The sequence below is a fragment of the Pseudoalteromonas rubra genome (genome assembly GCF_005886805.2).
Classification (GTDB): domain Bacteria; phylum Pseudomonadota; class Gammaproteobacteria; order Enterobacterales; family Alteromonadaceae; genus Pseudoalteromonas; species Pseudoalteromonas rubra_D.
Map to the genome: position 1 here is coordinate 1380590 of NZ_CP045429.1, position 57671 is coordinate 1438260.

Below are 57671 nucleotides of genomic sequence, written 5' to 3' on the forward strand. Positions count from 1 at the left end.
AGCTCTGTCAGGCAACGAACTGGTTCTTGAAGAGGCGCCTGATTATCGTGATGTTCCTGTGTTGGCGTCAACCCGCTACATCGAGCAGTTAGATTGGGGGTTGGTAGCCAAAATAGATGAAAGTGAAGTGAATGCCATGGTGCATGCCAATCGCTCCGTTATCTATGCCGCTCAGTTGGGTATTGTCTTTTTGGCCGTGATTGTCGGGGTTGGCCTGTCGACTTATATTTCTCAGCCTATTGAGAATCTAAAATCTCATATTGAGAAAGTCACTCATGATGGTGAATTGAGCGACCCACCAAGAGTGACGCATGGCTGGCAGGAAGTCCGAGAGCTGACCGCTCATTTTAGTTATATGATGCATTCACTTAAGTCTCTGAATGAAAACCTGCAAGATAGAATTGATGAGCGCACCGCTGAGCTAACGAAGGCCAATGCTTTGTTGGAAAAAACAGCGAACCAGGATCCTTTGACGGGCTTGTTCAACCGGCGCTTTTTTACATTACGCTTTGAGCAGGAGTTGGATCGGTCATCTCGTTATGGGTGTTTGTTTGCACTGGTGCTGCTCGACATTGATCATTTTAAGCAAATTAATGATCAGTGGGGTCACGATATCGGTGATGAAGTACTCAAGGAAGTTGCACGGTTCTTACTGGTGTCCAGTCGCAGTTCCGATATGGTTGCCCGTATTGGGGGTGAAGAGTTTTGTATTTTGATCCCTGAATGTGAACAGGACCAAGTGGCCATTTACTTAGAGCGTCTGCGTTGTGACCTGACGGAGTTGAATTTCACTGCCAAAGATACACGGTTCACTATTTCAGCAAGTTTTGGTGTGGCATTTTATCAACCCGGGGTGCGCAGTGGTAAAGTGATGTTAAAACAAGCGGATGACGCATTGTATGATGCAAAACGTACGGGGCGAAATCGAGTATGTGTTTACCAGGAGCAGCATCATACTTAGCCTGCATTTTACACTCATGGTTTAACTAGTCACCATGAGCACATATCTTCATAGTTATCATTTCAGCTTGAAATTGCATTTTGTCGCATGATATTTCAAAGCAGTACCTTTAATATTAATATTTTCATGGTAACTTAGTTTTGGACGTATTTGTCAATATAGTCTGGCCAAAATGTATTGTGGTTACAATTGTGTTAATTTAGGTTTGCAAGTTTGGTTTTGCTTGTTTAACATGATTGTAGCACGTGGCTAAGACTGTTCTATCTTAAAAAGAAACGTAAGGAAAAGCCCATGAAAGCTTCTATCAATCGAAATGGTCATCGCTTAGGTGTGAAATCAAAAAAGCTTAAGCAGTTAACCAATCTTAATTTATCACAGGAACAGCTAGCTGAAGTCGTTGGCGGTGGCGGGGGATCTGATGGTGCCCAACCTACACGCCCCTTTCACTCTGCTCCTTATTGTTGCTAGTAGAGTTTTTACATAAAGGATTGAGCATGAATGAATTTTATATCGTGGCGGGGTGGGGAATACGCTTTCTTGAACTGATTGTTGTGCTTTTTGTACTCTTTTCGCTCAGGAAATATAGCTTTAGCTTGTTTTTTGGTGGGAAGTCGAGTTTAAAAACACCTGCCGATCATAAAATGCATTCATGTTTTTTAACTGCGCTTGCCGTACTGGTTTTTCATGCCATCAGTGGTAGTTTAGCTACGTATATGTTGGACATAGAGGCGGGTAATCAGTTGGTGATCAAGCTGTATTACTTTGTGATAGTGTGCACAACCGCTGCTTATGCTGCCACTTTGTATTTACTTCATGTTATCAGAGGGTGCCATTTCGTCAGAGTGGCTCGGTATAGCCTATATATTACCTTATTCCTGATGTTATTAAACGCAGCACAGCTGGTCTTGAGAGGGTATCTGGGGAATGACCTGTTGTACTCTATATACGGTCCTGCAACTGTGGTTGCTAATCTGTGTGAGTGGCTGATTGTCGCCAAGTATCCGTTTTATAAATTTATGGAAACCCGGATCCGGCAGGAGGCTTAAACATGTTGCTACTCGTTCTTACCTCTTTGGCTATTTTTTTGATGCTTGGTATTATTATAGGCGCTTGCATTCAGGGCGCTCAATTACATGGGCCAGAGCAAAAAGTGCAGGAATTTTTTACGCGTTTTCGTGCTGAAGAAGACACTAAACAAGAGCTATATGAATCCGCATACAGGATTGTGATGGATTTGGGTGAGGCGCTGGATGAAGAAGATATTATTGCGCAATGTGACGCTGTGCGCAGTGCTCACGATAGAGCGCGTGCATTTAAAGCCTACGCGAAGGATCAACCGATACCCGAGCCTTCGAGAACAACTAGACAAGGGCTGAAGGTGGTCAAGTAAGCGCGTTAAGGCGCTGACCTACAGCAGCAGAACAGCGCATTTTTTCGTTCGCCTAAAATGTAATGATGGTTGATACGGCTTCTTCTTCAGCCGTTTCTATCGACATTTTAATGGTCCGTTTTTGCCAGTCTATATCCAGCATGCCATAGTTACTACCCGACTTATTGATTAAGTGGCGGTTGCTGGTGGTGAGATCTGCGATGTTTTTGCTGACAACGCCAACCTGACCTGTCGGTATGGTTGCGCCACTGGCAGCACAATTACCCCATTCACCTTTAACGCCATTGCCGCTCTCATCGACTTCGGTGTAACACCAGGGTTTGTCATGATCCCGGGTAATACACCCTTGATAGGTTACCGCGGCATATTTAGCAGGGAATTTGCACTGTTTGTTGTAGTTACCGTCTCCTTTGGTATCGGCATAGACAGGTAAACGTAACGGGTTTTCGATGTGATATGGCCAGTTTTGTCCAAATCCGGAAGCAGTGACCTCATAAACTCTGGCCATATTTCCATATTCACTGCTGGCAGGGATCTCTTTTTGTAATAATTCACCCCAGTGTTGGTCGCCAGATAAGAAGATCACTGCTTTTGCATTACCCGTATTGATTGACTTCTGTACTAACCTAAGCAGGCGTTCGCGCTCCAGAGGCACTTCAGCCCAGGATTCATAACTTGTACCCGACATGTCGGATTCCTGTAGGTTGCTTAGTGCCTGTTCGAACTTTTTACCATCTCCATAGGCACAATAGCTATTCCGACTGCGACCCTGATACAAAGGTGGCAGAACCTGTATCCCACTGGCAATTAACTTAATTTCGGATGGCTTGCTAAGCTCTTTTTCCAGCCATTGCCACTGTTGTTCACCCAAGATGGTCGTTGCGTCACCTTCACAGGCTCCATAGCTGGAAAAGGTGGGTGAGCGAAAGTAACGCGCATCTAGCGTGATCACATGCGTTTGCTCTCCTTTTTGTCCCAGCATTTTCGCTTCATAGATACCTGCCTGACCATTGAGCCTGGGATCGTCCGCCTTGGCATCAAAATGGCGTAAATATTCCAGTTGGCTCTCGGCACGTTTAGGATAGTGTTTACCATCATTGTTACGGCCAAAGTCGTGATCATCCCAGGTTGCCATAACCGGTATTTCAGCAGCAAGAAACTTTTGGTAGTCTGAATTACGCTTCTTATCATCATATTTTTGGCGCATTGTACTCATGTCTTCGGTGTCTGCGTAAATATTGTCACCTAGCCAGAAAAATAAGTCAGGCTTATGTCCTATCAGGCGTGCCAGAGCAGCAGGCATGTCGCCTTTTGTTTTAAAGCAAGAACCCAGCGCGACACGATCCAGGCGCTTCTCTGGTTGCGGATGCGTGTGACTCATCAGGGGATCAGGCGTTTGTGTCGCGCACTCTTCCCAGCTTCCCTGCTCGTCAACATAACACCAGGGGGCACTGTGATTACGTGTAGAGCAGCCGTAAAACTGCTCGCCCAGATAGTTGGAGGGGGTCTTACAGCTTTTCCCGGAGACTGTAGTAAATGCGGGGATGGTTTCAATCCGGACATTGCCCCAGCTGGAGCCATCAGTGGCTTGCTTAAGGTAACACCACTGACTACCTGAGTTATTTTTATCCGTTGTGCCCTGATAACTGGCACCCATATAGCTAAATGTGTTCTGACACTGGTCGTAATGCACCTCTGGGGCGCTCAGTGCATGGAAACTGCCAAATACAGTGCTGATGCTGAGCAGTAAGCGTATTGTCTTCATTATTTTACCTGGTATTAACGCAAGCGAAGTAAACAAGTTGCGCTTGCAAGTTCTGTGTGTATTTCCTTTGTTAATTCAACCCAGATGTTCTTTGCAATTTGCATAGTTTTGGTGCACGGGAAGCCTCGTCCTATTGAGGAAGGCGCAATTTTAGAGACAAGATGTGAAATAATGTTTTCAACTTTATGTCAAAATAAAGTTGATTGGCGCTTTTGATTTTATTGTTGAGGATTTTTGTTTACTGGAGGTGTTGAGTGAATTAGTGCTTAAAGTGAAAGAGCGAGGAGGTGTGGAGTTGCCCGTTTTTTGTGTCTAAAAGGTGTGTTTTGTATATATCTTGGTTTTTATTGTGTCTTTTTTGTTTTTATGAATTTCTTCATTGCTACCTTTGAATGACTTGAGGCCCTTCATGACAATCTTAAATGATTGGCAATGAGGTCTGAAGGCAATAACTTATTATAAAATATTAGATTGATTGGGAAGTGAGTAGTTACTTTTAATGGCTGAGTGATGTCATTTTGTAGTTTTACTTTATTGTTGAGTTAATTCGAATGTTCAATATTATTTAATAGGTTTTTTAAAATTTTCAATGGGTATTTTTTGTCCTTTTTGGTTTGCTTAATTTGATTTTATTAAATAATTAAAATGACGTTATCATTAAAGAGATAAAACTTAAAAACTGAGCAAAGAAGAGCAACTGCCGCTCAAAGGCACACGTCGTGATTGTTGTAGGTAGTGGCTGGTATACCCAGACAGGATGTTATGAGGACGGTTGTTAACTTAGATAAGGTTTTACATTCTAAATGGTCATTTTCTGAGTCTTAAATACTTGGCTCACTTTGATAGTTCTGGTGGCTCATTTGGTTATCTGCAATCCTATTTTAGTAAGGGAACGAAATTTATAGAGTAAGTTAATGTTCATTTATGCTTAGAGGGGCGCTTTATTTAATTAAAAGGAAATTAGTTATGAAACTAAAAGTGAAAGAAAAAATTAAAAAGTTTCTATGTCACTATGAGTTTCAATGCGAAGGAAATGATGAAGCTCGCGGGGGGCTGGGACTTTTGCATGAATAGGTGCTGAGAAGTACCTTGCCAAACATTGTAATCATCACTTCAGCACGCCTTAATTGGTCATACCTGATTGACATCAAAAACTAATTATTAATTACTAGTATCAAAGTATTAAAAGGTGTAGGTTGATCCTGCATCTAATTAATTTTAATAACTAAATTCATGTCTAAGGTGGCGTGCTTGTGGAAGTCACATCTCCATAGTGTTGCGCTATTGTAGTTTGACATGGTGTATTTGCCGCTGCTGACGTACCAAATTGCTGATTTTCAAAGGGGTTAAGTCGCAGTGGCTGTGGTTTGCATTGGCCTATCCCCCCTGCCCGGAATAGGTTTGCTTTGTACTGTAGGAGTTCACGTGCAATTAAAAAACCGTCTTAGTATCGTTGCTGTTCTGCTAGCTGTTGTCCCCTTACTTATTACCTGTTTTGTTATCGGTGTTTTGGCTTACCAGGAAGGAAAAGCCGCCGTGACGAAGGAAATCGAAAATAACCTGGTTTCACGTCGTAACGCGATGCAAGCTCAGGTTGAGCGTTACTTTAAAACTATCTCGGATCAGGTGGTAACACTGGCGGGATCTACTATGGTGGTTGACGCCAGTCGGGCTTTTTCTGCTGCATTTGCGAGTTATCCCCGCGCCCGGGAGGCTGAATTGTCTCTGAGCCGCTTCTATGAAACTCAGTTTCTTGACCAATATAGACAAAAAAATCCTGGTGACAGCCTCAGCGCGAATAGCCTTTTTACGCGACTGAGCCCTACTGCACGTGGGCTACAAAGTCACTATATTGCGGCTAATCCCAATCCGTTAGGGAGCAAAGATCAACTGCTGGATGCAGGGGATAACAGCACCTATAGTGCCGTACACCGCCGTTATCACAAAGCACTGCGCGAGTTTCAGGCACGTTTTGGCTTCTACGATGTGTTTATTACCAATCCTCAGGGTGATGTGGTGTATTCCGTATTTAAGGAACTCGACTTCGCAACATCACTGACCAACGGTCCATTTCGCGAGTCTGGTTTAGCACGTGCCTATGAAGCAGCCCGTACCCAGCATGTACGTGAAGGACACTTTATTGACTTTAGCCCCTATATGCCCTCTTACAATGCCGCGGCAGGGTTTATCAGTTCTGCAATTCTGGCTGATGACGGCACTTTACTGGGTACTTTGATATTTCAACTGCCTGTGGATGAAATTAACCGTATGTTGACATTAAATGGGCAATGGCATGAGCAAGGGCTGGGTGACAGTGGCGAGCTTTATTTGGTCAATCAAAATAAAATATTGCTAAATAACAGTCGATTTTTTGTGGAAGATCCGGGTGGCTTTATTGCTCAGCTCAGATCATTTGATGTCGACAAAGACATGGTGGATAACATTGAACAGCAACATACCACCATAGGCACATTGCGAATTGACTCCCCAGGCACCCGGGCTGCGCTGTCAGGTCAGAGCGGTTTTGCCATTTTCTCTGACTACCGGGCTGTTTCGGTGGCATCGGCTTACGCGCCGTTAGAAATCGACGGGCTACACTGGGCGATCGTGAGCGAAATTGATGAAAGCGAAGCGTTTGCCATGATTTCTGAGCTAAAGTATTCCGTGCTTCGATCCTCAGTATTATTTGTGTCTGTGGCGGCAATCATAGCCAGTGTGGTGGGTTTCTTTGTTGCTAACCGGGTTACACGGCCTGTTATTGCTGCCAGTAATGCGATCCGTGGTATCGCAGATAATAACGATTTCAGGTTGCGTGCGCCCGATGAGGGTGATGATGAGATCCGCGATTTAAGTCGTTCGGTCAATAGCCTGGTTGAGCGGTTGCAGCAAAATTTTGCAGACTTATTGCACAGTGCTCATACGCTCAAAGAAATGTCGACGGCGCTGTCAGAGCGGGTCGCGGGACTGATTGACGGGGTGAATAAGCAGTCTCAGGATTGTGAGCAATCGGCGACTGCCGGGCAGCAAATGCAGCACACAGTTCAGGAGGTGGCAAGCAGTGCGCTGAATACCTCGGAGCAGACCCAGCAGGTAAGTACACTGACTTCTCAGACTAATCAGCTGGTGGAGCACTGTGCTGATGTCTCGGAACAGTTGGCTGAGGAGATGGATAAAGTCGGTGAAGTGATGAATGGGTTGTCGTCTCAGAGTGAACAGATAGGCAGTGTGCTTGATGTGATCCAGGCCATTGCTGAACAAACTAACTTACTGGCATTGAATGCAGCTATTGAGGCGGCGCGAGCCGGTGAATCAGGACGCGGGTTTGCGGTGGTCGCAGATGAAGTTCGTGGCCTGGCTCAGCGTACTCAGCAGGCGACAGAAGAAATTGAACAGATGATCAAATCGCTGCAAAGTGGGGTTGGTGAAGCACGTCAGTCAGTGCAACAAAGTCGTGAGCGCTCTGTTGATAATGCTCAGACATCTGAACGGGCAAAGGGGTCCCTGATCGATGTGTCTGATGCGATTGAGCAGATTGTGGCTATGAATACACAGGTGGCGACTGCGGCGGAGGAGCAGTCGGCGGTGGTTGCACAGATCAGTCAAGCCATCAGTGCCATCAGTGAAGAAGCCAATGGTAATTTGGAACGTAGCCAGGATATTGACGACCGATCACAACATTTGGCGAAGTTAGCCGTACAATTAGACGACATTCTGGCGCGTTATCAGGTGTGATTTTTTCACATCAGCCAGAGTGCAGTGAGCGGGTGCAAAATACCGTATCAGCTCACCTTTTATTACGGGGAGGATCTTTGGCGATATAGGAGGTTTCACCCACAGGCCGGTATTGACTGGGTTTATCTATCTGAATGGCAGCCAGACGTTGATATAAATGAGGGATCAGCAAATGCGTAAAGCGGCCACCATCATGTATTGTGCTGTCCAGCCAGGCATTGAGTTCAGCAGGGTCGGGTGGCAGGATCAGAGGGCTGGCTTTATCATGATAGCAGCGCAGCTTAGGATGTGCTGGCAAGGTGATGACTGAGCAGGAGTAGTGCTTTTGCCCGCTGTCCGGGTGGTACCACACTTTATATAATCCGCCTAAACATAACGCCCCGTCTGCGGCGATAAAATCGTAATAATGTTGTGGTTTACCCTGTGCAAACTGGGTTTCGCCAAAGCCTTTTACCACGATAATACAACGACTGTAGTGAAACGGCTGATAGGCAGCACTGCCTTTGACATGCAGTTTGTCATAGCGGCTATTGAATGAGGTGTATTTAGATGGCTTAAAGCCTTGCCCGGGCTGTGGATCCAGTAATAGCCACCAGGTTGCGTTGCTGAGCTGTCGCTGGCCGTTTTCTTCATGAACAATACAGATGCTGTCAGTTGCCTTTTTAAAACGGCCAAAGTGCATTGTCTCTTTGGGGTTTGCAATACCTAACCCTGCTAATACCTCGATCACAAAAGGATCATCGGTGATATTTAATCGTCCACACATACTATGCTCCTGTTGTCTTAATTACTTTAGCTGACTTTGAATGTAACTGCTTGATCTGGATTAAGTGTTTTATGCTTTTCGGATACCTTAACGCGCCTGTCTGGTACGCGTCGCTCACAGCATGCTTGCACTTTGCTCAACAGTAATTATACTGTATAAATATACAGTTTGAGGTGTGTGATGAGTAATTTAATCGAACTATTAGAGCGTCAGGATCTGGTATGGCAGGGGGCAGGGCTTGCAAAGCGTCAACAGCAGCAGCGGGCTGTCACTGCGACGGGGTTTGCTGAATTAGACAAACATTTGCAGGGCGGCTTTCCCAAAGTAGGTGTGGTTGATTTACATACAGAGCTGGGGATTGGTGAACTCAGGTTGTTATTACCCAGCCTGATACAGCAAGATGGCCTGACTGCGGTCATTACACCCCCAGCACGATTGAATGCCGATGCATTACAGAGTACCGGAATGGATACCAGTAAACTCCTGGAGATCACACCCGGATCTCCACAAGAAGCGTTGTGGGCCGCTGAACAATGTTTGAAAAGCGGTGCCTGCAACAGTGTATTGCTATGGCATGGTGAGCTACAGGTACACCAGGTAAAACGTTTACAACTGGCGGCTAGCACGGGTGAAGCGTGCCTGTATTTACTGCGTCATGAATACCATTGCCAGGGGACGTTGCCGGTGTCTTTAAGCCTGGGTCTTAGTCCGCATGCGAGTGGCCTGAATATCACTATTAAAAAGCGCCGAGGTGGCTGGGCTCAGTCCCAGTTTGCATTGGATATGTCATCGCACTGGCCTGAACTGACCGAGCACTTCCATACCCAGTGCAAAGAAATTCCGGATACAGTGCGGCAGTATCGTACTGGCGGATAGTAACCATGACTTTGTGGTTGTATTTACATTTTCCTACTATTCAGCTCGATAAGCTGAAAATTGCAGCTCAGGCGCAAACACCGGATGCTCAACAGTCCGCTGAGGTATTCGCAGCATCATCCCGGCCTTGCATTGTGGTAGGGGGGCGAGATAACACTGTGATGCAACTAGATCAGGCTGCTATGCAGCTGGGGATTTCAGAAGGTATGGGGCTGGCCGGCGCGGCAGCCCGCAGTCGCGATCTGCTTGTGCACCCGTATGATGAAGCGGATGAAAGCCGGACTATGCGTGAAATTGCCCAGTGGCTGTATTTGATCACTGCCGATATCGCCTTATTTGCACCTCAGGGGCTTTTGTTAAAAGTCAGTGGTATGTTGGCTATGTATCGCGATTTATCTCACTATCTGGCTACGCTGCGCTCACACCTCGATACTCAGTCATTCACTTACCGGTATGCTTGCGGTTACTCCCCTGAAGCTGCCAGGCTGTTGGCACAGCATCATGGTGCGTTAGTGAGTGAGGACTCATCAATGCTTGAAAGTGCTTTGCATAATCTACCTCTGATGGCTTTATCACTGCCCTCAAAGCAGCTTGAACGGTTACGGCGGGTAGGGTTTAAAACCGTGGCCGACTTGTTTGCTTTGCCTCTAGTCGAGCTGGGTAAACGTTTTGATTGCGAGTTGGTGCAGTATGTGTCGAGGTTGCGAGGAAAAGTGCCTCACCCTGTGACTTTTTATCAACCGGAGCCGGCATTTGAACGTTATCTGCCCCTGCTATATGACATAGAAAACCTTGATTGGTTAAACAAGCCGTTACTTAATCTTTTGGTACAACAGGAGCAGTTTTTACGCTTACGTAACCGCCATGCCAGACAATTAACACTGACCCTGTATCAGCGCGATGCTGAACCGCAGGTACTGGAGATAGGTCGCGCAGAAGGCACAGATCGCGCTGATCTCTGGCTGATTTTATGTGATCTCAAGTTGAGCAATGTGACACTCAATGGCCCGGTACAGGCGATAGGATTGAAAGTGACCGAGATGAGTCAGCCTGATGAGCTGATGCCTGACTTATTTACTGAGCGGCGCGGCACCATGACACCAGCCGGGTTGGTTGCGTTATTACAGGCTAAGTTAGGAGAACAGGCAGTACAGGGACTGGCTGTGTGCGATGATCTGCGCCCTGAGCTGGCAAGCGGCTATTGTACGCCATTGAGTGCACCGGGGACGCCTTTGTTGGAGAGGTCTGGCAGGCTCTCTGCCACTGATTATCTTCGGCCCGTCTTTTTATTGCCGAGTACGCAGCCTTTGCAGCATAAAGTGACTGTCCATCTTGGGCCTGAGCGGATCTGTACCGGCTGGTGGGATGCACATGGGGTCGAGCGTGATTATTTTGTTGCTCAGGATGAGCAAGGGCGTTGGTTGTGGGTATTCAGAGATCGCCAGCAGCGGTGGTTTTGCCACGGAGTTTTCAGCTGATGGCCGCGCATAAATCTCCCATGTTCACACTGCCTGCTACGCGTGCAGAGAATGAACAATCAGATCGTCAGTGTACAGGGGAGCCACCAGGAGGGACTAAGCAGCCAGGCTATGCAGAACTGTTTTGTCAAACTAACTTCTCTTTTCTGCAGGGGGCATCCCGTCCGGAAGAATTGGTGAGGCAGGCGGATTTCCTTGCCTATACTGCGCTGGCCATCACCGATGAGTGTTCGCTGGCAGGCGTTGTCAGAGCTCATACACTGATTAAAAATCAGCAACTAGATTTACAACTGATAGTAGGCAGCCTGATGCGTTTTGAAACGCTGGACCTGGTGTTATTGTGCCCGGATAAGGCAGCATACAGTGAGTTGTGTCGGGTTATCACCAATGCCCGTCGACGCGCTGAAAAAGGCCATTATCGATTAGCCGAGTGGGATTTATTGTCGTTGCGTCATTGTCTGCTTATTTGGCTTCCAGCAGGCAATGAGCAGGATGAGCAGTGGGGGACATGGCTGGCACGCCATCATGAAGGTCGCAGCTGGTTAGGCATACAGCGACATTTGGTCAATCAGGAACAGCGTTTTATTCATCATTGTGAAACGTTGGCTGAACGTTATCAATTGCCCGTCACGGCGTGTGGCGGAGTATTAATGCATCACAGTGAGCGGCTCAGGTTGCAGCATACACTGACAGCGATCCGGCTGAATCAGCCGATTGAGCAAGTTAAAGGTGCATTGCTTGCGAATGCTGAGCGGGCGCTGCGTAGCCGGGAAAAGCTGAGTAAGTTGTTTAAGGCGTCCTGGCTGGCTGAGTCGTTGCGCATTGCAAAGCGGTGTACCTTTGACTTGGAATCGTTGCGTTATCAGTATCCTGCAGAGCTGGTTCCTGAAGGCAAAACGGCTATGCAGCATTTACGTGAGTTGGTCGAGGTCGGTCAGCGGCGGCGCTTTGCGCAAGGTATCCCTGATGAAATTGCTCAGACGATAGACAAAGAGCTGGCACTGATTGAGGAGCTAGACTACCCCTATTTTTTCCTCACCATTCATGATCTGGTGTGCTTTGCGCGTAGCAAAGGGATTTTGTATCAGGGGCGGGGTTCGGCGGCCAACTCTGTGGTGTGTTATTGTCTGGAGATCACCGCGGTTGACCCCCGTCAGGTGTCGGTGTTGTTCGAACGTTTTATCAGTAAAGAACGTAATGAGCCACCAGACATAGACGTTGACTTTGAACATGAACGCCGCGAAGAGGTGATCCAGTATATTTATCACAAGTATGGCCGTAAACGTGCTGCGCTGGCTGCAACGGTGATCAGTTATCGTTTTAAAAGTGCAGTCAGAGATGTAGGTAAAGCCCTGGGGATTGAAGCAACTCAGCTTGATTACTTTATTCGCAATGTCAATCGCCGTGATCGGGGGCAAAACTGGCAGACCCAGTTAACTGAGCTGGGCTTGCAGCCAGAGTCGCTCAAAGGGCAACAATTTATTTCACTGGTCGAAGAAATCATGGGCTTTCCCCGCCATCTTTCACAGCATGTTGGGGGCTTTGTGATCTCAGCTGGCCCTTTGCATGATCTGGTCCCCATTGAAAATGCGGCCATGGCGGAGCGCACGGTTATCCAATGGGATAAGGATGACCTGGAAAGCCTCAAACTGCTTAAGGTCGATGTGCTGGCGCTGGGGATGTTGAGTGCCATTCGTAAAACGTTTTCGCTCATTGCACAGCATACCTCAAGAGAGCTGGATCTGGCTGAGTTAACCCGTATGGGCGATGACCCTCAGGTATACAAAATGCTCCAGCGTGCAGATACCGTAGGTGTATTTCAGATAGAGTCCCGAGCACAAATGAGTATGTTACCCCGGTTGAAGCCCCTGTGTTATTACGACTTGGTGATCCAGATAGCTATTGTCAGGCCTGGGCCTATCCAGGGCGACATGGTGCACCCTTTTTTGAAGCGTCGTAACGGTGAAGAAGCTATCACTTACCCTTCGGAGTCTGTGAAAGCTGTGTTATCGCGTACCATGGGAGTGCCTATCTTTCAGGAGCAGGTGATTAAACTGGCGATGGTGGCAGCCGGGTTTTCTGGTGGGGAGGCTGATCAGTTGCGTCGGGCCATGGCTTCATGGAAAAAAAGCGGCGAACTGATGCAGTTTAAAGAGAAGCTGATCAGCGGTATGCAACAGCGGGGTTATGAAGTCAGTTTTGCAGAGCGTATTTTTGAGCAGATCTGCGGCTTTGGCGAGTACGGATTTCCGGAAAGTCACTCTGCTTCATTTGCTGTGCTGGCTTATGCATCAGCCTGGCTGAAGTACTACTATCCAGCCATGTTCTATACAGCGTTGCTGAACAGTTTGCCAATGGGGTTTTACAGTGCTTCTCAGCTCATTCAGGATGCCAGACGTCATCAGGTTGAGGTGCTGCCTGTGTGCGTGAATGCCTCCGAGTATGACCACTATATTTTCCAGCAGCACAACAGGTTTGCGATCCGGCTTGGCCTGCGCCTGGTTAAAGGGTTACAGCGTAACAGTGCAGAGCAACTGCTGGCTGGTCGTCCTGACAATGGCTTTGCTGATATGCAAGCGTTACAGCGCCTTGGGTTGCCTGGTAATGCATTGGAGAGTCTGGCATCTGCCAATGCACTTAAAGTGTTACAGGGCGACCGTTATGCCGCGCGTTGGGCATTGATGGATCAGGAGCAGACGCTCCCCTTATTTGCCGAGTCTTCAGTGGCTGAGGTGTCATCGTGTGCTTTTCAGCCGGATGACATGGATGATCTGGTGGAAGACTATGCTGCATTGGGGCTTACCCTGGGAGCACATCCGGTGACTCTGCTGGATAATGCCGGAAAACTGGGGCGCTTTACTCGCATGACGGAGCTCAGTGCCTGCCGTCATAAATCCTTGGTAACAGTAGTTGGGGTGGTCACAGGAAAACAGGCACCCGGCACCGCTGGTGGCGTGACTTTCTTTACGCTGGAAGATGATACAGGGAATATTAATGTGGTGGTCTGGGCTGGTACTGCACGAGCTCAAAAGCAGGCGTATCTCAGTGCCAAATTACTGGAAGTAAAAGGAATTGTTGAAAAAGAAGGCGAGGTTATTCATGTCATTGCCGGCAGACTGATTGACCGCAGCGAGGTACTGGGCACGTTACACAGCAAATCGCGCGATTTTCATTGAGTGCATCATGCTGTGCAGAATCGGAGCTAAAAGCCAAAGGTAACCTGCAAGTTACCTTTGGTTATTTGATAGGATCTGCCCACAGGCAGCCTATACCATTAATTAATGGATGCGCTCTAACGTTACCTTACCGCTAGACAACCCTCCGCCGCCATTGTAATCCAGTTTAGCGTAAATTTTGCCACCATCGACTTTGAATTTGATACGGCCAACTCCCGAGGTGTGATGTACTTTGGCGTATTTACTTGCGCCATTCCAATTGAAAATAGCGTACTCTTCCAGCACCGGCTCATAACCATCTCGAATACCTGAGATCATCACTTTATAAGCGCTGTTGCCTGCAATCGCCATGTAAGGTGGTAATGCAACCCAGCTACTATTTGCAGGTAAGCTGATGCTGGCTGTAAGTTTACCCGGCAAATAGGTTGAACCTGAGTCTGCGCTTGCCGTCCCACCAATAGCTGGAACATGGCCTTTCACTTTGGTGTTTTTTAGCACTACATTATGACTCCACCAGTCTTGGCCAGTCATGCCGTTGACTGTGATCACACCGCCGTTATCAGCATCAATGACGGCATATGCTCGCGCATTGCTTGGGCCCCCTTGAGCAAACACGCCGTTAATATCCAATGTTCTTGAATTTTTGACCTTGAATACGGTTTTCACGCCTTCAGCATAAAAATTATCGATCTGGTTGTTCCAGGTTTTGTGTTCAGCTGGGCCATAGATCTCGACACCAACCTGGGAATTCTGAACGGTAGAGTTTGTGATATTACTGCCCATAGCGGCAAGTTTGATACCCGTGTGTGAGCCTTCAACATACACGTTGTCGAATACGTTGACATTGTTAAACCAGCCGTTTGGTTCAATATTCCAGTACGCCGGATCACTACCATTGCCATGTAAATGAATGCCGTAATTGACGTTGGCAATAAACAGGTCTTCAAAGCGGCTCCAGATCACCCATTTACCGTAAATACCATTATCAAACCCGGAAATATCCAGTTTAGAAAAATTTGAACGATAAGATGCAAAAGGGATATCAATTGCAGTGCCTTGCTTAAAGCTTGCCGTCTGCACCAGAGCCAGATCATGTACTTCTACATTGTGTGCTACTTTCAGCAGGCTGATATTGGCATTGGTAGTCAGTCGAGAGAGATTACGTTTCTCACCATACAACTTAACTCGTGAGTTGTGCGAGCCCTTTACACGCGTTACGTCCAGTGTGCTGGAAACATTAAAAGTACCAGCAGGGATGTAGATGCTTTTATTATTCTGTACTGCGTAATCTATTGCTGCCTGAATTTGTGCAGCGTCATCACGGTTATCGTTGGCAATGGCACCAAAACGTGGGTCAGTAATTGAAATCGTGTCTGCGTCCAGTGCGGCTGCGGAGGAGGAGATCAGCACAAGACCGATCAAAGAAACTTTGTAGTTCATAATTATCCTTATAATTAGATGAAAATATCCGATAAGAGCTGGGTTATTACCCATTAAGGATACTAATGAAAAGAGCAGGAAAGTGCACTGTTTTATTTTAAAAACATGCATTTATTGAGTCTGGACTTGAGAAATCAGCAAATATAGAAAATGACAGGTGCACAAAGTGTACACCTGTCATGATAAGCTTCATATTGCATGAACAGTGCTAACTTCTCAGCCTGAACTTACGCACTAACTGAGCCAGTTGCTCTGCTTGTTTATTGAGTTCCTGTGCGGACAGGGCGGCAACCTGGGTATCTTGCAAAGAACTTTGGCTGGATTGCTCGATATTTGAAATGTCTTTGGCCATTTCGCTGGCAACCACAGACTGCTCCTCAGTAGCTGTGGCAATAGCCTGGATCATAGCGGCAATTTCTGATGCACCCTGCACAATATCATCCAGCTGGGTTCCTGCGGCCTCGGCCATAGACACACTTTGATCAACCTGAGACACACTGTTTTGCATTGAACTGACAGCATGTTCTGTCTGAGACTGAATAGACTGTACGGTTGATACGACTTCTTCTGTTGCTTTTGAGGTCCGCTCTGCGAGTGTTCTGACTTCGTCGGCGACTACCGCAAAGCCGCGCCCCTGCTCACCTGCACGGGCTGCCTCAATGGCTGCGTTTAATGCAAGCAAGTTAGTCTGCTCTGCAATGCTGCCAATGACACCAATTACATTACCAATTTGACTACTCAGTTCACCCAGATGAGTCACATTTTCAGCGGTTTTCTGTACGTTTTGTGAGGCGGTTTTTATCTTGCTGACGGTTTGTCCGACGGTATCTCCACCACCAGATGCTAAAGTACGAGCCTGATCTGCATGGCTTGCAGCAACCTGACTTTGCGATGCAACTTCAGAGACGGTGGCGCTCATCTCTTCAATGGCGGTAGCAACCTGAGTTGACTGATCTGCCGAAGAGCGGCTGCGAGACGCGATTTGATCGTTGGCCTCAGCAATATCCTGACTGGAGGTACGAACATCATCGACGACTTGTGCAATAGAGTGAAGCAGTTCGTTCAAAGAGCGGGCCATTTTATTGGTGGCTTCAGCGAGCCCGTCAATTTCGTCCTGCCCTTTGTGGTCAATGTCTCTGTCGGAGATATCACCGGCACTGATCCGCTCTGCCACGCCCAGTACCTGGTTCAATCTGGAGACAATTGAATTACTGATCAGATAGGCAATGACCATGCCCAAAATAGCGGCGATCAGTGTGATCACAATGATGACAATCGACGTTGACGTGAGGCCTTCAACTAACAGCTCCAATGCCCCGGTTGCATCGTCGATTTCCTCTCGTGCAGACACATCGAGGATTTTTGCGATATCCTGAATGTGCTTTTTGTCCAGTTCGCTGAGTGTTGCGGTGGCCTGCTTAAATGCAGTGGGATCATAACTGTTAAACACCACTGTTGCTTCATCCCGGATGGCTTTATATAAGCGCTTGATGGTCGCGATGTCCTGCAGCTCGTTAGGTTTTTGCTCCAGTGGAATAAGGAGGTTTAAGTATTCTTCAAAGCTGGCTGCATCGTCGTCAAAGTCTGCCTTTGCATTTGTATTACCGGTGGTATGAGAAATGACTGCCGCTATCATATCTCCGGCTTCGTCAACCAGCTCCAGATAGTACCGAACGCCAGGGAGGTCATCATTGAGCGACTCCTGCAAATCGGTTGATTGCAATGCGTCATTAAACTCTTGTTCTTTCAATTTATCTAACAGAGTTTCTAACTGCTCTCCGGTGGAGGATTCCAGGCGATCAACACGTGCTTTAACGCGTTGGTATGCATCAGGGTCATAGCGGCCAAAAACATCTTGATTCACGCGCTGATGGTAGGTCGTAATGCTTTTGAGGATATGGGCCATTTTTTCCCGATCTGCTTGCTTAGCAGACTCGTAACGATACAATTCTGTGTGTACTTCTTTATATTTCGCGAATACGTCATTAAAAACGGATTTTTTACTCGTATCGCCATTCATATATTCGAGCGCTGCACTTTTGAGCTGATGCTCGGTATCCAGTAAGCGGCTGTAGAGGATCATACCTGGCAGATCGTCGCCTATCACTTCCTGCGCACGGGCTGTTTCAGTTGCTACCTTAAACCACACGAGCGTACTGGACATGACCATTAGTACTATAAGAACACCAAAGGCTGAGTAGAGTTTATTACTGAGTTTCATAGGATCACCAAGTTTGAAAGAGGCGTCATCCGTGACTTACTTTTCATTGTGTTATCGTTCATAATTAAAGTCGTAAATTGCATAAAGTGGCAACTTTTATATTTGGTGTAGCGTAAAATTTAGCACTGTCATGACGACCATCGATAAATGAGCCGTATATTCTTGAAACGTTCCAAAAAAGAAGAGGAACTTTGCTGTTTCTGAATGTAACTTTGCGAGAGAGCAGTGTGCTGGGCTATAGCTTGGTTTTATATTTACGCCACAATTAGAAAAGCACTATAAAAATAGTCTTAACCTATTTCCATATAGATAGTGCTTTTATTGCAGTTTTATTGATTTAAACCAATATGCTTTGAATATAAACGAGTGACTTATGAGATATTTAATATAGCTTATTAAATATTTCATATTTGAGCTTTGCTTTATCGTTAGTCTTCTTTTTGTAACAGAGGCTGCCTTTTCACGCTCTGACTTTTTGGCATAGCTAAATTGACATTATTGGCTATATTCTATCGAGCATCCCATAACACTGCTTTCACTGAACCTTCATTCTGCGATACTTTTCAGCAGACAGTATTATAGTGCTATCGGTCGTATAAAGTTATGTCAGAACGACACCCTTAAAACAGGGTGGTAAGTGTAGTGCCTGCCTAATATTCAATGCCGGAGTAACCACCTAAATGAGGCAGTTACTTATCAACATGATGTTAAGGCTTGATTTGGCAGGGCGCTGGGCCACATAACGGTGTGGTTGCGGGTTGTATTTCATATTCATATGCATACTGAATATAGTTTCTGTCATGAATGTTTGTGCACTGTCCGGTTTCAGCGGTTAGGAAGGATTCATTGGCCGTTCTCTGGCCTAATTGGACAGTAAAAAAGCGCCCATCATTAATCTTTTCATTGAAATAAACTCTGTCCTGAACTGCATTTATCCTTTTGGGTCCGGTGCAACCATTTATGCGGTAATAGTAAGTAAAATCCTGTTTATGAAATGCTCTACGAGGGTATACGGTTTTTATATTCTGGCTAAATTCATCAGGCATGATCATGACAGCCAGGTCTTCCCATTGCTGACCTTCTTCTAACTTTAAGATACGGCCCAGTTTGGTAACGCCATCACCTTTATACAAATATAACACCGAATCATCACTGTATTTTTGTTGCACACGAAGTGAGTGGATGCGTTCAATGCCGGGGCTATCCTGGCAATCGCCTGCACCTGTAATGGTAACCGACTTTTGTTGTTCAAAGGCATTAACCAGCAAAGCATAGCTGGCTTTGCCACTGGCTGTATTCAACGATAAAGTCCAGTGTTGTTGGTATTCACTTGCAACACAGGCTGCGGGTGTTCTTGATTGAGCTGGGCTGGCCAGCTCTATCCGTACGATATCATCCTGGACCGTCAGAGAGTCTATTTGGCTACTGGCATGACACATTGGACTGGCACACAGTATCGCAAAGGTAAATACACGTGCCTGAGACGCAGAGTTAAACATGTGAGAAGTTCCGTATCTATTTTATTTTTGGGGATTTTACATTGCTTTTCAGAGACCGAAAAGCGAAAATAGGTACTAACTAAAATAAAAACACAAATATTCATGCCCATTAAAATCTGCTTGTTTATGATAATTAGCCTGATATGTCTCGGGAAAGTGTTTGCAGAGCCAATAAACTCAGCACCTCGTGCTTTTTTAGGTGAAGTAAAAATCGTAAATGATGTGGTGTATTTTCAGGCTCTTCTGCCTGATATCGCCTCAGTCGGTTGTGCTAACACGGGGGCGCCATTTCATTGGGCGTTCTCTTTGAGTTCTGCGGAAGGTCCTTCTTTGTATCGGGCTATATTAGCAGCTCAATCCGGTAATGTTCAGCTGGCCGTCACTCCCGCAGGGGACTGTGCAGCCGCATCTGGGGTCGCGCGCCCTGCAGCCATCACACTATTAAAACCCAAACAATAACCAGACGACTCAGCGGCAATGTTTGAGTCAGCATGAAGGAAATAGCCGTATGTACGGCATATAAACTAATATCAGGGACATTATGAAACTCTCACCCGTTTTATTACTGATGGCAGTGCTTTGTCACATGCCGGTTTATGCATCATTACTTTCGCTATCGAGCTATGACTTGCTCGATAGCCGCCCTGAAGTGCCCGCAAGAACACCAAATGCTCGTCAGGAGTGGGATGATTACCTGCTGACGCTTAAGCACTTAGAAAATGGTGAACGGGTGTTAACCTGGCATCCCCAGGCTGGTCAGACGATGTATAAAGTGGCATACAAAACCTCTGGTGGGGCCTGGACAGAGAAACTCACCACAGATACTCAGTTCGCGATTGATGCCTCGTTGTCGGGTGCGGTGGAATTTAAAGTAACCGGGTGCGAAAGCGAATTGCTGTGCCGTGACTATGGCAATGAACTCAGTACGATATTAGATGTACACAATAATAGCTTTCTTTATCTGCCACAGTATGTACCGGGTAATACCGCTTTTCGTGTTTCTTATACTCAAGTTGCTGATGCCACGCGTTATACCTTGCAGCGCAGCAAAAGTGACAATGAATTTAAAGACATAGCAAACCGGGCACACCGAGCGGGTTTTGCACAGGGACATTACGATGAAACCGTGCTGGCTGCAGGGCGTTATTGCTATCGACTAGTGACTCACAGCGCAACACAAGCTGTACGGATATCTACGCCAGCATGTACCGAAATTGACATGAGAGCGATGCGAGCGCCGGAACATTTTGTTGCGCAAGCCCAGGCGCAGGGTATCTATAAACTGAGCTGGCCTGACGTTGAGCGCGCCGACTACTATCGCCTTGAACGGGAGTCGTTAACTCTGGTTACATCAGAATCTGGGTCACAAGTAACTGAGCCTGCAATGATACCAGCGGACTCAGCGACACGCTTTGCACGCAGCGCGCGAATGGTCCAAGCAACACCGACAGCGCCCACAGAAAAACGTACCTACCTTAAATCCTGGCAACTAGTCGGAGATGATAAAAATACCGACAAAACTCAGGTTCATACCCTGGATACTTTTGAGCTTGCTGGCGCACAAAATTATCGTTTATCAGCGTGTGATAAGCACGCTCAATGTTCACCACCCAAGGCACTGTCTTATACTGTGCCGGTAGCCCATATGGTAAAAGGGCTGCCCGAGTCAGCGACAGCTCAAGCGCTTGATCAGAACACGGTAAAACTAAGCTGGACCGACGTGCCTGGCGCTGACACCTACACGGTGACCATGTCGCGTAAAGGTGCTTACTGGCAGTCTCGTTATACCGGGATCACCGACACCAGCTTTACTCAGGAAATTTATTTGGCCGGAGACTACCGATTTGAAATTCAGGCATGTCTGGATTCCGGGTTTTGCGGTCAGACAAGTCAGGTCGGCACTGAGCTGCGTTTTTCATTGGGCTCAAACTCAAGTATGACACCCTCTGTGTTGGTTGTGCCTGAGCGGGTAAATCCGGGGGCCGCGTTTGAGATCAAATGGGCAGCGCCCCGCAGTGGTGAAGTGGCCCACTACGAAGTACAGGGCGAATTACAAAGTACGCTGATCAAGGGGGCTTTCGAACAAGGTCCTGATGGCTACTACGCTTTTCGTCGCCCGGCGCTGCCTCATGGCAGAAAGTACTGTTACAAAGTGCGCGCCTGGTTCACCACAGGAGAAGCGGGGGCTTATACCCCGACCCAATGTGTTGCCGTTGGCGAAACGGTATTTGATGAAGTAGACAACTTTCAGATAAATCACGTTTCTCGCTATGACTTTAATGTCAGTTGGAAAGCAAAGCCGGGTGCTAGTGCCTACCTGCTTGAGCTGCAAACGCGTACTGATGATGGCAAAATTCGCTGGCAGCCAGTCTATTATGGCAAGCAAACGCGAGTAATGCAGCAACTTGGGCCGTATCATTTGCATCATTATAACCGCCTCGGGCATTTGGCCATGCGTGTATCAGCGTGTAACAGTGAACGCGTGTGTGGTAACCATATGCGCGCTTACCTGCGTAATATTTCCACCGCTGCGTTTTTAAATCCGGTCTATTTACCACACAAAACGCCGGCCTGTATTTCAGTGCCTCAGCAGATTGAGTCTGGTGAGCCACTCAGTGTGAATTGGTGTGAAACACAACACAGTGGTGTTGCAAAATATGAATTGCTGGGGGAGTTACAGAATGTGATCCTGACCGTGACGGCGGATACTGCACGGCGTGATATGCATCAGTTAATGACCACGACCCGAAACAACTTAGAAGCTGGCAGGGAATATTGTTATAAAGCCCGAGCTGTCTATCAGGATGGCAGTGTCAGTGGCTTTACCGATAAGGTGTGCACCCAGGTTGGGCCCTTGGAGTATCCGGCTCCGACGGACTTTTCAGTCAAAGCGCTCACTGAGAAAAATCACTTTGAGCTCAGCTGGAAAATAGTCTCTGGGGCTTCTTCCTATCTTATGGAGCGGCAAACTCGCCTGGGTGTCTGGCAAACAGTGCCTTGTCAGCTGAGGAAAGTCGCGTTTGGTTGGCTCGCTTGTACCGTACAATTGGGTGCAACTCCAAAAGTACCTGAACTAGACAAAGTCGTTTACCGAATTGCAGCCTGTGGCCGTAATGAAAAGTGTGGCAACTTTACGCGTTTAGCTTTTAACCCAAACCCTGCGCCTGTTATGTACCGTGATTCACTGGGCAACTTATATCAGGCTGAGCAAGCTGTGGGCATAGGTGCGATTGCATATTATAAGCGGGTGAAAGGGCCACAAGGCTGGTATTGGCAGGCGTTGACTTTGGTACAATGGCAGCAGCTTGCGTTACAGGTGTTTAAATTATCGCCGCCTGTTTTAGAAGTGCACAAACAGTAAGTCCAAGCAGTTTGGTAACTGGCTTAATGAGTAAGTGCTTTTGCATCGTATGATGTACTACTGACAACTAATAATGAAAAATGGATCTGAAATGAAATACGTAATTTGCGCTGTAAAGTGTAGTAGATTGTTTAAGGAGGCTTCATGAGCAAGTCGTTTGCCACGAACTATAACTGGCTCGCTTTGAGTTCACTACTTAGTTTTGGTATTTGTGCAGCAGAGCAACAAGAGGTGTCTTTTACGCTGCAATGGAGCAGCGTTGAGGGAGCCACTCACTATTTACTTGAAGAAGGGAGTCGTGATGGAGCCTGGCAAAGTGTCCATAATGAGCCTATTGCAGCGCAAAAGTCAGTAATTAGAAAAAACAGCCATGGTCTTTATATTTATCGAGTCAGCGGATGTATCTCAGATAGCAGCAATACGATACATTGTGGGAATGATGTCGCAGAGTTTAGTGATCCTCTGATCATTGATTCAACTCAATCCGGAGTGTTTAAACTGTCACTGAATGCACAGGGCAGTGTACTTAGCTGGACTGAATTGCCTACCAGCCGGTTTTACCAGCTAGAAACAACACCCTGTGCTTCAGGGTGTACTGACACCGAACAGCTCACATGGCAGGCAGTATCATTGTCCAGTAATGCAGCCCGTTATGATGTTTCTGCACAAAAAATGGCTGCGTTATATAGAGTCAGGGCGTGTTTTAGCGACACTGTTTGCAGCGAGTGGAGTAACAACTTACTTTACGACCCTAATGCACAAACACTCTCTTATGAGGTGAATCGTCTCTTTATAAATGGCTATAAAGTACTGTTCCGCCTGGCTGGAGACAGCTGTAAGACTACCGAGAATGGCATGTATTGGTATGTAGATTATGGTAAGTCGGATGGGGCGGTTAAGTATAATCTATTAAAAGCAGCTCAGGCCGGCAAGCGCCGAATATTTGTTAAAGTACCGTCTTGTTTGCCTGGGAAATATCAAGAAGTTATAGATGTGTATCAGGACTACTAATCCAGGTCGTATTTTAACTAGCAAGGAGAGCGTGTAGTTTTTCGTTACCTAATTACGCGCGACTACCTGGCAAAGTAATGAGCTTGTAGTCGAGGTGGACCGTTTATTGAGTGATAATAATTATATTGGGTAAATATGGTTATTCGTAGACGGTCTGCCAATCACTGCTAGAAATGGTTAATGCCTACGTTTTAAAAAAGCTCCTGTGAGTTGTGCGATTTGAGTAAACGGTCAGATGTAATTTTTGCTATGTTTGGTGTTTATTCGCACCATATGTTCTTTCATGCCACTGGCCGTTTACAAATATCGTTCAGACTGTATTATTAATCACGATATCAATACCTTCAGATGCGCAGGAATTTGCTCTATTGCAGACAGTCTGCTCCGTGCCACGCTTGCACAAGCAGCTATCATATCAATTTAATTCCTGTTCAATTTGAAGGCGCAAAGATAACGCGAGCGGCGTTAAAAACTTCTTATTTAGAACGACTAAATAGCAAGATTCTAGCCTTGTTATTGACCTTATTTTCTCGCCTTACAATAGAGCACTTGATTAAGCAAATTGATATAAGTTGGCGTATCTAAGTCAAGCTTCATCATTGAAAACACTAAGACCTGCACAGCCGAAAATATAAGCGAAATAAAGTCATCAGAGTCAGACGGGGTTCAATCACCAGCCTGGAGAAGTGATGCGCTTTTTCTTTCGGAGTCTGCTTTTGGTAACTGATCACACAATGCCAAATTAGTTCAATGAGTTAGGAAACAACACTCATTAATTGCCTTAAATCCCAATTAAGGTACAATCTGCCCAAATAAAAAGTTCGGTTAAACGAACAAGCCAATAAGCTCATTCTCCTGGAAAAAAGGACTTTACAATGAACCTCAAATTACTCGCTGTTGTGGCGGCGATAGTGCCGGGGGCGGTTTGCGCTGCCTCTGCGGTTAAACAACTGGATGTCTTGGGTAATGCTGTTACTTTTACGCTTGAGCAGCCTAAATCACACGCCATTCCTGCCTGTGTGAGCGCCGATAACCTACAAAAATGGGCAATAAACTTAAACTCCCTGCAAGGTCAGGCGATGTACAGCCTGCTCGTTACAGCGGTATCGAAAGAACACTTGGTGAATGTCACCCCGGCTAATCGTTGCGAAGTGATTGCCGATATCGAACAGGCGGGTTCATTATCACTAAAAACTAACCCTGCTCAGGGCGGCGTTGGGGTTTCTCTATACAAAGGGGATGGAGTGACTAAGCTGGGAGCGGTTACCAATACGTCAAACGGCATACAATATGTGCCATCAGAAGGCGTCACTTGGATACAGCACTATGGGCCATCAACACTGAATATTGTGTTATATACGGATGCACAATGCGCTGGACAAGGTTACATCTATCATGCACCAAGCCCCAGTCCACACCTATTACTGCCTAAAAATCGGTTCTATACCAAATCAGACTCTAAATCCGAAAACCTATTGAGTAAAAATGGCAACGTCCCTGTCTATCAGTATGTTGCATATGCAGAGGAAGGCAAAAGGTGCCAGAAAACTCAAAATACGGCCAATCAGTATGACGCGCGTTATACCAAGCTTTTGGATGCTGAACATCCACTGTGTGGCATGCATGCCTGTGTCATTCGGTAGTGGCTGAGTAGCGCAACAATAACAACAACGAAACAACATTCTAATATTCGGAATAATAATGAAAAAATCGGCTATAACAGCCTTACTTTATCTGCTTAGCACTTCGGCTATGGCGGGCTCTGCGATTAAGCAACTCGATGTGTCGGGTGATGTCGTCACTTTTATGCTGGAGCAGTCGAAATCACACGCCATTCCTGCCTGTGTGAGCACCGATAACCTACAAAAATGGGCGATAAACTTAAACTCCCTGCAAGGTCAGGCGATGTACAGCCTGCTGGTTACAGCGGTATCGAAAGAACACTTGGTGAATGTCACCCCGGCTAATCGTTGTGAGTCGGTTGCGGATATTGAACAGGCCGAGGCTATTTCGCTGATAACCAAAACGGTCGGTGCAGCAGACAGCGGCATTTTACTCTATAAAGGCGATGGCAGGACCGTGCTGGGTAAAATTATGTCAACAAGTGCTTATGGAAATCACATTTACAGCCAGGATACCTATTCGTTTGCACCGGTTGGTGGAGCAACTCGCCTTGAAACTGTGACGTTTTATCGTGTGCCGGATATTTATTATGCAAATTCACAGTGCCAGGGAGAAGCGTATATCAACAGGAATGTTGCACCGGATCAGCCCTTTTACAGTAATAAACTTGATCTTTATTATCACACACCAGTCAACCCTACTGACCAGGATTACATCAAGATACATGGAGATGCTGAGGTATATAAGCTCAATGATAATACTGCAGAGTGCACGGCCATCGGGAGTCAGGCCAAGCAGTGGACTAGCAGTATGCTGAGGTTAGTTCCAATGGAACACCCTCTTTGCGGTATCAAAGGCTGCATTATTAAATAAGCATCTATTAAAACGATAAACTAATTAATCAGCACTCGGAATAACAATGAAACAACTAGTTGTAACTGCGTCATTTTGCCTGCTTAGCAGTACGGCTATGGCGGCTTCTCAGATCTCTCAGCTCAATGTAAGCGGCGATGTGGCGATATTCACATTGGAGGCGCCCAAAACACACACAGTGCCTGGTTGCGTGACGGCAGAGAACCAGAATAAATGGGCGGTTAGCCTGAGCTCGCTGCAAGGACAGGCGCTTTATAGCTTATTGGTAACAGCAGTGTCGAAAGATAAGCTGGTTTCGGTGCAATCGGCGCAGCGATGTGAGTCGGTTGCCGATGTCGAGCAGGTGCAGGGCCTGACGTTGAGTAAGGATGATCGAAGAGGTGATTCAACAGGAGCCTGGTTATACAAAGGAGATGGGATCACTAAAATCGCAAAAGTAGTCTCATACTCGGACCGTGGAGGCTACACGTATCTCCCGCTGGAAGGCACTCAAAGTATTAAACACTATGCTCCCTCAATTACATCATCTATCCATGATTTAATTTTTCTGGATGCAGAATGTAAAGGCGAATTTTTTAAAATAAATTATGGTCGCCCGGTTTTGGCCTTTTATGAGTATTTTGATGCCTATTTTACCTTTGCTGATTCGTCAATAAAAGAACATCGTCTTTGGGAGTATGGTAATGCGCCAGTATATCACTATATGGGTGAGCAGCAGGGTTGCGTAAAACAGAACTACACAGCGAATCAGGAAAGCCGTGCCATCAAACTCGAAAAAACAGAACACCCTTTATGCGGCAAAGCACCTTGCTGGATTAAATAACAAGAATATAAGGCTTATTAGGGATGAACGTGATCAGAATAGCGCTCAGCATATTCATTATTAGTATGTGTCTGTTGGCAACGCCTGTGTTGTCCGCGGGACTGGACTTTCCCACACATATGCAATTTATGCTCAAAAATCTGCGAGATAATGCGCAGGCCAATACACCTCCTGTGATCACCGAAGACCATATTACACTTGATGAAGATCAGGGCTCGGTGCTGGATTTACTCAGTAATGATCTTGACCCGGATCAAGACCCGCTCAGGATAGTGTCTGTCTCAGCAAAGTATGGCCAGGTGACCCTGATGCCAGACGGTCAGGTAAAGTATGAGCCACCGGCCAACTTTTCCGGGCTGGATGAAATTACCTACCTGCTTTACGATGGTCGCTCGAATCCGGTGAGGGGCCTGGCAAAAATCACGGTAAACTCGGTGAATGATGCGCCCGTGGCCAACGACGATGCAGTGACCCTGATAGCCAATACTCAAGCCGTTATTAATGTACTAGAGAATGACAGTGACATTGATGGTAATGTGTTAACCATTACTCAGGTAACCGCACAGTATGGCACTGTGCAGGTCAAAAACGGAGCTATCGAATATCGGCCCTATACGGAATATGATGGTAGCGACGTGATCAACTACACCATTCAGGATGCCGCTAACGCCTCAGCCAGCGCTAAAGTTCTGGTGACTGTATTAAAAGAAAACAAAACGGCACCGGTGATCACCGGGCAAAAGCCGCTGACAATGGACGAAGACACCAGCTTTGTGCTTGATATCAATCAGATTAACTATCTTGATGCCGATTCACTTGCAACAGATATAACTTTTGAAGTAGCTGGTGGGCAGCACTATACGTTAGATGGGTTTACACTCACACCGGCACAGCACTTTAACGGGGAGCTAAGTGTTCCCGTTGCGCTATTTGATGGTAAGCATCGCTCACAAGAGTACCAACTTAAAATTGTGGTGAATGAAGTCAATGACCATCCCGAAGCCGGACAAATAATCTGGGAGTCGGTTAAAGACGAGAAGTTTGCCTTGTATATGCGCGGCATGATGCACGACCCGGACTTTAATTATTGGCCGCTGGGCAGAGATGACCCAAGACTTGAGCAATACACATTTATTTTCTCTAAAAATGCCCGCAGAGAAGACCATGGCGGCTGGACTAACGCCGGTGGTCGTTTTGTTCAGGTGCCCGGCGCTCGCAGTGATTTATATGAATACACACCGCCTGCCAACTTTGTCGGTCGCGATTACGTGTTTTTCTTTGTTTATGATGAACAAGGTGCACCATCCGGTCGTGGTGACATTGCCATTGATATTAAAAATGACAAAGGGGCACCTGTGATTATCCGTCACCTTGATATTGCGACGGTGAGAGAGGACACCCCATTTAGCCTGTCTGTGCATGACCTATATATTCGCTACAAAGGGTCACATAGCCGCAACAGCGAACTGACCCTGGAAGTGCTCGATATGCCGGGCTTTTATTCGGTTGATCAGGCAACGGGCCAGATCACCATAGATCCCTTGTATGAAGAACCGATACTGAATGTGATGGTGCAAGTCACCGACGGCACGACCACATCTAACAAACACAGAGTAGCGGTGCCGCTGCAAGCCGTCAACGAAGCTCCGCAGGTATCCGATCTGGATATCAGTATTAACGGCTTACCAGACGGCGAGATTGATTTCAGAACCCAGCTGATGGTTGACCCTGAGGCGAATAAAACCCCAGGTTTGTTAGACAGGTTTAGCTATCAGTTTGTGACCGCGACAGGCAGTGCAAACAATCAAACCAATTATGGCCAGTTGGTCAGAGTACCGGGCAAACCGCATGGTGTGTTCCGTTACGTTCCGGGCACCTCATTTTATGGTGACACTTTTGCGTTTTGGGTAACAGACGAGCAAGGTCTGCAATCGAATCAGGGCACGGTTGTGATCCGTGCTGCAAAGCCTGCAGTGCCCAACAAGCCGGTTGCGCAAAGTAACGGCAGTCAAGTCACGGTGAACTGGGCTGAGGTAGGTGGTGCGTCTTACTATATCGTCAGTAAAGCAAGCTACAGCACTGAAGTATCAGTCACTGAGCACCGGGTTACGAGTAACCAGTTTGAGTCTGCAGATGATGAAAACGCGTATTCCCAGTATCAGGTTAAAGCGTGCAATGATGCCGGGTGTTCGGAGTTTTCTGACTGGTCTTTGCCATCCAGAACTTTGGTTACCACGCCGGTTGCCTCTTTGCTTCGCAAGAATGAAATCGAAGTAAACTGGCACAGTGCACCATCGGTCCAGTTTGATGTGCAAATTAAATACAATGATAACGCGTGGACTGTGCCGGGGCGCTATGTCAGCACTGACAATCACATATCCTGGTCGAGTCTGGAGTCAGGCAACAGGCGTTACCGGGTACGTGGTTGCGATGATAATCTGACCAACTGTACAGAATGGTCAGCCGAGTCAAACACGGTGAATATTCCAGTCTGGATCCACAAAGTGAGTGGAGAGGGCAGTACGACCACGCTCGAATGGGGTCCGGTGCCGGGCACCAGTTATTACGACATTTCCATTAAATACAACAGCGATGATTGGACGGTACCCGGGCGCTTTACTGCGCCAGGTGGTAATGAGGCGAGTAATAATCAACTAACCTGGAGCAATCTGGATGGGGGCATGCGCGCTTATAAAATTCGTTCTTGTGTTGGAGAAGTGGGCAATGCGGTCTGCTCTGACTGGTCATCACCGACAGGGGGTTATACAACACCTGAAATACCCGCAGATACGCCCGCGCTCAAGGTATCATCTGAGACGCTTACATTCCTGGATAAAGCTGAAAGCATCGACTGGCACTTTGTCAGTGAGCCGAGTCAGAGCTTTATCACAACCTTGTTTGTTTTACCTCCAAATGCACTTGAGATGATTGCGTTGAGTAGTCGTGAGCGAAATCAATCGGGCACTTACAGGTATCGTTTTGCGCAGCCAGGCATTTACCGCTTCTTCGCGCAGGCATGTGGTCTGGTTGCGGGTGTGAATGTGTGTAGCGAACGCTGGGAGACCGAGCACAGGGTAGAAGTAATTAATCAGCGCTTTACTGTTGAACATACTGGCACGCACCTGAGGTGGTCGAAGTTAACGGGCGTAAAACAGGTTGTGATTGAAAGCGCACTCTGTGGCCTCAGATGTGATGTGACATCAGCAACCTGGAAGCCTGTGGAGACGCTGACCAATGGTGAACTGAGTCTGGCAGTGACAGAGCCGAAAGGGACCGCATATCGTGTTAAAGCGTGCTTCAATGATGGTTCCTGTACGTCCTGGACGATTGTCAGAGACAAAGCTGAGAAGCTCAAGGCGCCTAAACTTTACAGAGCGAATTGACTGAACAGGCTGCGGTGCTGAACCGCGGCCTTTACTAACAAAGGTTTGAATAACGATGACGAAGAAAAAACTGACTATTTTAATGAGTGTAGCGCTGTCGCTGACAAGTGCAACCACTTTGGCTCAGGCCCCGGCGAAAGTAACGTCACTGAATGTACAGGGTACCACAGCAACGTTTACCCTGAATGCTGAGAAAACCCATACTTTACCTGCCTGTATCAATGGCGATACACGTCAACTTTGGTCTCTGGATATTACTTCTATTCAGGGGCGTGCACTGTATAGCCTGTTGCTGACGGCGGTGTCTAAATCCCAGCTGGTTGTCGCACAGTCGGCCAACAACTGTGATGTTCTGGCGGGTATTGAGCAAGTTGCCGGACTCAATGTGTCATTCAATGATGCGCAGCCTGCTGGTAGCAGCACAGTGGCGCTTTATAAAGGAGATGGGGTGACCAAAGTTGGAGATGTCATCACTGTGGAGAGTGGTTATGTGATGTATCACGATAAAGCCAACAATTGGTATGCACATTTTGCCCGGAGAAACTCTAACTCGCCTGTGTATTATCTGGATGCGCAATGCCAGGGGCAGCCTTACGGGATTTCAAGTACTTGGAGTGACAACCATAACAAGGGCCCCACCTACTCAACAATATTAAATGCGTTTTTGCTCGCTTCCCCATCCTGGGAGACGAGCAATCGGCTTAATATATATGGTGGTAATAAAGTGTATGCACATCTTGAGGATGGCAGCTGTGTTGAGAATGGCGTGTCTTATGAAAAGGATGCTAGTTACACTAAGCTGTCAGAAACAACGCACCCGATGTGCGGAGATAAACCATGCGTTATTAAATAACGCACGTTTATATTAGTTAACTGACACAGCAGCCAGTTTCTCAATGCCACTTTCAGCTATACATTGTTCGGTACTGGTTAAATAAACTGGTGTTTGGCTGTCAAAAGCACCAAGCAACAGGCTGTATAAGTTATTACTGCCATGGTCATTTAGTGAAATGGCCCAGCTATCTTTGTTATTTGCATCAACACAAGAAGGCGTGTTGGTTGCTTTCTGTGGCTGAGTCTTAAATGTGACCAGATTATTAATTACCTGAAACTCGGTGATTAAATAAGCCTGGCTGTTAGCAAAACTAAATGTGCTGGCGAATGCCAGTGGTAATAAAAAAAGATTTTTCATAGGGCACCTCAAACTGTTTTTCTGATCCTAACGGGTTTTAGGTATGGTCGTCTACGGTTTGAGGGACAAAAAGACAATAATAGTTAATCGGCGATGTATCGCTGGTATTTAAATTTATAGGATTATTATAATGAAAAAAGGGCTCATGCGTTTTGGCTTGATGGCGTTACTCGGGGTTGCTTTCACGGGTCATGCAAGTACCACACAGGAGTGTAATGGTGCCTATGTTGATACCATTGCTATCGAGGGTACTCGGGTTGATATACCCGGGTTAAGCAAAACTTTGCTGATCAGCTTTAAAGATGCCAGTGGTAATTTGATGACCTGTGGCATGGGATCGGGGCGATATGTCTACCTCAAAGCCCGCGAAAACCCTGAAGTATTTGATGCCATGCTGTCGGTTGCTTTTATGGCGCGTGCAAACAACCTACCGGTCCGTTATATGGTGTTGGCAGACAGGGCAATTGCTTCTGCCAGGGAATTGTCGTTCCTACAGTTGCAAAGTGATGTTCCTGGTTTCTACGATACTAAGTAACAGAGGCTGCTGTTATGTCTAGGTATTTTAAATACCGGTCAATGATGTCTTGTGCCGGTCTGATTCTGGCCTCAGGGCCTGTGCTGGCTGTGAGTTTGCAGATGCCCAGCCTGGTGGAGTACGTGCTAAATGACGACCCGCCATATCAGAATGGCAGTCTCTGGCTACCGCCTGTCAGTCAAAGCGACACGGTCCGGCTTGGCTGGCAGATAGATGCTCAGGCTGAGCGCTTTGTATTACAGCAAAGTAATAATGGCGGCGTTAGCTGGCAAACTGTCTATGAGGGCACTGAGCAGGATATAGAGCTGGGTGGTTACACCAATGGGGTTTATTACTTCAGGGTACAGGCATGTGCGTCAGGTGCCTGTACTGGCTACGTAAAATCTGCGTCGCTCAAAGTCGCAATCCCAGAGGCCGGTCCGCAAAGCGTAGTGGCCACTAAGCAAGGAGAAGAGGTCAACGTAGCCTGGCAACCAAGAAGTAGTGCACCAGCAACACAATATCGGGTATATGAGAGCTTAAATGGTGAGGAATACCAGATGGTGAGTGCCACTGTGCAGCCGAGGATCCAGCTTCAGCAGGCAAAAGTGGCAACGACCCGATATAAGGTAAAAGCATGTACTGATGGGCTTACCTGTAGTCGGTTTTCACCTGCTTCCAATGAGGTCGGTGGGCTGCCTGCACCAGAAAATTTGAGTGCAGTAGATAAGGGCGCACAGGGCGTGCAACTAAGCTGGCAAAGTGTGGGCACTGATACACAGGATGTGTATTATCAAATTGATTTTAGCCTCAACTATTCAAACTGGGTGGTGCTTGCCAATAGCACAGAACCGAGCTATTTGATGCAGCCGGTTCCTGAAGGAAAGATCAAATTTCGGGTAAGGGCGTGTGATAAGACAAGCTGTTATGAAGTGTCTCAGGCGACCAATCAGATCTCCCGTTTTAGTTCACAGGCTTGTCTGGACAGTACCAAAGGACTGAATGTTTTTGCTACGAATGATGGCTACTATCTGCGCCGTCAATTGGCCTATACCAGTAGTAAAATTCTGCCAGGTAAAGTGCTCATTCCGTATGCCAGTCAGTCACATAACTCAGCGGCATATTGGTTTGTGAGTAAGAATAGCCGCGATCAGTGGCAGCTGAGTAACTCAGATCATCAGCAATTTAATAACGCGAAAAAGCAGCAGAGTAATATGCTGGTGACTTGTCACTTGGATCCGCGTTCTCAGCGACCAACTTTACAGCTAAAAACCGTAGGTTCGACACAGAGTATTGATTTGCAGGCTGATCTACTGAAGGGAGAGGATAATTCAGAGCAATATTTCTTTTTCCCATCGGTCGTTCACATTGGCCAGGCTGCTGATATCCGCTGGCAGATCCCACAAGGCACGGAGTGTCGATATGGAGAGTTACTTTTTGTTGGACGCGGTGCGGGTGAATTTGTTGCGGTTAAAGCACGCAATGAAGGGATTGAGTTCATTTGTAGCAGCCAGGGAAGTGCATGGCCCTATCTGGTGCCTGTGAATGTAAGGAAACTTGGGGCCCCTAAATTTGTTAGTCCTGTCAGAAATTAAGGGTTTAGTGGTGCTAGTTTAGCGCCGCCATATTGTTTAATTAAGGACAGCTAGGTTTAACTGGCAATAACTAAAAAACGAGGCCAAACTTAAGCTTGGCCTCGTTTTTAATAGGTGCTAGTTATTTACCCTCAGTTCAGGCGCTTTCAATTTGATCAGCGTTGGAGCGATATAGACCCAGTTACTACACTGCCCGGTAAAGAAACAAGCACGTATCCGGTATGCACGATTTTGGCTAGTAACCAGCTGATATGTCGTTGTATCGGCACCCAACTCCGCTTCAGTTTGCCATTGGTAGTTGCCAGCATGCAGACAATCTTTAATGCACAGTGTACTTTGCAACTGATAACTCTGGGCGGTTTGTAGTTTGCGCCAGGTTAAAATATCGTCTGTAAGTGTGACCTCAAGCGTTGCCTCGACAACATTAACCGCAAGCTCGGTAAGTTGTTTATCATTGCAGATCTCCGGGTGCTTGTTGTCACAGATCTCAATATAGAAATAGTATTCACCAGTTTGTGTTAAAGGGGCATCCTCAACGTACTGGTTAAGCGTTGTACTGCCCGGTGAACGCACAAAGAAGGTCGCAGAGACATCTTCGGAGAAGTTATCAGGCATGTGCCAGTTAAATTGTGGCGCAGAAAAGCGTGCTACCTCATCAGGTAGGAGAGTAAAGTTTGGCGTTGGCAGTGTGTTGCCTTGCAATCGATAGTGTACTCGGCTTGGAATTCCACATTGTCCGTTACTTAAACAGGGAGAAACTTCGACGAAAGTTGTGCCTCTTCTGAATATGGGTCCACGGCGTATACTGGTTTCGGTCACACCATTTTGCCAGATAAAACGCTCTGTGGGTTCACCAGCCTTTGCACTGGGTTTTTCTATAGCAATGCGATAAAGCACTGGCTCATTAAACTGGGCTGGTTTTTGCCAACTGATTAAAACTTCATCGCCATATCCTATATTTGTTTTGTTTACACTCAGCTGCTCAACCCGAATCGTGTTAATTGAATTGACCACTTCGATGTTAAACGTTTCGGTGAAGTAATCATTCACTTTAACTGTGATGTCATAAGTGCCCGGTTCGAGGATGCCAAAGTCATAATGATAATGTTGACTGCCAGAGACGGTGCGCCACTCTTGCTGATTAACCTTGACTTTCAGGGAGTCAATATATGGACTACTCAGTGTACTGGCTTCCAGTTTCAATGGGTGTTCTCTTGTGATCACTCCATTATTCACATGACTGAACTTTAACTGGTAATCAGGCTTGGCTGGCACTGAGTGAATTCTCGCAACAGAGCTCTTGGGCCCGCAGCTTAGGCTGCGGTCCATACCTGGCGCAACCCGGTTACACGCCCGCACAGTGGCATTGAGTAACCCTGTTTGGGTAATCTTCGCTCTGACGTGGAAGTTACCGTCATTATACTGGCGACGCAGAAAAGAGACGACACCATAAATGGAGCCAAGCCATTGATCATTGAGCTCAAGCAAGTAGTAACCATTCGGTGCAGCAACGACCTCGTCTGAAGGTTGCCAGTGAAAGATCACTTCCTCACCGGTCTGAACATTCAATATGTCGGTGGGGCGCGGGTGGAGCACGCCTGCGGAGACATGGAAGTCATCCACTACTTTAGCAGGTCTGACATACGGGGTAGGCGGCACACCGACAAAGGCATACACAGCTTGGCTTAGGGGACCACAATATTCTGTACCAGTCAGCTTGTTACACCCTTGAATCGTTATCTGATGAGCGCCTGTGCCAAGGTGATGTAGTTCAGTATGATAGGCACCCTCACCATATTTGCGGTTCAAATGGGTAAGAGAACGATATATGGTGCCATCGCGCTCACCATTGATAAACAACTTGTAATAGCCGACAAGTGGTGGTGCAACGTCATCGGAGGCTTGCCAGTGCAGCACCAGTGTTTGTTGGGAGTCAACTTCAACTGCTTGCTGCTGATGGAAATCTAGTGTGTCAGGTAGCCCGATAGCTATGCCCTGCGGTGCGTGTAACGGCTGAGCATATACCCTGAAGTCGACAGGCTCGATACGTTCTTGGTTTACTTTAAGGTGAAGTGTATACGCACCAGCGGGTTTGGCTTCAATAGAAAAGACATATTGTCCGTTTACCAGCGTAAGAGGGTGCCAGGTTTGACCATCTAGACTGGCCATAACGGTATCTGTTGGCGCATCAGTCAGGGGCGCTATGCGGATTTGCCCAGATTGGTTTTCAATCAGTACTTCATTGTTGGTACCAAAGTCAAAGTCAAAGCGGCGCACTATATCAAGTGTGAGCGTCTCGGAGAATTGACTACATTGCACACCGTTACAGGCTCTGACTTTAAACTGATGCTTGCCCGGCTCAGTAAAGTACAGGTCGAGGTTATTCTCACGGACTTGTCGAGCGGTGCCGTTATGCCATAGCTCATGGTAAGTGGCTTCTACAAATGGTTGCCATGAGAGGGTGAGCTGCCGATGTGTTGTAATCTGTGTTGGTGTAGATAACCAGCTCATTGTACCGGCAAGTGTTTTTGAAGGGTGTTGCGAAATAAGCTCACTGGTTTGCAGTGGCAGCCAGCCTTCAGACTTCACCTGTGTGGGTAAAATCATAGCGCCGCCAAGTAGTATCAACAAAGTAAGCAGTCTGTATACTGACATTTTAATTCCTTAGCATGACCTTGCTCAGCCGCCTTGCAGCCGGGTAACTCTGGCAGGTTTGCGACCCATCGACTGCTACTTCTTTGTTGCTGGTGTAGGCAGAGAGGAGTAGGGTATAGAGTGCATGATCGCTCGCACTCGTCGGGTCAAGCCACCAAAGCTGGGTATTGTCGTCTGGATTAACCTGACAGCTCGTTTGGCTTGATGTGGCACTCAGGGTTACTAGCACCCGAGTTGCCTGGACTTCTATGTTCAGAATGTTGGTCTTTGCCATCACTGAGCCACAAGCCAACATCAGCAACGCTGAGCAAAGTCGTAAGATTTTCATTGTGTTATCCTTATCAGAATGACAGTTCAGTCTTCTTTGACCAGACATAATCCTGCGCCGCAAATTGGGTGTTCAGTTTCAATGATCTCGTAACTGGTTTTATCCTGGCGATTGAAGCAGCTGTAGTTTTGAGGGCTTCTATCCGCTGAGCTGGTAAAAGGTGCATTTTTATCACCCATAATGTACTTACCATGGTGATAAACAGGCACACCGTGTTTAGACAATCCTTGCCTGCCGCGGCAACCGCTATATTCGTGTTGGATATCCGCGTTGTTATAGCTGATAGTTAAGGTTTTATAGTCGACGCCACCTTCATTATCGATGTAAGTCCAACGATATTGACCGCTATCGTAGGAACTATCTTTATAGTGCGCGGTATCCACCAATGTGCCAATGCGCGTAATACCGTCGCTTGCATACAACCCAATCGAGCGGGTATTTGAGTTACTGGCGCTGGTATTGGGCGCCAGGCGAAGGCTTTGCACCCGCTCTACTCCAGCCAGATCAGCGCAATCCTGAGCTGACGTGACAGCCACCGCTTGTTGTTTTGCTACCGCAGTGATCAGCAAGGAGTACATGGCACGGCCTGAGTGGCTGTCCAGACTAATTGAGCGCAGCTGGTTTTTGTCTTCTGCGACACACGCAACGGTGCTGGGCGCCATAGAGCTGGTTGAGAATAAAACGGTGTTGTTTTCAATCTCAATCTGAGTAATCGGTCCGGCAATTGTTAACGGCGAGCACAGTGCGCATAGTAAAGCGAGCTTGTTCATGTATTTGTCCTTTGATTTGTCATTATATAAGTCTATTAATCGGCGCAATCGTAACACATTTGGGAACTAATCATATCCACCTCAGGAATAAGTGGTTGCTTTATAACTTTTTTCACCATTGGCCTAACTGGTCAGATGTGTTAGGGTTGGGTGTTATTTTATTCAACAGGTTAAGCGTTATGGCAACACCCTTATTAAAAACCTACAAGAAGTTTAAATGGTTGCCCTTTGGCAACTGGCTATTCAGCAAGGCGGTCTGCAAACGAGCGCCTTATTTTGGCACCATCAAGCCTAAGATTACTCACCTCAGTGAAGGACGGATCACGGCGCAGATGCCTAACCGAAAGGCGGTCCACAATCACATTGGTACAGTCCATGCGATTGCGCAGTGTAACCTTGCAGAGTTATGTGCTGGTGTGGTGACTGATGCCAGCATTCCGTACAAAACACATCGCTGGATCCCTAAAGGGATGACGGTGCAATACCTGAAAAAAGCCGAAACAGACCTGCGTGCAGAAGCGACGATTTCGCTACCACGCCAATGGCAGGATAAAGAGGAGCTAATCGTTCCGGTTGAGGTATTCAATAGTGAAGGGGTTAAGGTTTTTCATGCCGATGTCACTATGTATATTTCGGCGAAAAAGTAAAACATGGGCCCGCGATTAGCGGGCCTGTTTTAATCAGAAAGTGTAGCGGTACTTCACTTCTGATTGGGTGTAATCCACACCATTGGTGTACTCAAGGATAACACTTGAATGGTCAGTGAAGCTAAAACGAATACCTGCATTTAAATAGACGCCGTTTTCGTTTTCAATGGGGCTTGGAAAGTCCATCATTTCATACCCGAGCTGAGCAAATCCATCCACGCGCTTGCCGAATGAATGCTCGTACTCACCATAAATACGGCGGGTATCTACAACTGAGTTAGAGCGATTAGTGGATACTTCAAACTCACCAACCTGAGCGCCAACTGCCAGGCGTCCATTGTCCGTTGAACGCAGAATGTAGCCCAGATTAAATGTCGTTTCGTCAACGTCATAGTCGTCATCTAAAAGCTTGTCGAAGAATGCCAGACTGTCTGAATGCTGATCGATTTTGAGTCCCATAAAGATACCGTTGGCAAATTCATAACTACCAGCAATGATAAACCCCTGAGGATCAACTGAATTCGGTGCGCCATCCAGGCTGGTCTCACCATAACCTACTTCCAGGTAGCTTTTGCTCAGCTCTGTAGCCTGAGAACTCAAAGATGCCGTTGCCAGTAGCAGGCCTAGTATATGCTTGTTCACTATATATCCTTTTAAACGTTAAGTGAGGAATAAAAAACGAGCTGTGAAAGCTCGTTGTTTTGTCATATGCGTGAAATGTATCACTATTGGATACGATAAAGGAAGGTTAAGTCGATGTTTTTGTGTTATTAAATGTTACCTGGAAACATTTTTCTGATACTCACACTTCGCTGGCTTTATCCAGTGGTGTGACGTTAGAAGATTCAACACGATGATTCAGCTGACCCTGAATATGCGCACCGGCCTGAATTGTCAGCGTGTCATGTTCGATATCACCCGTGACTCTGGCACTGGGCTCCAGGGTCACACTGTCTGCACGTATACCGCCTTGTACCTGACCGCGCACCTGCACTTGCTTGGCAGTAATATTACCTTCGACGATACCTGAGTCACCAATAATGAGCTGGGTGACATTAAGATCGCCAACGACTTTACCATCTATCTGGATTTCGCCATCGCAATGAATGTTACCTGTGATTTCGGTGTCGGGAGAAATAAGCGAGAAAGGAAGTGAAGTTTTCTTTTTATTGAACACGTTTGAGCACTCTTGCCAGTTTTACAGGGTTTATATGCTTTTTATCCTGTAACACCTCATAATGCAAGTGTGTACTGGTACTACGACCTGTGCTACCCATCAGGGCAATTACATCTGATTGCTTAACCGTTTGGCCTTTTTTCACTTTGATGGTGTGCAAATGACCATAGCGGGTCACTATGCCATTGGCATGTTGAATCTCAATAAACTTACCATAACCGCCATTTTTGCCAGCTTTTTTGACCACACCATCAGCCGGAGCAATGATTTGAGTTTTGTGCCAGCCTGCCATATCCACCCCTTTATGATAGGCACGGCGGCCTGTGATGGGGTCTTTGCGAAAGCCAAAGGCGCTGGAAATATAATACTTGTCGTGCGCTACGGGCATCATTTTTGGCGTGGAGTGTAGTAAGTTTTCCAGCTGATTGAGTTGCACCGAGTCATCGATAAGCTGGGTATAGCTGTCATTTAGCAGCGTTGCATCAACCTGGTGATATGGACCACCCTGAGCGGAGTTGCTTTCGGTTGACAGTGTCAGGCCTGCTTCATTAAACCCGGCCATCAACTGATTGTGACGCGCCGAAATAACGGCCTGTAAGGTGGTAAGTAATGCAGCCTGAGCATCATTCAGCTCTGTGCTTTGTTCCTCAAATTCATGACTGTCACCGAGGTCACTGATCGCGGGCTGTGTTTCCGCCTGCGGTGTACTATCTGGTAAAGAAGTCGGAGAGTCTGTTTGTTCGGTGATAGAGGTTGGCAGTGCACTGACAATTTCACTGAGCACTGTGTGTTGTTCGTTTAAAGTTGCCAGCTGAGTGTGCTGCTGCGCCAGTTTTGCGCTCAGTTGTTGCTTTTCTTGTTCCCAGCTTTGCGCTTTGGCTCTAAGTTCAGATTGTAAGGCATTGACTGTATCTTGCTGCTTAAAAAACGCTGATGTACTGATAACTAACCAGCTAAGAGCACTACAAACCAGCGCTAGTGCGATAAATTGCAACCAGCCGGGCACAACCATCAGACTAACCTGACCGTTCTGGCGCAGCATTAGTTGTTTAGGTTGAAATAGTGATGTGATCAGGCGTTTGATATAGCGAAACATAACACGTAAAAATTAAAAATAACGACTCACTTTAACAATTTTTATGCAAAAAGCCAGTATTTACTTACAAAAAAAAGGTGTACTTAAGCACACCTTTGTTTTGTATAGGAATAGTTTTTCGCTTGCGATTATTTCGCTGGCAGAATAGTGCCTTCGACTGAACCGAAACCGATACGTGCAAAGCCGTTGGCTTCACACCAGCCACGCATAATGACCTTGTCACCATTTTCCAGGAACTTACGCTCTTCGCCATTGTCCAGGGTGATGGTCTCTTTACCGCCACGTGATAGCTCTAACAGTGAACCCGCTTCTTCGTGCTCTGGACCAGACTGAGTACCTGAACCCAGCATATCGCCTGGCAGGAAGTTACAGCCGTTTACTGTGTGGTGAGTTACCATCTGTGCCACTGTCCAGTAGCTGTGCTTAAAGCTGGATTCTGACAGCTTGCTAGGCGCAGCATTGGCTTCGCGCATTTTCGCTGTTTCAAGTAGTACGTCCATTTGGATATCAAACGCACCAGCTTCACGGTTGTGTGCAGACTCCAGATAGTCCAGAGGCTGAGGATCTTGCTCATCACGGTGCCAGTTGGTGCGATACGGCGCCAGGGCTTCTGTAGTAACAATCCAGGGTGACACAGTTGATGCAAAGTTTTTCGCCAGGAATGGACCTAATGGTTGATATTCCCAAGCCTGAAGATCACGAGCAGACCAGTCATTGAACAGGCAGAAACCAAATACATGGCTTTCGGCATCTTCAATTGAAATAGAATCACCCAGTTCATTGCCTTTACCCAGGTAGATACCCAGTTCCAGTTCGTAGTCCAGACGCTTACAAGGACCGAAAGACGGTGTATCTGCATCAGGTGCTTTTGTCTGACCTTTAGGACGAGGGAAGTTCTGACCAGACACATCAATTGAAGAAGCACGGCCGTGGTAACCGATTGGTACCCACTTGTAGTTAGGCAGTAAAGGGTTGTCCGGACGGAACAAACTACCTACCGCTGTTGCGTGGTAGATTGAGGTGTAGAAATCAGTGTAGTCGCCAATGTGACAAGGTAATGCATATTCAACGTCAGATTGTGCAACCAAGGCCGCCTCTAGTGCGCCCTGATGCTCTGAGCCTTCACGAAGTGCACGAGACAATGCCAGGCGTAGTGCAGACCAGTAGTTCTGGCCCATACCCATGAACTCATTCAGTTTAGGTGCATTGGCTGCTTCAACAGCATCCTGTGCTTCGCCACTGAAAATACCTGCACCAGCAACCACTGCCAGATCCAGTACCTGATCACCAATGGCGACACCGCCACGGAACTCTTCAGCGCTGTCTTTGCGGCGGAATGAAGCAAATGGCAGGTTTTGAATTGGGAAGTCGGTACCGGCCTGGTTCGCGCTGGCAACCCAGCTTTTAAGATTAATGTCGTGCGTTTCGTTGATAAAAGACATGGTCTTTCCTTTTTGCAAGTTTGAGGCTGCTCTCAGATGTGGTGATAGCGTTCTGGTTTTTCAATGCAACATCTGAGTCTCAGACAAATTAAACGGCAAAAGCAGCCAGAAGGCATGGCCCCAAGCTGCTTTTAATTATCCACTCTCAAAGGAGAATTAGATCACGCCGCGGCGTTCCTGATCACGCTCGATAGACTCGAACAGTGCCTGGAAGTTACCTTCACCGAAACCACCGTCGTCTACACGCTGGATCATTTCGATAAAGATAGGGCCGAACAGGTTCTTAGTGAAGATCTGAAGCAGGTAGCAATCTTCGCTCTGGCTGTCTACCAGGATCTGGTGCTCTTTGATCTTGTCACGGTCTTCTTTAACCCAAGGTACACGGTCAAAGATAGTGTCGTAGTAGTGATCAACAATATCTAATGTTGCAATGTTAGTCTGGTCAAGCTTGTCCAGTGACGCAACCAGGTCATTGGTCAGGAATGCCAGGTGCTGTACGCCCGGGCCATTGTACTCGTCCAGGTACTCGTCGATCTGGTTGTTGTTGTCGTCTTTACCTTCGTTAATTGGAATAGAGAAGGTGCCACATGGAGACTTCAGTGCGTATGACAACAGAGCAGTCTTCTGACCTTTGATGTCGAAGTAACGAACTTCAGTAAAGCCGAATACGTCTTTGTAGAAGTTTGCCCATGTTTCCATGGTGCCTTTGTATACGTTGTTAGTCAGGTGGTCGATGCGCAGGAAGCCTTTGTCTTCAACGATGACTTGCTCTTCCAGCTCAACGAAGTCTTGCTCAAAGATAGAGCCTTTGTCACCGAATACGTCGATGAAGTAGATCAGGCTGTCACCGATACCATAAATAGCTGGGTAAGGCAGATCTTTGTGTGTTGAATCGGTCGCTGGTTTTGCACCACGCTCTACCGCGATTTCAAACGCTTTTTGCGCGTCTTCTACACGCCAGCCCATTGAGCAGATAGCTGGGCCGTGGCTCTTAGCGAACTCAGCAGAGAAACCGCCGCGCTCTTTGTTCAGCAGGAAGTGAATGTCATGCTGGTTGTAGTATAGGATGTCTTTGTCTTTAAACTTTTTCAGTTTAGAAAAACCAAAATCGGCAAAAATCTTTTCCATGTAGTCCGCATCTGGTGTTGCGTACTCGGTAAACTCAATGCCTACTAGGCCTAGAGGATTTGTTACTTCACTCATTGTCATACTCCCGCTTTAAAGCACTGGATCGCTATTTGTTTTGTGCTGTGGATGATTAATCAAAATGACCAAAAGGGGAAGCTATGGGGGTGAATTAGCAAGAGGGCGAAATGTAAATTCTGTCGTACAAATTGTCAGGGTTATACGGATTGAGTGAACAGGATAATTTTTTCGATTATAAGTCTCGATTTGTTCTGTAAATCGGATTGCTTGGCTCCAGTATATTTCAAAGGAAACAACTTATCCATATGATAAAAAAGTACTTTTTAGTTCATTGCTGACAGCGATATTACGGTGGAACTTTTAAGGGGACGGTCTCTGTGAGAGGTAAATTTTGCCTAGGTGTATCGGTAAGTTTACAAAAGAGAGTCAGAAACAGAAAAGCCGCACAAATTTAGTGCGGCTTTTTACATGAATCACAGAACGAAAATTACTGTCTTTCGCCCGAGATCTCTAATTCTTTCTCAAGATAATGCTCCTGAGTGTGTGGCTCGTCAGTGCTTCCCTCAGCACCATGCATCCAGTCAACCAGCTTATTACTGAGCAGGTACATCGCCAGAGCAGACAACAAGGCAGTCGCACCCAGGCCGATGAAAATGCTCATGGCGTTGTTCATTGCTTCCTGGCCTTCACCAATGAATGAACCAACGAAACCAGCGATCTTGTTTGCAACCGCTGTACACAGGAACCATAAACCCATTAATAGTGATGCCAGACGTAGCGGTGCAAGCTTACTTACCATAGATAAACCAATTGGTGACAGGCATAGTTCACCCAAAGTATGGAACAGGTAGAAAAGTACCAGCCACATCATGCTGATCTGTAAGTTGCCAGGATCGCTGCCTTCAGTGATAAGCGCCATCATCATGGTCAAAAAGCCGAGCGCCAGGAATACCAAAGCGATGGCGAACTTGACTGGCGAATTAGGCTCACGTTTGTCGAGTTTAAGCCAAATCATTGCCACCAGGGGTGCAAAAATAATAATGAAGATAGAGTTCAGAGACTGGAACCAGGAAGCCGGAATTTCAAAGCCCATCAGCATACGGTCTGTGTAGTCAGCGGCAAATAGGTTCATCAGACCACCTGCCTGCTCGAAGCCCATCCAGAAGATAATACTAAATACACTCATAGTGAAAATAACACGGATGCGGTCTTTTTCCTGGCTTGTTAGTGGCTCTTTGGTGTTGCTGTTAGATTGCTGCTGAGACAGCTTGGCAGCAGGCACCACACCGATGTCGCCCAAATATTTCTGGCTCAGGAGTAGTTGCATTACAACGGAGATCACCATACCGATACCCGCAGCGATGAAACCTGCTTGCCAGTTGATCTGTGCTGCAACATAACCAGCGATAATTGGACCCAGCGCGCCACCTAAGTTGATACCCATGTAGAAGATAGTGAAAGCACCGTCACGGCGTTTATCACCTTCCTGGTACAAATCACCAACCATAGTTGAAATGTTTGGTTTGAAAAGACCATTACCAGCACACAGCAATGCCAGACCGACATAGAAAACTTGCTCTTCCATACCGGCAACCAGGCTGTGTGGTATACCCATGGTGAAGTGACCTGCGGCCATCAAGATACCACCAAGGATAATGGCTTTACGTTGACCCATGACATTATCAGCCAGCCAGCCACCAATTAATGGTGTCAAATATACCGCCATGGTAAAGGTACCATAGAGGCTTAGTGCATCGGCATTGGTCCAGCCGAAGCCACCATTTTGTACTTGAGCAACCAAGTATAAAACCAGAATTGCACGCATACCGTAGTAGCCAAAGCGCTCCCACATTTCCGTGCCGAAGAGTAAGAACAGGCCTTTTGGATGACCCAGAAACTCACCGCGATTAGGTAATGAATTCATATTATTCCCATTTCAATCAAATGTGTTGTGTTGGCCTTAATATTATCGATGCTGTAGGTACTGCTGATGACAGTATTACTCTGCATACTTTGAACGGGTGGCCAGTCCCCAAATGATTTACAAGTTAGTGCAATGTTGACTAACTATGCATTAAAAGCGCGTCAGTATACCTAGTGGGGTGGCGATGGGGAAGCCTTACCAGCTGGGTTAGACGCTTTTTGTATACAAAAAAACCAGCCGGTCTGGCTGGTTTTTGCGCATATAGAGCAAATGTGCCGGTTATCGGCAGAAATTGTCGACAAACGTCAGGTCATTGATGTGCTCAGGACCTTCCATCACTAGTGTCGCAACGGCGGTATTTGGATTGAGCTGCCAGATTTGTGCATTGCTGCCATCTTCACGACCAGATACATACAGTTCGCCACTGTCTGTGATTGCCAGGCCTGATGCCCAGTTCACGCCGTGTTCACCAATCTTCGTAAGTTCCATGTTACCTTCGTCAAGGGTATACAGCGCCTTGCCGGTTAAGACGTAAAGCACGTTCCCGTCTGCTGAGTAAGCAATGTCACCATGGCTGAAATCGTCACCTGAGTAAGACAATTTACCAAGCACAGTTTTTTCACCGCTGGTCATGTCAAAGTCGTACATATAAGTCTTACTGGTGCTACGTAAAGAGATGCCGTCAGGCGTGACCGCAGAGCGGTACAAAGGCCATGATTTAGTCTCAGCTACGCTGTACTGCTGATTACCGTTCAGGTCCAGTGCCCACAGAGTAGACGCTTTAGTGCTGTTGTTGGTCTGTTCCATGAAGTACAGTACGCCATCTTTACTGGCGATATTCGAGGCGGTGTGTGTGACACCCGATACTGTGCTGTACTGACCTGCATCCAGGTCAAAATGGTAAACGAAACCGTTTTGTGCAGAGCCGTAGTTATTGATGCCAAACAGACCAGTTACACAATCTGCGGTAACAGACACATTGTCTAGTAATGCGCCGTAGGAATCTGAGTTACCTGCACCCACGAATTTCAGTGTACTTTCAGCGCTGTCAGCCGTCACTGTGATGGTGTAATGTTGCCAGCCGCGTTGTGTACCGTTTAGTTCCGCGATTACCTGGTCGTCCCAGTAAACGGTTGCTTTGTTGGTGTCTGCATTATTGGTAACACGCGGTGAGTAGTAGAAGCTCACGACATACTGCTTGCCCGCTTCAGTCGCAACACTTTGGTATGCACTGTAGTTACGGGTTGAGTCCAGCTCCAGGTATTGTTCACCATCCTGAGCCTGAATAAGGCCAAGGCGATTAGTTTGAATTTCAAATTTTGCAGAGCTGCGATTCCAGCCAGGTAGGGTTCGCATCAGGCTCCAGGAGCCGTTGATGGTATTTGATTGCTCAAAAGAACCGTTAGTGATCAGATTGTCACTGGCATTTGTAGCAAAGCTACTGATTAGGGCGGCACTCAGGCCAAGCGCGATAACTGATAATTTCATAGATATACTCCAGGGCTTCACTCTATTCGTGTAAATAAAATGTTATCCCTAATCAATTTTAACTAGTCCCATTTTCTTACTTTTACACGGTCTGGTCAATTACAAATCAAAAAATGACTGTTAGTTCCTATTTATGCCTCAATTTTAGAATATAAAAGTAGTACCAAAGGGTTGGTTTCTACACACTGTGTTCCTAATACTTTTACATGTCATCTGATCTACTGTCGTTTCGCATTTTGCACATTTTTGCGTTTTGCATGTCCATCAGGGCCATTTGGCTTGGTAAATTAGCAAAATGCGAAAACAAACCATCAAGTGAGACGCTCAATATTGAAAGCTGCAAGGAGCGTGCCCACTTTTTATTTATATGGGTGAAGGTGGAGGTATGCTAATCCTGGCCGCGGTTAAGCCAGCGTTCTGTCAGCCAGCCAGGTTTTTGACCTCGGTTTAATGCGGCCAAAACCGTAATGGCGCGCTCCGGGGTGATCCGTTGCGATGCGATGTCCTCATATACCTGTTGCGCGGTTTTCTTGCGCTTAACGGCGGCGCCAGCATCCAGAAAAGACTCCACGACTTGCAGTATAAAGCGGGTGAAGCCAGATAAACTTTCAGGGCCTGCGGCCTGATCATCACTGGCACTTTGTTGAGTGAGCCGCTCGGCCAGATGGCTGAGTTCGGCCTGGGCAAATTCGCTTTGTGCCTGAGGCAGTTTACTGAGGGTTTGTAGCATTTTGGAGAAATAGTCTCGCTCAATTCGATTGACTTTATCGAGTTGCGTGAGTTTATTCAGGTCGCGGCGAAACTGAGCATGGCTTATCTGAGGTTCGAGCAGCCGTTCACAGCTGGCATGCAGCGTATGCCAGTGCTGCCAGGCATAGACGTAATTGAGCCCGGGACCTTTGATGTTTTGCATGCCCACAATTAATTGATGTTGGCCGGCCAGGCCCAGGCGAGCGATACGGTTGGTCAGATCGTCTGCGGTGATATGGGGGTTATCCAGCAGCAATAACTTGCTATGCAGGATGCTGAACAGTACACGTTCCAGTTGTTTCTGGTGGCTTGTTAAATCCTCCAGGCTCAACAGTGACTGGGCCAGTTGCCAGTTTTGTATTCGCAGCTGGATAATGCGTTGCTGTACTTTATTGTCAATATGCTCGGTCAATGCAATACCCAGTAAATCTTCATCGTACAGGTGAGCGGTTTCGAGCCAGGGGGTGTCAAACAAAGCGTTCAGCTGGTCGACATAGTGCGCGGGGGAGGCATTGTATTTCCATTGAGTAAGCAGACGTATCAAATCTTGTTTGTCGTTATTGCCAATTAGTCGGCTTAAGCGGGTATTCAGCGCTTGATCCAGGTAGGCCTCAAAGCCATCGACGTTACTACCAATCACCACAACATGATCGAAACTCAGATCTTCAATTAACAGTTGCGCAAAGACCTTAGAGCGCGCAACCCGGTCATTGCGGTTATTGAGCAGGGCAATAGTCTGTGTTTCGGGTTTGTCGTTGAGCTCAAATAAACCAAGGCGACGCCAGTTTTCCAGCGTGGCGAGGCGCTCATTCGCTGACATACTGTTGACAAACGATTGAGTTAGGTGTTCCACCGGGGCTTTGGTAAAGTGCTGTAGTACTCCGACATCTGGCACAATACGTTCGGCGGTTTCTTTGTAGACATAGTCTTTGTCTATCCCTATATACTGGGCCATTTTACATACCAGCGCGATATTGTCCGGGTGCTCTTCATAAGGGTATAGAGCACGAATATCCGGGGTGATCTGAAAACCTTCCCCCCAGTGCAGCTGGATCAGTGTGGATTGCTTGTGTTCGGCTGCCCGGTTGAGGATGGGGGCCATGGTTTGTTCAGCAGTGAAAATCTGAGTGTGGCTGCCAATAAAGGCGGCCATTTCTTGTGCCACATCAACGCCGCTCGGACCCAGAATATCCTCGTGATCCGGGTAGGTATTAGTAATGGTGGTAAAGTTGTCTCGCATCCAGCGGCGCAGGATCCGCACATATCTGGGTGTCAGGCCCATACACTCCCATAAAAAGACATCAGCGCGCACTGAGCGGGCAAAGGCCAGGACATCGCTCTGTTCCCAGATACTGGCTTTGTCAAAAGGCCGGAACAGGGGGAGCTCATATTGCTCTCCGGAGCTGCGCGCGAAAATCATCATGGCTTCACAACCGGTGGTTTTGGTGACTACGCGAAGTGCCAGACTACTGAACAGTGCTGCTTTGATCCGTTCTGTACCAGATTTCCCTCGTGTACCCCAGCCACCTATGGTAACGGGGATCTTCGCACGATTAGTGCGGATTTTTCGATTCAGGCGAACATGTCTCATCCAGAAATAGAGGATAAATGTCGACACAAAAAACACCAGCTGTCCGATGCTATTTTGGTAAATGGAATACAAATATTCCTTAAAGCTATAACCCAAATTGACTAACACACCTGGTATGCCGGCACGAGCGAACAAGTTGGCAATACCAGACTCAACCTCAAAGGTACAATCCAGTTCACTGCCATAGGGCTTAAACTCCAGCCCAAAGCCGAGTTTACGTATTCGGGCCAGGTAGTTTTGCTGCTCAAGCGTATTGCCTTTTCGTAAGCCGTCTATGTCGGCGTACTGAATCGACAATTGCCAATAGGCGCGAACACGTTGCCAAAGATGTTTGGGTGGTGTCACGATTAAAATGCCGTCGGGGGTGTAACTTTTCTTACTGGCTTTGATATTGTCCTGGCTCAGCACGGATAATAGGTAGTCAGGTAGCGGTAAATGGGGACGTGCACTGGCCTCCTTGAGATGATAAAGCGCTTCGCCGGGTACGTTTGTTGCGCTGATCTCTGCGGTGGTGCAACTGGGCACATGCAATTGTGCTGACGGGATTTTGGCACTGGTATGACTAAAGCTTTGACGTTTATCGGTGCTTGGCGTGAAAAACTCATGCCATATACGCCAAAAACGGCGACGACGTTTGTAGCCAATTACAACCCGCCAGCCTTGTTTGTCCTGATAGGCGTTAAAGCTTTGCTCATGCTGCGCCAGCATACTGAGTGCACGGCCTAGTGTGTCCTGGTCGATATCTGCTGGCAAATAAACGGTCTCGTGCTCAGCGAGGCGCTGTGCGAGTTGCGCATGCAGGCTTTGCTGGGTGAAGCTGAATAACTGCTCACGGGTTCGTGTAATATAGCGTCGCACGGCCAGGTCGGGTTCACGCTCTAGCGCCTCATTTAACACACCTATATAGCGTTGCATCAACACCGCATCCTGATTGTTTGAGGTATCGTCCAGTGTTGCTTCAACGGCTTCATTTAGCATGAGTCTGGGGCTTTGTTCCAATAGTATTCGCTTAACTTCCAGACATTCCTCACCAAGGAGGTGGGTACACCATAACCCAAATGCATACTTGTTGGCAGAAAAACGGGCAGCGGTAAGCTGTTTAACCAGAGTGAAACGCACCGCGTCGACCGTTTCATCCGCAAAACGTTTTTCAAGTAATTCCATGGCCAGTGTATCGGGCAGATTGCGCAGTTGCTCAATACATACTTGCCGTACCCGGGCAAACGGATGCTGCGCCAACTCCCGAAGCAAGGGAATATCCCGTTCCTCCAGGGGGTATTTATTGGCGAGGATACGGGGCATCGCAGCGACAATAAACAGCTGATCGCTGTGCTTCTGTGCTGGTGTAGTGCCACTGAGACTGGCTTCCACATAGGCCCACATGTAACTGCGCACAAAGGTCGGACGCTGGTGGATCAGAATTTCCAGGATATCCACAACGGCCTGATAGGGCGTATTCTCGGCATCAAGTAACTCTATGAGCTCAGCAACCAGCTCGCTGTCCAGATCTGGATTGGCTTTACATTCATTGATCACGGAAACCTGATTGACCAGCGCACGGATCATCCCATGGCGAACATGTGCATTGTTACTGGTGGCCATCAGCCTCAGGAAGAAAGGTTGTAGATCTAGTTTTTTCCAGGCCTCATCCAGGTTATCTAGCGACAGCCTGAGATAGCGAATCGTAAGTGCACCCAGCTTGGCGATAAGAAACCTCAGATCCTGCTCTAAGTCGGCGACTAAGGTTTGATAGCGGCCGATAACGGCACCCTCATCAAACCAACGTGAGAATGCCTGTTTATCTTTTTGTAGCTGGGTGGTTGAGGCCCCCAGTGTTTCAGCATACTTGAGGATATGCAGTTGTTTTTCCGTGGCCAGCTCTGCTTTGCCAAGACGTTCTACAAACGACTGGTAGTCGGCATCGTGACCCTGAAGTTGTTCATGCAGGCGTTCAATTTTGTGGCGTAAAAAAGCAATGGTTTGCAATAGCTGCCAGTAGTTCAGTTGTTCGTCTTTTGGCTGGTTTTGTAATAGCTCCCAGCCTGCCAACTCCTCGAGCAACTGATGGTACTTATGGCGGTGCAGATTGAGCCAGAACTGTTCTGTATCGGCAAATAAGATAGCCTGAAGCTGGGTTTTTAATCGGTTATCGGCCATACAGGTCCTGCTCTAAGAAATGCGTGAGTTGCAGTGATTCAAAAATGATTTCGTCGTGTGCAAACGGGTCAAAGCCACTGCGTTGTAAATTACCCAAAGTCACTTCAAAACGAATGCTGTGGTTATTTCGGAACCAGTCTTGTGTCCAGTTCAGGCTGATCCAGCCAGCAGTGTGTTCACTGAAGTCAAACAAGGTTTGCCAGCCCAATGTCGTCAGATACTGCCAGGTCGCATTTGGCCGGTGGTCATCGGCAAATACATAGCTGCTGCTTAGCCCGGCAGAGAAAATATGGCCCTGATAGTACTGCTGCCAGACTCCACTTAACGAAGCGACGTCCAGTGATGTCCAGTCCGAATTGGAGGTGGTTGTCAGTTGGGCGCTGAGCTGACTGTCTACTTTGCTCTGATGGCGGATGCGATAACCACCACGCCAGCCATCGCTGTGGTTGTAGCGATAAAAATTGAACATGGCATTACTGATGGTTTCGTCCGCCAGATAGTCTTCTTTATCAATGCTGGTGTAGTAATAAAAAGGTTGCCACCACCACTGGTGACGCCAGTGTTGATCCTCTCGCCAAATTTCGCCGATTGCGACAGTCCATTGACTGGTCAGGTGGGTTTCCCGACTCAGTGGTGATTCCTGCCAGCGATTGTACCACTGCGCTTTGGCAAACCAGTCGTCTTCATCATCAAGCCAGTCATACAAACCATTGATACTGAACGACGGTTCGCTGGTATTGTTCAAACGAAAAAAGCTCTCCAGTCGATACCAGTGCTGTTTATAGCGGTTACGCAGTCGAATACCCAGATCCAGCGTGTGCTCTGAGCCAAGCGGTTCACTGCTTTGATAGATGCCATCACGGTTATACTGCATCACCCCCTCAATGTGTGTGAGATTCCCATCGGCCTGCATAATGGCTTGATGATAGGTGTTCTCATTCCTGGTGTACACGAACTCTGGCTGGGCCACCCTGTAGGGCTGCACGGGGGGAGCCACGGCCAGCTTGTGGCGATTGGGGTCCAGCTGCCAGCGATAGAATCTGGCCAGGCTCGCGGTTTGTGGGGCCAGGGTGAGTAAGCCGGCTGGGTAGAATCCGGATTGTTCGCGTCGTGCTCCCTGCTCCACATACTCCAGTTTAAGTACCGCATCTTGACTGAGTTTTGCCGTGATCGGATTGGCCTCATCACCGTAATAAAAGAGCTGTTCGGCGGCCAGTTCAATGGCCTGCCAGCGGCCCTGCTGATAGGCTTCGACTTCAACACTGAGTAATTGCGCGGCAAAAGGGTTAAGCCAGCGCAATGTCAGGCCCGGTGCACTCAGATCTGCGCGGGTTAACCCCAGTTCACTGCGATTGTTATCGAGACGCCACAGTAGGTTGCCAGCAATACGGTCAATACTGATCTGTGGGCGCTGATGCTGTTGCAGTAATTCAGCATTGGCAAAATGAAAGACCAGTCTGACTTGCAGTGATTGCAATTCACTCAGGTTAAGCGCCAGGCTATGATTCGGGCGCAAGATCAGCCCAGGCAGCGCATCGTCGCGGCTGGTATGGCGGCTAAATTGCTCAGCGGCACTGCGCTTTGACAGTGCTGATAAGTCGATAAGCTGGGTACCTGCATAATTTTGGTAGCTATTAAATGCCTCCCAGTGGCCAAAGCTTTGAATACGGCCATACAGTGTAGCTAATGACTCTGCTGGAGGGTGCTGCATCAACCTGGCTGATAAAGCCGTGAACTCATGCTCGCTGAGCGATTGAGTTTCAAGTCTTAACAGAGCATTAAGCAGCAGGTCGCGCTGTGTGGTCACCGTGTTTGCGCTGCCCAGGGGTGTTTGATATAGCAGGGATATAAAGTCTTCCTGCCACAGTGTCCCGGCCAGATCCAGAGCGTTGGTAATATTGTGTGAGGGAGGCAAAGCACTGAACTGAAGCAATAGTAGCTTTTCGCTGCTTAGGGTCAGTTGTTCGCCGGCACTCAGCGCAAAGTAACCGGTACTGGCAATAGAAAGGCGAGGTTGATCGTCCTCATCAATGCGCAATACGGTTGTCGCAGGTATGTCGTCAAATATCGGCATGATTTTACGCAGCTTAGCCTGGTGGGCATGTAACCAGGACATCTGGCTTTGCTCTGTCTCAATGGCTTTTGACCGGGCGCTGACTCTGAGCACCATGGGTTGGTGGGCTGTGATTGTAATTGACTCATCCGCCAGTGGGTAGGCAGTGGTGTTACTGGTCTCGCTGAGCACGGTGCTGACGCCATGATGACGCAGAGAATAATCAAGCACGGGCGGGTTACTAACTGGGTGCGTATACCCAAGTTGCGCACTCAAAGGTTGCAGCGTGTGATTGTCGTTGCGTGTGTCGTGGCCCAGCCACAGTGCATAAAGGTCTTGCTTGAGTTCGGCAAAACTGCTGATAAGTGCATCCCGGCACTCTGGTAAGGCGTTGCGCCACAGGCTGCATAACCCGAGAATGCTTTGAATGGCCTGGTTTTTTTGGTAATGCGCCAATAGCTGCTGGGCTGCATAACGTTGCAGTTCTGGGTATGGATGACCGAGCAGGGCACCCAGATAGCGTTGGGCGGTATTGTGTTCTCCCAATGCCCAAAATGCCCTCAGGCGCAACTGCCAGGCTCGGATCACAACCTCCTCATGGGGACTGGTGATCAGGGCTTTCAGCAAAGGCAGCGCCTGTTGTGGGTCCTGGCTGACCAGCATTTCAGCCTCTCCCAGGCGAAAGTGCCAGTGGCTGGCACTCAGGCTGGTTGTGGTGTCTGCCTGCTGTGGGCGAGCGAGCACAAATCGGGATTGGGCTTGCTGATAGCTGTGACCCAGGCGTTGTAGCTGTTGTTCCAGACGATAAGCAATCGCGGGACTTTTGTCTTCAAGCAAGCCCGGGCGCTGATATAAAACGGCGTTGTTTGGCAAAGCTTGCAGCTCTCTGACTCGTATTGCCAGGTCTACCTGGGCATCGTCACTAATCGTCACACTGACCTGACTGGCATCCAAAGGCAGAGGCAATGAAATCATAGAAAAGCGGTTGGACGGCAGCAGGTTTATTGTGTGCCGATAACTGTCAATGACCAGCGTCAGCTCTGCGGCATTGGTGCTGCGGGTATACAGTCTAAGCGTATCAGACAAGCGTGGTTGTTCAGGTAATTCAAATTGCACGGCGCCCGATACCGCATGATAGTGCAAAGTCTGGCGCTGCTCGGTGGCAAACAAGCGATCTATAGCCGGGCGGTAAGCATGTACAACGCTTTGCTCACTGAAATGGCTGGTGAAGGCGTTGTCTGATTTTTTGGGTAATAAAAAGCGCACGGTACCCAGTGTATCCTGGAGCTCGGACAGGCGTTGTCGCTCAAGCGCGCTGGCCAGTGCGACATCGGCCGAGTGTAGCGATGAAATGTCATGGTGCTGGTAGACCTGTTCGAGGTGCCATTGTAAATTATCCGTCCAGTAAGGGTTAAACAAAGGTTCCGGCCAGGTTTGCGCCGCGTCGGTATCGTAAAGTCCTCGCTCCATGCGGACTAAATTCAGCAAAGTGTCACCCTGAGCCTCAATACGCAGGTAGTTACCTGCCTCAACCGCTATATAGTCACTGCTACTCAGGCCAATGACCTGATCATTGCGCAATTTCACATTGTGAGTCAGACGGTATTTGCGCAGCTGAGGCGTAAACTCATCGGCAGGGGTGTCACTCAGCGATAGCTGACTGATAAGCGCACCATCCAGCCTGGCGGAGAGTACGCCGGGCTGAGCTGGATCAGGCAGGATGCGCCGTGCGTTGAGCCTGAGTTTGGTGGCTTCGGTGAAAAATAATTGAATGCTCTGCCCATCATTTAAGCGATAGTGCGTAGTATGCGTTTGTGCCTCATAAAGCTGCATTGCCGGAAGCGCTAGTTTGACGGGGATGCGAAACGGGTCTCTGTGCCTGTGAAATAGACCTTGCCAGGCAGAGACGCTTTGTATTTCATCGGTTGGGTTATAAAAGCGCAGCAAGCGGGTCGTTGTAGTGGCTGGCAACTGACACTGGTGTTGTGTGCAGCGCATGTCGGTTTGAGTAACGCGTTGCATGGCATAGGGAGATTGCCCCTGCCACACTTGAATAGCGCGTGGCTGGTTTTCAAGGCTCAACCAGTGTCCGGCTGGTAGTAAAATCAAACGTGATTGTCTGGCATCCAGATTGACAGTCGCTGCGCTGCGCTGCAATTGCAGTGTGTCCGGCTGGTACCAGCTAGGCGCACTTTGCAGTGCCGCAGGCACGGCCTGCGCGGGCAACAGACAACTTATCAGGAGCAATACAATCAAATAAGGCATAGGGTAAACTGTTCCATAATATCGGGCTGTGCGACCAGTCGTTCGCGCATGGAGCGACTGATCTCAATATGAATAAAGTAGCCTGCCGGTAATCCCAGGCGGTGCATAACATTGCGTGTACCACCTAATTCAGACACTTGCTGCGGGTACTGATAAGTATGCTCGCTCAGTTTTGACAAACACATCTGCAATTGTGACAAAGCGTCGGTACTTTGTCTGCCCTGGCTGATAATGAAATCCGCCTGGCGTGCCTGAGGCGTGCGACGTTTGCTTTGGCTGAAACCATGTAGCTGGTACAGGTGACTGGTTGGGTAACGTCGTGCAAACGCCTGTGCCGCCGCGGCGTGTAGGCCACTTGGGCGATGAGAATAGTCCATGCTGTATAAGTCCGGGCTGGGCGCTTTGCGGTGCTCGGTGTTGATCACCAGTACCTGACATCGTGTAGCGAACACGGCTTTGCCTATTTTATCTGTCAGTTGGTCATGAAACTTATGCGGCACAGATAGCATGCAGGCAGAGCCTTTGGGCCGGTAATATAAATCGCCGCCGCCAAACTGTGCGGAGCTGGCTTGCAGTATAATCAGACCTGGCTGACTGCGCAATTGCCAGGGAGGTAGCGCCATGGGCTTTGCAAACCAGTTGTACACTTGTTGCCAGCTGGGAGAGGGCAACTCAGCAGCGTCACTGGCAAAACCTTTGCCAGTAAGGAGCATCAAAAACAGGTACGGTTTAAAATTCATGTTGCCACCATTGCGGTTGAGGAGGTGGAGTTGCATATTCTTCCAGTAAGGCAAACCACAGGGGTTGCTCCGCTGACACGATTAGCTGATTGAGCTGTTGTATATCCGTCCCGATTGTAAGCGTGACTGACGGGTAGGCGGTCAGGGCCGGATCTTTTGGGTGCAATAAGAATGCTGGCTGCGCAAGATCAGGCGCCAGAGCATAGCGTTTGCGAGCAATACTGTACTCATCTGTCACCACCTTGCTGAATTGTCCGTCCAGCTGGGTAGTGAGGATGAGTGGTGCGACAGGATGCGTGCCTCTGACGAAAGGCTTGATCACAATCGCCATTGGCTTGTCACGGCCTCGGTAATCTTGGCTTAAAGTCTGCCCGGGTTGTAGCTGAAATAGCCGTACTTTCCAGTAATCACGTCGCGTTCCCTGATTGATAAATAGTCGCAAAGCTGGGTCAGATAGGTCGGGTGCCTTGTCCAGCTGGTCGATTTCCTGCTCGGTGTAGCGGATCCCGGTATTACTGAGTGTGATGATTTTGGGCACGGGCGCTGCTACCAACTCAGTTTGCTGCATACTGAGTTGGGCGTCATACAGCTGTGCCAGATCAACGAGTGGTTTATACTGAAATGGTTCAGCCGGCTGTGGCAGTGCAAAGTACTTTGGCGGACTGTAAACCAGTGCAGTATTGGAGACCGGTAAACTGACGAACAGAGCTTGTGATAGATAGCCGCTTTGTTTCTCCTCTACGGGGGGAGGCGCGTTGAATAACCGCACTTTGAGGATCAGTTGCTGCTCAATAAAGTGGAACTCATTGTCGGCACTTTGGCTGAACCAGGCGCCAACTTCGGTGAATCCATTTTGCGGTGCGTCACATAAGGTGGCACACACATAATTTTGGTGATGCATTGCACTTTGTCTGCTTTGCAATTTCACGGCCACCGGATCTGCGCTACTCACTGTTACCCGGTGTGCCTGATGGCTCAGGCGCAGATAGCGTTTTTCGCTGTCCGTAATGGCTTCGCGGCGGGTTTCCGGGGTGATCAAACGGTCAAAACCACTGTTCAGCCCTGTCAGGGTTAACGTTTCTGAGCGCAGTAGCTGTTGCTCGGCATCATACACGCTGAGCTGAACTGAGCTGCCTGGGGCACCTCGCATATCGAGTTGCAGATCGCTGTCACCTTGCACAGTGTATTCTGCCTGGTTCGCTTCGTTAAGGTGGTAGTAATAGCTGTGTAAGGGCGCAATCACCTGCTCCAGCTCATTGCGCCACGTGGTGATCATCTCCACACGGGAGCGGATCACCAATAGCCCCGGTTGCATATCTGGCAGCAAGAAACGTGTGGAGTCATCGGTGCTAACTGGCTGCAGTGTCAGCGGTGCCTGCTGCTGGGTGAGATCATACCATGTCAATTGCAGGTCTTTTATATCTCCCTGGGTTTGTAAATTCACATCACCGGCTTCAGACAGGCGGATTGAGGCGGCCAGGCCGGGTCGCGTATAGTATCCATCCAAATCAAACTGTTGCGCGGAAAAGTCATAGGTAATAACGTTGTATGGCAGCGATTCATAGAGAATGTCTGCGTCAAAGTCGATCCCCGGGATCCCCTGTGGTGCGAGTTTGCGCCAGTCGTACGATACCGCATTGGCTATTTGCTGCGGCTGTAAGCCGCTATCGCCCAGTGTATGATAACTGGTCATACGCTCCCGCCATTGCTGGGGCAGCTTAAGCCAGGTGCGTGTTACATCATCCGCGTTGGTGGGCGTTTTA

38 protein-coding genes (2 of these 38 running past the window's edge) are annotated in these 57671 nt (G+C 47.7%); 18 read left to right on the forward strand and 20 right to left on the reverse strand.

What is annotated here, in order from left to right:
* The 4 genes from CWC22_RS05900 to CWC22_RS05915 form a co-directional block, all read left to right on the forward strand.
* A protein-coding gene (locus tag CWC22_RS05900) for a diguanylate cyclase (RefSeq protein ID WP_138539397.1) crosses the window boundary here: on the forward strand, nucleotides 1-961 show its 3' portion. It extends 698 nt beyond the left edge of the window; 961 of the gene's 1659 nt are visible here — the last part of the coding sequence; the start codon falls outside the window, past its left edge; it ends in the stop codon at nucleotides 959-961.
* Between the two features lie 291 nt (nucleotides 962-1252).
* Nucleotides 1253-1429, forward strand: a complete 177-nt coding sequence (locus tag CWC22_RS05905) for a hypothetical protein (RefSeq protein WP_164517584.1) — start codon at nucleotides 1253-1255, stop codon at nucleotides 1427-1429.
* A 26-nt stretch (nucleotides 1430-1455) separates the two neighbouring features.
* On the forward strand, nucleotides 1456-2007 hold the full coding sequence (locus tag CWC22_RS05910) for a hypothetical protein (RefSeq protein WP_138539396.1): 552 nt from the start codon (nucleotides 1456-1458) through the stop codon (nucleotides 2005-2007).
* A 2-nt stretch (nucleotides 2008-2009) separates the two neighbouring features.
* Nucleotides 2010-2351, forward strand: coding sequence for a hypothetical protein (locus CWC22_RS05915; RefSeq protein WP_138539395.1), 342 nt, complete (start codon nucleotides 2010-2012; stop codon nucleotides 2349-2351).
* A 52-nt stretch (nucleotides 2352-2403) separates the two neighbouring features.
* Here the strand turns inward: CWC22_RS05915 and CWC22_RS05920 are convergent, their stop codons facing one another.
* Nucleotides 2404-4116 (reverse strand): alkaline phosphatase D family protein, encoded by a 1713-nt coding sequence (locus CWC22_RS05920; RefSeq protein ID WP_138539394.1) that lies wholly within the window; start codon nucleotides 4114-4116, stop codon nucleotides 2404-2406.
* Nucleotides 4117-5541: 1425 nt separating this feature from the next.
* Between CWC22_RS05920 and CWC22_RS05925 the strand changes: the two genes are divergently transcribed.
* On the forward strand, nucleotides 5542-7848 hold the full coding sequence (locus CWC22_RS05925; RefSeq protein WP_138539393.1) for a methyl-accepting chemotaxis protein: 2307 nt from the start codon (nucleotides 5542-5544) through the stop codon (nucleotides 7846-7848).
* 52 nt (nucleotides 7849-7900) lie between these two features.
* Here CWC22_RS05925 and CWC22_RS05930 read toward each other — a convergent pair whose 3' ends face one another.
* Nucleotides 7901-8614 (reverse strand): SOS response-associated peptidase family protein, encoded by a 714-nt coding sequence (locus CWC22_RS05930; RefSeq protein ID WP_138539392.1) that lies wholly within the window; start codon nucleotides 8612-8614, stop codon nucleotides 7901-7903.
* Nucleotides 8615-8794: 180 nt separating this feature from the next.
* On the opposite strand from CWC22_RS05930, the gene imuA reads away from it, so the two are divergent.
* From imuA to CWC22_RS05945, 3 genes are read left to right on the forward strand one after another with little or no spacing between them, the layout of a single operon-like run.
* A complete protein-coding gene (imuA, locus tag CWC22_RS05935) occupies nucleotides 8795-9490 on the forward strand; it encodes a translesion DNA synthesis-associated protein ImuA (RefSeq protein ID WP_138539391.1) in 696 nt (231 codons plus the stop codon).
* A gap of 5 nt (nucleotides 9491-9495) precedes the next feature.
* On the forward strand, nucleotides 9496-10968 hold the full coding sequence (locus CWC22_RS05940; RefSeq protein ID WP_138539390.1) for a Y-family DNA polymerase: 1473 nt from the start codon (nucleotides 9496-9498) through the stop codon (nucleotides 10966-10968).
* Nucleotides 10968-14144, forward strand: coding sequence for an error-prone DNA polymerase (locus CWC22_RS05945; protein ID WP_138539389.1), 3177 nt, complete (start codon nucleotides 10968-10970; stop codon nucleotides 14142-14144). Before CWC22_RS05940 ends, CWC22_RS05945 begins: the two co-directional genes overlap by 1 nt.
* Before the next feature lie 102 nt (nucleotides 14145-14246).
* Here the strand turns inward: CWC22_RS05945 and CWC22_RS05950 are convergent, their stop codons facing one another.
* The 3 genes from CWC22_RS05950 to CWC22_RS05960 form a co-directional block, all read right to left on the reverse strand.
* Nucleotides 14247-15584, reverse strand: a complete 1338-nt coding sequence (locus CWC22_RS05950; RefSeq protein WP_171045137.1) for a glycosyl hydrolase family 28-related protein — start codon at nucleotides 15582-15584, stop codon at nucleotides 14247-14249.
* Between the two features lie 208 nt (nucleotides 15585-15792).
* Entirely contained in the window at nucleotides 15793-17805 is a 2013-nt protein-coding gene (locus tag CWC22_RS05955) for a methyl-accepting chemotaxis protein (protein WP_138539387.1), read from the reverse strand.
* A 707-nt stretch (nucleotides 17806-18512) separates the two neighbouring features.
* The gene (locus tag CWC22_RS05960) at nucleotides 18513-19304 is read right to left on the reverse strand and encodes a hypothetical protein (protein ID WP_138539386.1); all 792 of its coding nucleotides are present in this window, start codon (nucleotides 19302-19304) and stop codon (nucleotides 18513-18515) included.
* Between the two features lie 541 nt (nucleotides 19305-19845).
* Between CWC22_RS05960 and CWC22_RS05965 the strand changes: the two genes are divergently transcribed.
* From CWC22_RS05965 to CWC22_RS05995, 7 genes are all read left to right on the forward strand, one after another.
* Complete coding sequence (locus tag CWC22_RS05965) at nucleotides 19846-22665, forward strand: hypothetical protein (protein WP_138539385.1); 2820 nt, start codon at nucleotides 19846-19848, stop codon at nucleotides 22663-22665.
* 144 nt (nucleotides 22666-22809) lie between these two features.
* Nucleotides 22810-23676, forward strand: a complete 867-nt coding sequence (locus tag CWC22_RS05970) for a hypothetical protein (RefSeq protein WP_138539384.1) — start codon at nucleotides 22810-22812, stop codon at nucleotides 23674-23676.
* 875 nt (nucleotides 23677-24551) lie between these two features.
* A complete protein-coding gene (locus CWC22_RS05975) occupies nucleotides 24552-25319 on the forward strand; it encodes a hypothetical protein (protein WP_138539382.1) in 768 nt (255 codons plus the stop codon).
* A 58-nt stretch (nucleotides 25320-25377) separates the two neighbouring features.
* The gene (locus tag CWC22_RS05980) at nucleotides 25378-26172 is read left to right on the forward strand and encodes a hypothetical protein (protein WP_138539381.1); all 795 of its coding nucleotides are present in this window, start codon (nucleotides 25378-25380) and stop codon (nucleotides 26170-26172) included.
* 46 nt (nucleotides 26173-26218) lie between these two features.
* Complete coding sequence (locus tag CWC22_RS05985) at nucleotides 26219-26995, forward strand: hypothetical protein (protein WP_138539380.1); 777 nt, start codon at nucleotides 26219-26221, stop codon at nucleotides 26993-26995.
* A 29-nt stretch (nucleotides 26996-27024) separates the two neighbouring features.
* Nucleotides 27025-30378 carry a cadherin-like domain-containing protein gene (locus CWC22_RS05990; protein ID WP_171045136.1) on the forward strand — a complete coding sequence of 1118 codons (3354 nt, stop codon included), beginning with the start codon at nucleotides 27025-27027 and terminating at the stop codon, nucleotides 30376-30378.
* Nucleotides 30379-30433: 55 nt separating this feature from the next.
* On the forward strand, nucleotides 30434-31231 hold the full coding sequence (locus tag CWC22_RS05995; protein ID WP_138539378.1) for a hypothetical protein: 798 nt from the start codon (nucleotides 30434-30436) through the stop codon (nucleotides 31229-31231).
* Between the two features lie 12 nt (nucleotides 31232-31243).
* Here the strand turns inward: CWC22_RS05995 and CWC22_RS06000 are convergent, their stop codons facing one another.
* Entirely contained in the window at nucleotides 31244-31570 is a 327-nt protein-coding gene (locus CWC22_RS06000) for a hypothetical protein (RefSeq protein ID WP_138539377.1), read from the reverse strand.
* 130 nt (nucleotides 31571-31700) lie between these two features.
* On the opposite strand from CWC22_RS06000, the gene CWC22_RS06005 reads away from it, so the two are divergent.
* Entirely contained in the window at nucleotides 31701-32105 is a 405-nt protein-coding gene (locus tag CWC22_RS06005) for a hypothetical protein (protein WP_138539376.1), read from the forward strand.
* A 14-nt stretch (nucleotides 32106-32119) separates the two neighbouring features.
* Entirely contained in the window at nucleotides 32120-33679 is a 1560-nt protein-coding gene (locus CWC22_RS06010) for a fibronectin type III domain-containing protein (RefSeq protein ID WP_138539375.1), read from the forward strand.
* Between the two features lie 117 nt (nucleotides 33680-33796).
* Here the strand turns inward: CWC22_RS06010 and CWC22_RS06015 are convergent, their stop codons facing one another.
* From CWC22_RS06015 to CWC22_RS06025, 3 genes are read right to left on the reverse strand one after another with little or no spacing between them, the layout of a single operon-like run.
* The gene (locus CWC22_RS06015) at nucleotides 33797-36334 is read right to left on the reverse strand and encodes a hypothetical protein (protein ID WP_138539374.1); all 2538 of its coding nucleotides are present in this window, start codon (nucleotides 36332-36334) and stop codon (nucleotides 33797-33799) included.
* A gap of 1 nt (nucleotide 36335) precedes the next feature.
* Nucleotides 36336-36662 (reverse strand): hypothetical protein, encoded by a 327-nt coding sequence (locus CWC22_RS06020; protein ID WP_138539373.1) that lies wholly within the window; start codon nucleotides 36660-36662, stop codon nucleotides 36336-36338.
* 26 nt (nucleotides 36663-36688) lie between these two features.
* The gene (locus tag CWC22_RS06025; protein WP_138539372.1) at nucleotides 36689-37432 is read right to left on the reverse strand and encodes a hypothetical protein; all 744 of its coding nucleotides are present in this window, start codon (nucleotides 37430-37432) and stop codon (nucleotides 36689-36691) included.
* A 179-nt stretch (nucleotides 37433-37611) separates the two neighbouring features.
* On the opposite strand from CWC22_RS06025, the gene CWC22_RS06030 reads away from it, so the two are divergent.
* The gene (locus CWC22_RS06030; protein ID WP_138539371.1) at nucleotides 37612-38079 is read left to right on the forward strand and encodes a hotdog fold domain-containing protein; all 468 of its coding nucleotides are present in this window, start codon (nucleotides 37612-37614) and stop codon (nucleotides 38077-38079) included.
* Nucleotides 38080-38112: 33 nt separating this feature from the next.
* Here CWC22_RS06030 and CWC22_RS06035 read toward each other — a convergent pair whose 3' ends face one another.
* The 11 genes from CWC22_RS06035 to CWC22_RS06085 all read right to left on the reverse strand — a co-directional run.
* Nucleotides 38113-38721, reverse strand: a complete 609-nt coding sequence (locus CWC22_RS06035; protein ID WP_171045135.1) for an outer membrane beta-barrel protein — start codon at nucleotides 38719-38721, stop codon at nucleotides 38113-38115.
* Nucleotides 38722-38881: 160 nt separating this feature from the next.
* On the reverse strand, nucleotides 38882-39256 hold the full coding sequence (locus tag CWC22_RS06040; protein ID WP_138539369.1) for a bactofilin family protein: 375 nt from the start codon (nucleotides 39254-39256) through the stop codon (nucleotides 38882-38884).
* On the reverse strand, nucleotides 39246-40352 hold the full coding sequence (locus CWC22_RS06045) for a M23 family metallopeptidase (RefSeq protein WP_138539368.1): 1107 nt from the start codon (nucleotides 40350-40352) through the stop codon (nucleotides 39246-39248). Before CWC22_RS06045 ends, CWC22_RS06040 begins: the two co-directional genes overlap by 11 nt.
* A 128-nt stretch (nucleotides 40353-40480) precedes the next feature.
* The gene (gene fahA / locus CWC22_RS06050) at nucleotides 40481-41794 is read right to left on the reverse strand and encodes a fumarylacetoacetase (protein WP_138539367.1); all 1314 of its coding nucleotides are present in this window, start codon (nucleotides 41792-41794) and stop codon (nucleotides 40481-40483) included.
* A 156-nt stretch (nucleotides 41795-41950) separates the two neighbouring features.
* Nucleotides 41951-42997 (reverse strand): 4-hydroxyphenylpyruvate dioxygenase, encoded by a 1047-nt coding sequence (gene hppD, locus CWC22_RS06055; RefSeq protein ID WP_010385091.1) that lies wholly within the window; start codon nucleotides 42995-42997, stop codon nucleotides 41951-41953.
* Between the two features lie 430 nt (nucleotides 42998-43427).
* Nucleotides 43428-44864 carry a peptide MFS transporter gene (locus CWC22_RS06060; protein ID WP_138539366.1) on the reverse strand — a complete coding sequence of 479 codons (1437 nt, stop codon included), beginning with the start codon at nucleotides 44862-44864 and terminating at the stop codon, nucleotides 43428-43430.
* Nucleotides 44865-45143: 279 nt separating this feature from the next.
* A complete protein-coding gene (locus tag CWC22_RS06065) occupies nucleotides 45144-46352 on the reverse strand; it encodes a DUF642 domain-containing protein (RefSeq protein ID WP_138539365.1) in 1209 nt (402 codons plus the stop codon).
* Nucleotides 46353-46740: 388 nt separating this feature from the next.
* Nucleotides 46741-50850 carry a poly-gamma-glutamate synthase PgsB gene (locus CWC22_RS06070; protein ID WP_138539364.1) on the reverse strand — a complete coding sequence of 1370 codons (4110 nt, stop codon included), beginning with the start codon at nucleotides 50848-50850 and terminating at the stop codon, nucleotides 46741-46743.
* Nucleotides 50840-55168: a hypothetical protein gene (locus CWC22_RS06075; protein WP_138539363.1), complete on the reverse strand. Its 4329-nt coding sequence runs from the start codon at nucleotides 55166-55168 to the stop codon at nucleotides 50840-50842. Before CWC22_RS06075 ends, CWC22_RS06070 begins: the two co-directional genes overlap by 11 nt.
* A complete protein-coding gene (locus CWC22_RS06080) occupies nucleotides 55156-55908 on the reverse strand; it encodes a hypothetical protein (RefSeq protein WP_138539362.1) in 753 nt (250 codons plus the stop codon). The genes CWC22_RS06075 and CWC22_RS06080 overlap by 13 nt, the downstream gene beginning before the upstream one ends.
* Nucleotides 55898-57671, reverse strand: partial view of a hypothetical protein gene (locus CWC22_RS06085; protein ID WP_138539361.1) — the 3' portion only. Its footprint extends 524 nt past the window's final position; 1774 of the gene's 2298 nt are visible here — the last part of the coding sequence; its start codon lies beyond the right edge, outside the window; it ends in the stop codon at nucleotides 55898-55900. The genes CWC22_RS06080 and CWC22_RS06085 overlap by 11 nt, the downstream gene beginning before the upstream one ends.

Coding starts and splice junctions, on each gene's coding strand:
- CWC22_RS05945 (WP_138539389.1), top strand. CDS start 10,968: ATGGCCGCGCATAAATCTCCCATGTTCACACTGCCTGCTACGCGTGCA.
- CWC22_RS06005 (WP_138539376.1), top strand. CDS start 31,701: ATGAAAAAAGGGCTCATGCGTTTTGGCTTGATGGCGTTACTCGGGGTT.
- CWC22_RS05965 (WP_138539385.1), top strand. CDS start 19,846: ATGAAACTCTCACCCGTTTTATTACTGATGGCAGTGCTTTGTCACATG.
- CWC22_RS05930 (WP_138539392.1), bottom strand. CDS start 8,614: ATGTGTGGACGATTAAATATCACCGATGATCCTTTTGTGATCGAGGTA.
- CWC22_RS05995 (WP_138539378.1), top strand. CDS start 30,434: ATGACGAAGAAAAAACTGACTATTTTAATGAGTGTAGCGCTGTCGCTG.
- CWC22_RS06065 (WP_138539365.1), bottom strand. CDS start 46,352: ATGAAATTATCAGTTATCGCGCTTGGCCTGAGTGCCGCCCTAATCAGT.
- CWC22_RS05950 (WP_171045137.1), bottom strand. CDS start 15,584: ATGAACTACAAAGTTTCTTTGATCGGTCTTGTGCTGATCTCCTCCTCC.
- CWC22_RS05985 (WP_138539380.1), top strand. CDS start 26,219: ATGAAACAACTAGTTGTAACTGCGTCATTTTGCCTGCTTAGCAGTACG.
- CWC22_RS05910 (WP_138539396.1), top strand. CDS start 1,456: ATGAATGAATTTTATATCGTGGCGGGGTGGGGAATACGCTTTCTTGAA.
- CWC22_RS06015 (WP_138539374.1), bottom strand. CDS start 36,334: ATGTCAGTATACAGACTGCTTACTTTGTTGATACTACTTGGCGGCGCT.
- CWC22_RS06020 (WP_138539373.1), bottom strand. CDS start 36,662: ATGAAAATCTTACGACTTTGCTCAGCGTTGCTGATGTTGGCTTGTGGC.
- CWC22_RS06010 (WP_138539375.1), top strand. CDS start 32,120: ATGTCTAGGTATTTTAAATACCGGTCAATGATGTCTTGTGCCGGTCTG.
- CWC22_RS05920 (WP_138539394.1), bottom strand. CDS start 4,116: ATGAAGACAATACGCTTACTGCTCAGCATCAGCACTGTATTTGGCAGT.
- CWC22_RS06000 (WP_138539377.1), bottom strand. CDS start 31,570: ATGAAAAATCTTTTTTTATTACCACTGGCATTCGCCAGCACATTTAGT.
- CWC22_RS05905 (WP_164517584.1), top strand. CDS start 1,253: ATGAAAGCTTCTATCAATCGAAATGGTCATCGCTTAGGTGTGAAATCA.
- CWC22_RS06060 (WP_138539366.1), bottom strand. CDS start 44,864: ATGAATTCATTACCTAATCGCGGTGAGTTTCTGGGTCATCCAAAAGGC.
- CWC22_RS05960 (WP_138539386.1), bottom strand. CDS start 19,304: ATGTTTAACTCTGCGTCTCAGGCACGTGTATTTACCTTTGCGATACTG.
- CWC22_RS05955 (WP_138539387.1), bottom strand. CDS start 17,805: ATGAAACTCAGTAATAAACTCTACTCAGCCTTTGGTGTTCTTATAGTA.
- CWC22_RS06030 (WP_138539371.1), top strand. CDS start 37,612: ATGGCAACACCCTTATTAAAAACCTACAAGAAGTTTAAATGGTTGCCC.
- CWC22_RS06075 (WP_138539363.1), bottom strand. CDS start 55,168: ATGCCTTATTTGATTGTATTGCTCCTGATAAGTTGTCTGTTGCCCGCG.
- CWC22_RS06080 (WP_138539362.1), bottom strand. CDS start 55,908: ATGAATTTTAAACCGTACCTGTTTTTGATGCTCCTTACTGGCAAAGGT.
- imuA (WP_138539391.1), top strand. CDS start 8,795: ATGAGTAATTTAATCGAACTATTAGAGCGTCAGGATCTGGTATGGCAG.
- CWC22_RS05980 (WP_138539381.1), top strand. CDS start 25,378: ATGAAAAAATCGGCTATAACAGCCTTACTTTATCTGCTTAGCACTTCG.
- fahA (WP_138539367.1), bottom strand. CDS start 41,794: ATGTCTTTTATCAACGAAACGCACGACATTAATCTTAAAAGCTGGGTT.
- CWC22_RS05940 (WP_138539390.1), top strand. CDS start 9,496: ATGACTTTGTGGTTGTATTTACATTTTCCTACTATTCAGCTCGATAAG.
- CWC22_RS05970 (WP_138539384.1), top strand. CDS start 22,810: ATGAGCAAGTCGTTTGCCACGAACTATAACTGGCTCGCTTTGAGTTCA.
- CWC22_RS06070 (WP_138539364.1), bottom strand. CDS start 50,850: ATGGCCGATAACCGATTAAAAACCCAGCTTCAGGCTATCTTATTTGCC.
- CWC22_RS05915 (WP_138539395.1), top strand. CDS start 2,010: ATGTTGCTACTCGTTCTTACCTCTTTGGCTATTTTTTTGATGCTTGGT.
- CWC22_RS06025 (WP_138539372.1), bottom strand. CDS start 37,432: ATGAACAAGCTCGCTTTACTATGCGCACTGTGCTCGCCGTTAACAATT.
- hppD (WP_010385091.1), bottom strand. CDS start 42,997: ATGAGTGAAGTAACAAATCCTCTAGGCCTAGTAGGCATTGAGTTTACC.
- CWC22_RS05975 (WP_138539382.1), top strand. CDS start 24,552: ATGAACCTCAAATTACTCGCTGTTGTGGCGGCGATAGTGCCGGGGGCG.
- CWC22_RS06045 (WP_138539368.1), bottom strand. CDS start 40,352: ATGTTTCGCTATATCAAACGCCTGATCACATCACTATTTCAACCTAAA.